Origin of the sequence: Streptomyces sp. NPDC102259 (assembly GCF_044766465.1) — a bacterium.
Lineage (GTDB): Bacteria > Actinomycetota > Actinomycetes > Streptomycetales > Streptomycetaceae > Streptomyces.
Genome location: NZ_JBIWMA010000002.1, coordinates 662,565 through 718,272, shown reverse-complemented (window position 1 = coordinate 718,272; position 55,708 = coordinate 662,565). Strand labels below are relative to the sequence as shown.

Sequence of the window (55,708 nt, the reverse complement as noted above, 5' to 3'; positions counted from 1 at the left end):
GGCACGGGGACGGGGACGGGGACGGGAGCGGGCACCGCGAAACGGAGCGCACAGCAGAAGACTGAGCAGAAGGCTCAGCAGAAACGGTGCGGCTGCGGAGCGCCCGCGTCGCAGGGCGTGGTCGGCGGGGCCGAGGAACGATTCCGGGGGTTGCTGGAGGCGGCGCCCGACGCCATGGTCATCGTCGACGACTCCGGCATCATCAGGCTCGTCAACGCCCAGACCGAGGCCCTGTTCGGGCACGGCCGGGAGGAACTGCTCGGCCAGCCGGTCGAGCTGCTCATCCCGCACCGGTTCCACGGGCAGCACACCGCGCACCGCAGCGGGTACACGGCCAACCGCCAGGTGCGTCCGATGGGCGCCGGGCTCGAACTGCACGGGCTGCGCAAGGACGGTACGGAGTTCCCCGTCGAGATCAGCCTGAGCCCCCTGGAGACGACGGACGGACTCCTGGTGTCGGCGGCCGTGCGCGACGTCAGCGACCGCAAGGCGGCCGAGGCGCGCATCAACGAGCTCGCCGCCCTCGTGGAGTCGTCGCAGGACGCGATCCTCGCCCACACCCTCGACGGGTACATCACGTACTGGAACGCGGCCGCGCAGCGCCTGTACGGCTACACGGCCGAGGAGGCCATCGGCCGGCACGTCTCGCGGCTGGCCCCGCCGGAGCTGCGGAGCGAGATCCGCGAGCTGCTCCAGCGGCTGCGGCACGCCGAGAAGGTCGAGCACTACGAGACGCTGCGGATGACCAGCACCGGAGTGCTGCGCGACGTTGACGTCACGCTGTGGCCGACCCGGGACACCCACGGCACCGTGGTCGGGGCGTGCGCGATCGTGCGGGACATCAGCGACCGCAAGCGGGCGGAGGCCGAGCTCACGGCCCTGTACGAGCAGCAGCGGCACATCGCCCTGACGCTCCAGCGCAGTCTGATGGGCACGCCGCCCGCCCTGCCCGGCCTGGCCACCGCGAGCCGCTACCGGCCCGCCACCCAGGGCGCCGGCGTGGGCGGCGACTGGTTCGACCTGATTCCGCTGGGCGCCGACCGGGTGGGGGTCCTGATAGGCGATGTGATGGGCCGCGGGCTGGAAGCGGCCGCCGTGATGGGCCAGTTGCGGTCGGCCGCGCACGCGCTGGCCAAGACCGGTATGCAGCCCCGGCAGTTGATGCAGGCGCTGGACACCTGCGTCGCCGACCTCGACGTGCCCGACCAGCTCGTCACCTGCTGCTACCTGGTGATCGCCCCGGACGCGGGCACGGTCACGGTGTGTTCAGCGGGACATCTGCCGGTACTGGTCGCCGGGGTGGGCGAGGGCATCAACGCCCTGTCCTGTCCGGTCAACGCTCCGCTCGGCGTGGGCGACATCCTGTACGAGCAGTCCAGTTCGGAGATACCGCCCGGCGCCACGCTGGTGCTCTACACCGACGGCCTGATCGAGACGCCGGGCAGCGACATCGAGGTGCGGATCGGTGAACTGACCGTGCTGCTGGACGAGTTGTTCGTCGGAACGCCTTGTCTTGAGGCCGCCGCGGACCATGTCCTCGCGGGTCTGCTGCCGGACGCCGACGGCCACAACGACGACGTGACCCTGCTGCTCGCGCAACTGCCGGCCGCCCCGCTGGCCGCCGTCACCACCCAATTCCCGGCCGCCCCGGCCTCGGTGCCGCAGGGGAGGGCCTTTCTGCACAAGGCGTTGACCTCGTGGAACTGCATGGACCGGGCCGATGACGCGCTCCTGCTGCTGTCGGAGACGCTGACGAACGCCGTCCAGCACTCCGAGGGCCCGATCGGCCTGCATCTGCACCGCACCGTCACCGACCTCACGGTCGAGGTCAGCGACCCCAGCCCGCAGCTCCCCCAGCCGCGGGTGGCGGTCGAGGACGCGGAGTCGGGCCGCGGCCTGATCCTGGTCCGTGCCCTCGCCGCCGGCTGGGGGGTGCGGCCGACGGACGAGGGCAAGACCACCTGGTTCACGCTGAAGCTGTGAGCCCCCGGGGCGGGCCGCCGAAGGCCGGCGCGAAGGCGTCCAGGTGCGCCTGCACGTACGGCACGGCCACCGCCCGGAGTTCGAGCTCGCCGTCGACGAAGGCGGGCTGGACGTTGACCTCGAAGACGACCCCGCCGTTCTCCACGGCCAGGTCGACACCGGCGAAGGGGAGCCCGACCGACGCGGTGGCCGCGACGGCGAGTTCGGCGAGCCGGGGCTGGAGGTCCCCCGGGGCGATGTGGACGGCGGTGGCGCCCTGGCAGGTGTTGCAGGGGGTGTCCATCGCCGGCTGGAGGTGCTCGCGGGCGTGCACGACGCGGTCGCCCAGGACGAAGACCCGGAACTGGTGACGCCGGCCGTCGGCGGTGATGTTGCCGGCGTCTCGGGAGAGCAGCCAGTCGGTGCCGCGCTCGGCGTAGTAGGCGGCGGCCTGCTCCAGTTGGGCGGGGGTGGTGACATGGAAGGTGTCGTTGCCGCCGGTGCCGACGACGGGCCGGGCCCAGGTGTCGCGGCCGAGCCGGTCGAACGTGTCGGCCGCCTCCCGCGGCGAGGGCCGGGACAGCACGGCGGTCTCCATCTGGGCGACCCCGTCCCGGACGAAGCGTTCGACGGTGAGGTTCTTCTCGGTCGCGGTCCGCCAGGCGTCGGGGTCGGCGGCCAGGGTCACCACGTCGTGGCTCTCCAGGAGCTCCTGGAAGCCGGCGAGGGCCCGCCGGTGGTGCGGCGGGATCTCGTAGAGCAGCACGACGTCGGGGACGAAGTCCAGCCGCTCCTCGGGGACCTGGAGCCGTAACCGGCCTCCGTCGCGGACGCCCCGGCCGGTTCCCCCGGTCGCGAAGTGCCGGGAGTCGACCCGGACGGGCGGGGCGCCGGTGAGCAGTTCCACGGCGTCGGCGAGGTACTCACGGCAGCCTTCGGGCGAGGTGGGGTCGGCGATCAGGGCGATGCACGGTCGGGACACAACGGCCTCCAGTGGCTCTCGACGCGCGCTCGTACCGCGGACAGCCCTCACACGGCCCGAGCGGTGTCACGGATGGTGCCTGTCGCGCGGGTGGTCGTCGCAACCGTCGCCCTGGGAGCCGCTCCGGTGCGCGGAGCCGTGCCCGGGTCCGGACGCGTGCCGGTCGGGGGCGAGGACGACTGGTGACCACGGGGGGTGGGACTCGCCCCGCCGGATCCGCGCGCAGGGCTGGCCGACCACTGTAAGCACCGGGCGGGACGCCGTACCAGGGCGCACGACGGGCTGTCCGCTGCCCCTCCCCCTGCGCCGTCCGCCCCGGTCCGTGCGCCCTGTCCGGTCGCCGGTGAGCTGCCGTCTCACCCGTCCCAGGTCCAGTCGGCGACCTCGGGGAGGTCGATGCCGTGGACGCGGATCCAGTCGTGGTGGCGCAGTCGCGCGTCCTCCATCCGCTGCCGTACGGCCGCGGCGCGCACGGCGAGGCCGGGGACGCGGTCGATGACGTCCATGACGAGGCGGTAGCGGTCGAGGTCGTTGCGGACGAGCATGTCGAACGGTGTGGTCGTGGTGCCGAACTCCTTGTAGCCGCGCACATGCAGGTGCTGGTGGCCGGTGCGGCGGTAGGCCAGGCGGTGGATCAGCCAGGGGTAGCCGTGGTAGGCGAAGACGACGGGCTTGTCGGTGGTGAACAGGCCGTCGTACTCGAAGTCGCCCATGCCGTGCGGATGTTCGCCGCTCGGCAGCAGCCGGGCGATGTCGACGACGTTGACGACCCGGACGGCGAGCTCCGGCAGTTCGCGGCGCAGCAACTGGGCGGCGGCCAGCACCTCCTGGGTGGGGACGTCGCCCGCGCAGGCGAGGACCACGTCGGGTTCGCGGGTGCCGTCGTCGGTGCCGGCCCAGTCCCAGACGCCGGCTCCGCGCGCGCAGTGGGCGCGGGCCTCGTCCATGCTGAGCCAGTCGAAACAGGGCTGTTTCCCGGCCACGATCACATTGACGTAGTCGCGGCTGCGCAGGGCGTGGTCGGCCACGGACAGCAGGGTGTTGGCGTCCGGCGGCAGATAGACCCGTACGACTTCGGGGCTCTTGTTGAGGATGTGGTCGACGAAGCCGGGGTCCTGGTGGGAGAAGCCGTTGTGGTCCTGGCGCCAGACGTGCGAGGTGAGCAGGTAGTTGAGGGAGGCGACGGGTGCGCGCCAGGGCAGTTTCCGGGTGACGCGCAGCCACTTGACGTGCTGGTTGACCATGGAGTCGACGATGTGCGCGAACGCTTCGTAGCAGGAGAACAGGCCGTGCCGGCCGGTCAGCAGATATCCCTCCAGCCAGCCCTGGCAGGTGTGTTCGGAGAGGATCTCCATCACCCGGCCGTGCCGGTCGAGGTTCTCGTCCACCTGGAGGGTCTGTGCCTGCCAGGCCTTCCCGCTGGCGGCGTAGACGGCCTGGAGGCGGTTGGAGGCGGTTTCGTCGGGGCCGACGAGACGGAAGTCGCGCCGGCCGGCGGTGGCGCGCATCACGTCCTTGAGCAACCCGCCCAGCACCGCGGTGGGTTCGTGCCGGGTGCCGCCGGGCCGGTCGACCGGGACGGCGTGCGACTCCAGGTCGGGCAGGGGGAGTTCGCGCAGCAGCAGCCCGCCGTTGGCGTGCGGGGTGGCGCCGAGGCGACGGGTCCCGTCGGGGATCCAGGCGAGGACGCCCGGGCGGGGGCCGCCGTGGGCGTCGAAGAGTTCCTCGGGCCGGTAGGAGCGCAGCCAGGCCTCCAGCTGACGCAGGTGCTCGGGGTTGTCGCGGACGGCGGACAGCGGCACCTGGTGGGCGCGCCAGGTGCCCTCGACGGGCAGTCCGTCGACGTGGGCGGGGCCGGTCCAGCCCTTCGGGGTGCGCAGCACGATCACCGGCCAGCGGGGGCGCTCCCCGGAGCCGTCCTCGCGGGCGGCGTGCTGGAGGGCGGCGATGCGGTCCAGGGCGGTGTCCATGGCCTGCGCCATCGCGCGGTGGACCGCGTTGGGCTCGTCGCCGGTGACATGGATCGGATCGTGGCCGTAGCCGCGCAGCAGCTCGTCGAGCTCTGGTTCGGGGATCCGGGCCGGCACCGTGGGGTTGGCGATCTTGTATCCGTTGAGGTGCAGGATCGGCAGGACCGCTCCGTCGTGCACGGGGTCGAGGAACTTGTTGGAGTGCCAGGAGGCGGCCAGCGGTCCGGTCTCGGACTCGCCGTCGCCGATCACGCAGGCGACGAGGAGATCCGGGTTGTCGAAGGCGGCGCCGTAGGCGTGCGAGAGCGAGTAGCCGAGTTCGCCGCCCTCGTGGATCGAGCCGGGCGTCTCCGGGGCGACATGGCTGGGGATGCCGCCGGGGAAGGAGAACTGCCGGAACAGCCGGGCCATGCCGTCCGCGTCGCGGGTGACGTCCGGGTACGTCTCGGTGTAGGTGCCCTCCAGCCAGGAGTTGGCGACGACCGCGGGACCGCCGTGGCCGGGCCCCCAGACGCACAGGGCACGCAGGTCACGGGTGCGGATGACGCGGTTGAGGTGGGTGTAGACGAGGTTGAGCCCAGGTGAGGTTCCCCAGTGGCCCAGCAGCCTCGGCTTCACGTGCTCCGGCCGCAGCGGCTCGGTGAGCAGCGGGTTGGCCATCAGGTAGATCTGTCCGACGGAGAGGTAGTTCGCGGCGCGCCAGTGGGCGTGCAGCGTCCTGAGCTCGTCGTCGGTGAGCCGGGCGGACGTCGCTCGCGGTTCGACGGACATCTCGGGTTCCCTTCCGGATCGGGTCGCTCGCAGGTACGTACCGGTCCGTGCCTGCCCACCCTCTCCGGCCGCCGGGTACCCGGCAGGGCCGAACGACCCGTACGGAGGAGCGAAGCCGTCCGTACGAGGGGCGGCCTAGGCTCCGGAACGCTCCCGGGCGGCGTCGAGGCCGTCGACATGGGCCACGTTCCACCGGTCCTCGGCGTCACCGCCGGGCTCGGCGGCGAACCAGGCGTCGAGGATCTCCTTCAGCAGCGGCTGCGAGGTCAGGCGGAGGCTGAGGGCGAGGACGTTGGCGTCGTTCCAGCGGCGGGCGCCGTCGGCGGTGTAGGCGTCGGCGCACAGGGCGGCGCGGACGCCGGGCACCTTGTTGGCGGCGATCGACGCGCCGGTGCCGGTCCAGCAGCACACCACCGCCTGCTCGGAGGTCCCGTCGGCCACGTCCTGGGCCGCCACGGCCGAGCACACCGCCCACCGGGGGTCGTCGCCGGGCCGCAGCGCGCCGTGCGGCACCACGTCGTGCCCCCGGCCGCGCAGCTCGGCGACGAGGGCGCGGGCCACTGGTTCGTCCATGTCCGAGGAGACGGAGATCCGCATGCCGCAGAGCCTACTGAGGAAAGGGCGCGGCGGCACGTCCCGCGGGTGGCCGGGCCGCCCGGCGAGCGCGCGACCGGCCATCACGCACCCGGCCATCACCCGGCCGTCACGCACCGGGCCATCACGCCCTGGTGAGGGCGAGGGACGCCCCGCGCGGCGATGGGGGCCGAGCCGGGCCCGTGGCACACCCGCCGTGCCGCCCCGCGTGCGACGCCGTGCGGAGCGGACCGGCGCCGGCCCTGCACGGATATGGACGCCGCCGCCGACGCTGACCTAGGGTGCGAGGGAAAGCGCTTTCTAGCATGGTCATGCCACCGCCGTAGCTGTCACCGCCCAGCCCAGGAGCGTCGATGCCGACCACCGCACCGCAGGACCCCTCGCAGCCGTGGAGCCGAAAGGCGTTCCTGCGGGGCATGACGGCCGCCGGGCTGACCCCGCTGCTGCCCGCGGTGCTCCCGACGGCCGCGCACGCGGCGTCGGCGTCCGCCCGGCCCGGCTTCGACCTGGCGCGGGACGGCGTCGCGGTCGACGTGTTCGTGGACGCGGCCGACGACCCCGCCGTGATCCGCGCGGCCGGCGACCTCCAGGCCGACGTGGAGCGGGTCTGCGGGGTACGACCCGGGTTACGGCACACCCTGCCGCAACGGTCCACGGCACTGGTCCTGATCGGCACCCTCGGCTCGAGTCCGGTCATCGACCGGCTCGCGGCACAGGGCCGGCTGGACGTCCAGCGGGTGAAGGGGCGCTGGGAGGCCTCGGTGACCCAGGTGGTGGAGCGCCCGGCCCCCGGCGTCGACCGCGCGCTGGTGATCGCGGGGAGCGACCGGCGCGGCACGGTCTACGGGATCTACGACACGTCGGAACGCGTCGGCGTCTCACCCTGGTACTGGTGGGCCGACGTACCCGTCGAGCGGCGTGCCGTCGTCTCCGTGCCCGCGAGCCCCTTCGAACGGGCGCAACCGTCGGTCCGCTACCGGGGCGTCTTCATCAACGACGAGCAGAACCTGACCACTTGGTCGCAGCGCACCCAGGAGCCGGACAAGAACATCGGCCCGAAGACGTACCAGCGCCTCTTCGAACTGCTGCTGCGGCTGAAGGCCAACTACCTGTGGCCGGCCATGCACCCGTACTCCGACTTCTTCAACAAGTACCGGGAGAACCCCGAACTCGCCGACCGCTACGGCATCGTCGTCGGCTCCAGCCACCCCGAGGCCCTGCTGCGCAACGGTGTCCACGAGTGGGCGCCGTGGGCCGAGGAGCACCCCGGCGCCGACGGCGGCCCGCCGGTGTACGACTACACGGTGAACCCCGCCGTCATCTCCGACTACTGGAGGGCACGGGCACGGGAGAACGCGGCGTACGAGAGCAGTTGGACGCTCGGCATGCGCGGCCTGCACGACACCGCGCTGGAGACGAAGTACGCGACCACGATCGCGGAGAAGGTCGTGGTGATGAACGACATCATCGCCGACCAGCGCCGGATCCTGGCCGAGGAGGTCGGCGCGGCGGCTCAGCCGCAGATCTTCATCCCGTACAAGGAGGTCCTGGACCTGTACAACGCGGGCGTCCAAGTACCCGACGACGTCACGCTGATCTGGCCCGACGACAACCACGGCAACATGCGCCAGTTGCCGGACGACGCGGAGCGCGCCCGAGCCGGCGGCAACGGGATCTACTACCACCTCTCCTACTGGGGCCGCCCGCGCAGCTACCTGTGGCTGGACACCACGCAGCTCGCCAAGGTCTGGCAGGAGCTGCGCCGGGTGTACGAGCACGGCGTGGACCGGATGTGGATCTTCAACGTCGGTGACCTCAAGTCGATCGAGACCGGACTGTCCTTCTCCATGGACATGGCCTGGGACGTCGACCGTTGGCACGCCGACGACGTCGGGGATTTCCTCGCGGAGTGGTACGGACGGCAGTTCGGGCTCCGCCACGCCCAGGAGATCGCCTCGATCCGCACCGAGTACTACCGGCTGGCGGCGGAGCGACGCCCGGAGTTCATCGACCGGAACATGTTCTCCGTGGTGCACCACGGGGACGAGGCGGGACGCCGCCTGGCCGCGTACGACCGTCTGCTGGAGCGGACCGTGGCACTGGGGGCCGAACTCCCCGCGGCCTACCGGGACGCCTACTACGAGCTCGTCCACTATCCCGTGCACGGGGCGTACGTCATGAACCTCAAGTACTACTGGGCGGACCGCAACGCCCTCGCGGTGCGTCAGGGCCGCGGCGCGGGAGCCAACGTCTTCGCGGACCTCGCCGAAGCGGCGCACACCCTGGAGGCGGCGCTCACCAAGCGGTACAACACCGAGGTGGCGGGCGGGAAGTGGGACGGCTACGTCAACCCCTACCCCTCGCAGATCCCGAAGGCGCCGGGCCGACCTGCCGTCACCAGGGTCGCCCGGCGGGAGACCTCCGGGCTCGGCGTCGCCTCCGAGGGGAACGAGCTCGGCACCCAACGGCCACTGGCCTTCTCCGCCGCCACCCGGGACCGGCGTTTCGTCGATGTCTTCAATACCGGTTTCCTCGCGGTCGACTGGGTCGCGGAGGCCGGTCACCCCTGGGTCCGCCTGAGTGCGGCGGGCGGCACGCTCACCGAACAGACCCGGGTGTGGGTCGAGATCGACTGGGCGCGGGCGCCCTTGGGCACGCACGACGTCACGGTCGCCTTCACGAGCGGCGCGCAGCGTTTCGAGGTGCCCCTGAGGGTCGTCAACGACGGGGAGCGGGCGCGCCGGCGCGCCCGCGGGTTCGTCGAGGCCAACGGCTATGTCTCGATCGACGCCGTGCACACCGAGCGCCGGGTGGCGCACGGCCGGTCCCGCTGGCGGACCGTGCGCGGGCTCGGACGCCGTACCGGCGCCGTGGAGGCGGTGCCGTCCACGGCGGCCCCGGTCACCGCCGACTTCGCGGCCCGCGCACCGGAGTTGCGGTACCGGGTGCGGTTCAGCAGCACCGGCGCCTTCCCCGTGACCGTCTTCCGGCTGCCCTCGCTCGACGAGCGCGGCGCGCGGCGGCTGGCCCTCGCCCTCGACGACCAGCCGCCCACCGTGCTCTCGGGGCAGGCCGTCGCCACCGGCAACCGCGGCGACGCCTGGGCGCGCAACGTGGAGGAGGGCGTCGAGAAGCTGACCGCGACCGTCACGGTGACCGAGCCCGGCGAGCATGTCCTGCGGGTGTTCATGGTCGACCCGGGGATCGCCGTGGACCAGATCGTCGTCGACACCGGCGGACTGCCGGCCGCCGCCTATCTCGCACCCCCGGAGAGCTACCACCCGGTGTTCAACCCCGAGCCGGACACCGGGACGGGCCTGGACGCGCCGAGCCGGTAGTCGCGCCCGGAGTCGCGCCGGTGGTCCGACCCGCACGGGCGGAGCGACCGTTCCGGACCCCGGCCGCCGCGCCCGTGTTCCCGCTCAGGCCCCGCCGCGCAGGATCCGGGACAGTCCCAGGCGCAGACCTCGCCCTGATCCCGCCGCCCCGGGACCCGCTATCCCCGTGCAATCTGCCCGTCCCCCGCACCACCCTTGCCGTATCGAACGCTACAATTGGAGTAGCCGCTACGGTGGGACAGGTGCTGGGGACGAGGGAAGGGCACATGCGATGACCGAGGCGCAGGCGACGACGCGCAGGAAGCGTGCGAACGGGGTGGAGTCGCGGCAGCGCATCCTGGACGCCACCGTCGAGATCGCGGGCGAGCGCGGCTACGAGGGCACGTCCATCGCCGCGGTGAGCGCCAAGTGCGGGCTGCCGGCCAGTTCCATCTACTGGCACTTCAAGGACAAGGACGACCTGATCGCCGCGGTCATCGAGCGCAGCTTCGAGACCTGGCTCGCGGCCGTCGAACTGCCCGGCGAGGAGTCCGGCACACCGCTGGAGCGGGTCGTCGCCATGGCGGGCAACGTGGCACGGTCCCTCGTCGCCGCGCCCGACTTCCTGCGGCTCGGGCTGATGCTCGCCCTGGAGCGACGGCCCACCGAGCCCCGGGGCAGGACCGTGTTCCTCCAGGTCCGCGAGATCGCCGGCCAGAAGATCACCGAGGTGTTCCGGGCGCTCCTGCCGGACCTGGACGAGACCGTCGTGCACACCCTCACCACCTACGCCGTCGCCGGCGCCGACGGCCTGTTCGTGCAGCGGGAGATCAACGGCGACGCCGTCGACCTGGTGGCGTTGTTCGAGCTGCACGCGCGCCTGGTCTACGAGGCGGCGGTACGGACGGCCGCGGCGGACGGGAGCGACCGGGGCGCCGTGGGATGACGTCGACGTCCGGACAGCGCGCGCACGCCGCGCGGTTGCTGCGCGAGGCCGAGCACCATGTGGCCCCGATCGAACCGCTGTCCACCCTGCTGCCCGGTCTCGACCTGGCCGACGCCTACGCCGTCCAGCGGGAGAACATCGCACGCCGGCTGGCCGACGGCGCCTCCGTCGTCGGCCACAAGGTGGGCCTGACGGCCAGCGCGATGCAGCGGCTGCTCGGCGTCGACGAACCCGACTTCGGCCATCTGCTGGACGACATGGTCCACCTCGACGGCGCGCCCGTCCTCGCCGCCCGCTACTGCCGGCCGCGCATCGAGCCGGAGATCTGCTTCCGCCTCGCCCGCCCGTTGCGGGGGCCCGGCGTGACCGTCGAGGACGTGCTCGCGGCAACCGAGGCGGTCGCCCCGACCCTGGAGATCGTCGACAGCCGCATCCGCGACTGGCGGATCACCCTGGTGGACACGGTCGCCGACAACGCCAGCTCCGCCGGCCTGGTCTGCGGCCCCTGGACACCCCTCGACAAGGCCCCCGACCTCGCGTCCGTGACCGCCGAGCTGCTGATCGACGGCCGGAGCGTGGCGGTGGGCACCGGCAGGGAGGTGCTGGGGCACCCGGCCGCCGCGGTCGCCTGGCTGGCCGACACCCTCGCCGCCTTCGGCACCGCGCTGGAACCGGGCCATCTGGTCCTGCCCGGCACGATGACCGGGGCGCCCTTCGTCGAGGCCGGCCGCCAGGTCGAGGCGCGCTTCGGCGGACTCGGCACGGTGTCGGTGACGTTCGTCTGATTCGCGGCACACCGGGCTCGGGAGCGAGCGGGCTGGTGCGGTCAGGGGGTCGGGATACCTGCCGGGCGGTGGGGTGGACGGGCCGGGCGGTCGAAGCGGGCCGGGACGCCCGGCGAGTACAGGACGCTCACCGGCTCCGCCATAGGCTCCGGCAGGCCCGCCGCCGTCACCAGGTCCTCCTCGCACTCCACGAGCTCGGCCCGGTGCAGCGGCCAGCGCGGATGGGCGTTCGGCAGGTACATCGACCGGCCGAAGAAGGCGCTGTGCATGCCCCAGCGCGCGGTCAGGAAGTGCTCCAACGCGGTGGGTTCCCCGATCCGTTCACCCACCCGCACGGTGAGCCGGCTGCTCGCCCCGCGCGGGCCGGGCCACCGGCGGCGACTGGTGTACGTGACGGTGTCGGCACCTTCGTCGATCGCCATGCGGGACCACACGTAAGGCAGCCGGAAGCCGATCCGCGCCACGGCCACCGGCAGCAGCCGGGAGGCGTCGAGCGACCGGAAGACCACGCCCCGCCGACCGTGCGCGTCGACCGAGTAGAGACGGACGTTCGTCTCGGGGAACGTCCCCAGGTAGGGCACGCCCGGAAGCCGGAACCAGCCGACGCGATGCATCCGGAACGCGACCAGACCGACGTAGGTCACCCCGTCCAGGGTGTCCGGGACGGTCCCCGGCGGCAGCAGACCGGCCACGTCGGCCGGGTCCGCGGCCCAGTGCACGAAGGTGAGATCGAGCCAGGACTGGGTGAGCAGGGGCCGCGCTATCGCGTCCGGCGCATCGGGCGTTACGGGAAGCGGGGGAACCGGGGCCTGCGGCTGCGGATGCGGTGTCGACGGCACAACGCCAGTATCGCGACGCGCGGTCGAAAGTGGCGTGCCGGGGTGGTGTTGTGGTCGAGGCCACGTCCCGGGTGCGGGCTCGGGCATGTCGCCGGACGGGGGCCGCGGGCTACGGTTTGCGGAGCTCCCCGTTCTCCTCGCGCACACCTCGGACGGCTCCGTGCTCGCAGATCTCTCCCCCGTCATCGCCGCCACCACCGAGTGGCTGACCCGCGCCTACCCGGCGAGCGGGGGCGCGCTCGCCGCCGCCCTGTGCGAGGCGCAGGCCCGGCAGGCGGTGACCGTCGCGGCCTGGCTGCGCTATCCGACCGCCACGGACGCGGCGCTGCTCGGCGTCGTGGGCCCCGGCGGCTCGGCCCGGCTGGACCGGATCGGCGGCGCGGACGCCGACCCGGACGCGGACGAACCGGCCTGGCGGAGCTGGGTGGACGAGGTCGTGGCGAGCTGGGCGGCCTGTCTGCTCGCCGATCCCGCCCTGGCCGCCGGCGCGGTGGCCGGGCTCGCCGGGGGCGACCACACCCGGGGGACGGCGCCGGACTTCCGGCGTCTGACCGCACCCGACCACCGCGACCGCCAGGCGGCGGCGCTGCTGCGCCACCCCGACCTCCTCGCCTCCGTGGCCGGCCTCCACCACACGCAGCTCCTCGGCCGCCTCGGCCGGGGCCGGGCTCTCATCGCCTGACGACCGCCCGGAGCCGGTTCAGTCGGCCTTGCCGCGCCCGGTCAGCGCGTCACGCATACGGTCGATCATCCCGACGCCCGGGGCCAGCATCTTGTTCGCCGGGGGCTTGTCCGGGGCGGACGGGTGCGGCCGGGTCGGGGCCGTCTTCTTCGCCTTGCGGACCTTGTCGCCCAGGTCGTCGAGGGCGTCCGCCGGACACACCGCGCGCAGCCTCGGGAACAGGTTCTGCTCCTCGTCGGCCACATGCTCGCGGATCTCGCGCATGAGCATGCCGATGAGCCGGTCGAACTCCGGGTCGTCCGCCTGACAGCCCTCCAGGTCCTTCATCATCTGTTCGGCCCGCGCGTGGTCCTCGAGTTCCTTGTCGGCCAGGGCATCACCGCCGGGGACGTGTTCACGCACCGCCGGGTAGAGGTACGCCTCCTCGGCCACCGAATGCCGGACCAGCTCCATCGTGGCCTGGTCCGCGTACAGCTTGCGGTCCTTGGCACCGGACGGCAGTGCCTCGATCCGGCCGAAGAACTCCTCGACCTCGTGGTGATCGGTCACCAGCTCGTCGATCACGTTCCCACCATGACCCATGTCCCACACCTCCAGCCTGCGCGTGGCGGGTCCGGTCCGGAGCCGCCACGCCCCGAGTGCCCGCCGTCGACCGATCGACACGGCACCCGTACGGCCGGGCCGCCCTCCCCGCCCGGCGAGCGACCGGCCGGCCTCGCGTGCCCGGTCCGGGCGCGGCCCGTCAGCGGGATCGGCGGGCGTTGAGCCGGGCGGCCTGGCGGGTCAGGTGGTCGCGCTCGGCGAGGTCGTGCGCCTTCCGGGCCGCCTCGACGTACAGCCCTGCCGCCCTCGGCAGGTCGCCGTCGCGTTCGTGGAGGTACGCCGCCACCGCGGTGTGGCGGGGCAGCGAGTCGTCCAGCGCGGCCAGCGCCGCCAGGCCGGCGCGCGGTCCGTCGGCCTCACCGACGGCCACCGCGCGGTTGAGCCGGACGATCGGGTTGTCGGTCAGGCGCGCCAGCTCGTCGTACCACTCGACGATCTGCACCCAGTCGGTCTCCTCGGCGGTGCGGGCGTCGGCGTGGAGTGCCGCGATCGCGGCCTGGGCCTGGAACTCGCCCAGCCGGTCGCGGGCGAGGGCCGCCTGGAGGATCTCGACGCCCTCGGTGATCGCCCGGGTGTCCCACCGGCCGCGGTCCTGCTCGGCGAGCGGCACCAGACTGCCGTCGGGCGCGGTACGGGCGGCGCGCCGGGCGTGGTGGAGCAGCATGAGGGCGAGCAGCCCCGCCACCTCGGGGTGGTCGATCGCCGCCGCGAGCTGCCGGGTGAGCCGGATGGCCTCGGCCGCGAGGTCGACGTCGCCGGAGTAGCCCTCGTTGAAGACCAGGTAGAGGACGCGCAGCACGGTGGCGACGTCGCCGGGCCGGTCGAACCGCACGCCGGAGACGGTGCGCTTGGCCCGGCTGATGCGTTGCGCCATGGTCGCCTCGGGCACCAGGTAGGCCTGGGCGATCTGGCGGGTGGTCAGCCCGCCGACGGCGCGCAGCGTGAGCGCGACCGCCGACGACGGCGTCAGCGACGGGTGGGCGCACAGGAAGTAGAGCTGGAGCGTGTCGTCCGCCGTCGGCGCGGGCCCGGGCGTCGGCTCCTCGTCGACGGCGTCCTCACGCCGGCGCCGGGCGGTGTCCGCCCGGGTCGCGTCGAGGAAGCGGCGCCAGGCCACGGCGACCAGCCAGCCCTTCGCATCCCGCGGCGGGTCGTCCGGCCAGACGCGGACCGCCTCGACCAGTGCGTCCTGCACGGCGTCCTCGGCCGCCGCGAAGTCGGCTCCGCGGCGGACGAGGATCCCGAGGACGCTCGGGGTGAGGCTCCTGAGCAGGGCCTCGTCCATCGTCGAGGTCACTCCGTGATGGTGGGATGCGCGGCCAGGAACGGGCGCAGCTCGAGCCACTCGTGGATCGGCTTCCCACCCGCCCCGGGGGCGGCCGACAGTTCCCCGGCGAGTTCGACGGCGCGCTCGTAGCTGTCGACGTCGATCACCATCCAGCCGGCGATGAGGTCCTTGGTCTCGGCGAACGGGCCGTCGGTGACCGGCGGGCGGCCCTCGCCGTCGTACCGGACGAACGTGCCCTCGGGGGCGAGCGCCTGGCCGTCCACGAACTCGCCGGTCTCTTCGAGCCGGGCCGCGAAGTCGTTCATGTACTGCACGTGGTCCGAGATCTCCTGCGGCGTCCACTGGTCCATGGGCACGTCGTTGACCGCCGCCGGGGCGCCGCGGTAGTGCTTGAGCAGCAGGTACTTCGCCATGGTCGTTCTCCTCGGTGCTGGTGCGGCCCATTGTGGTCGCGTTCACCACGGGGACGGAGCCGAACACGGGATCTCGACATCGGCGACGAAGGTTTTCCTGTTTTCGTGGAAGAGCCTGGTGGGGACCGTCCGGCGGTGACCCGGTCCCCCGGCGGGACGGTCCCCCCGGCCCCCTCCGCCGGCATCTGGTAGCCGCGCGGGATTTCGGGGATGCTCGAAGGGAACGCGGAACACGCCGGATCCTGGGATCGAGACACTGACCTGCGAAAACAGGGGTCAGAGGCTTCTTTGTCCTCATCAGGAGGTACCCATGAAGATGTTGATCAACGTTGCGGAGACCGTGGTCGCGGACGCGCTGCGTGGAATGGCGGCCGCCCATCCCGAGCTGACCGTCGACGTCGAGAACCGGGTGGTCGTGCGACGGGACGCTCCGGTGGCGGGCAAGGTGGGGCTGGTGTCCGGCGGCGGCTCGGGGCACGAGCCGCTGCACGGTGGGTTCGTGGGGCAGGGGATGCTCTCGGCCGCCTGCCCGGGCGAGGTGTTCACCTCGCCGGTGCCGGATCAGATGCTGCGCGCCGCGGCGGCCGTGGACAGCGGGGCGGGTGTGCTGTTCATCGTCAAGAACTACACGGGCGATGTGCTCAACTTCGACATGGCGGCCGAGCTGGCCGAGGACGAGGGCATCCAGATCGCCAAGGTCCTGGTCGACGACGACGTCGCCGTGACCGACAGCCTCTACACGGCCGGACGGCGCGGCACGGGCGCGACGCTGTTCGTGGAGAAGATCGCGGGGGCGGCGGCCGAGGAGGGGCAGCCGCTGGAGCGGGTCGAGGCGGTCGCCCGGCAGGTGAACGAGAACTCCCGCAGTTTCGGCGTGGCGCTCAGCGCGTGCACCACACCGGCCAAGGGCAGCCCGACGTTCGATCTGCCGGCCGGTGAGCTGGAGCTGGGCGTCGGCATCCACGGGGAGCCCGGGCGGGAGCGGCGGGCGATGATGACCTCCGGCGAGATCGCCGACTTCGCGATCCACGCGATCCTGGACGACATGACGCCCCGCAGTCCCGTCCTCCTCCTGGTCAACGGCATGGGCGCGACGCCCCTGCTGGAGCTGTACGGCTTCAACGCCGAGGTGCACCGCCTGCTGGCCCAGCGCGGGGTGGCGGTCGCCCGTACGCTCGTGGGCAACTACGTGACGTCCCTCGACATGGCCGGCGCCTCGGTGACCCTGTGCCAGGTGGACGAGGAACTGCTGCGGCTGTGGGACGCGCCGGTGAAGACCGCCGGGCTGCGCTGGGGGGTGTGAGGCAGGGACAGGGACAGGCGCTCCGACCGTACCGACCATGCAAGGAGATCCCGTGCTCGACGCCGATTTCTTCCGCCGTTGGATGACCGCGACCGCCGCGTCCGTCGACCGCGAGGCGGACCGGCTCACGGCCCTCGACTCACCCATCGGGGACGCGGATCACGGCAGCAACCTCCGGCGCGGCTTCACCGCGGTGAACGCGGCGCTGGAGAAGGAGGCGCCCGAAACGCCGGGCGCCGTCCTGGTGCTCGCGGGACGCTCGCTGATCTCGACGGTCGGCGGGGCCTCGGGGCCCCTGTACGGCACGCTGCTGCGCCGGACCGGGAAGGCGCTCGGGGACGCGGCCGAGGTGGACGAGGAGCGGTTCGCCGAGGCGCTGCGCGCCGGGGTGGACGCGGTGATGCAGCTCGGCGGCGCCGCGCCCGGCGACAAGACCATGATCGACGCGCTGGTGCCGGCCGTCGACGCCCTCCCCGACGGGTTCGGCGCCGCCCGGACCGCCGCCGAGCAGGGCGCCGAGGCGACCACGCCGCTCCAGGCCCGCAAGGGCCGGGCCAGCTATCTCGGCGAGCGCAGCATCGGGCACCAGGATCCGGGCGCCACCTCGGCGGCGCTGCTCATCGCGGCCCTCGCCGACACCGACACCGACGCGGGCTCGGGCACGGGCACGGGCACGGGCGGGGAGTGAGGCACCGATGAGCGACGAGAAACTGGTGGGCGTCGTGCTCGTGTCGCACAGCGCGGCGGTCGCGTCGGCGGTGGCCGAACTGGCGCTGGGCCTGGTGGGCGGCGGTCCGGCCGTGCCGGTCGCCGCGGCGGGCGGGACGGAGGGCGGCGGCCTGGGCACGAGCGCCGAGCTGATCGCCGCCGCTGCCGCCTCGGTGGACCGGGGCGCCGGGGTCGCGGTCCTCGCCGATCTGGGCAGCGCCGTCCTCACGGTCAAGGCACTGCTCGCGGAGGGCGACGAACTGCCCGACACCGCACGGCTGGTGGACGCCCCGTTCGTGGAGGGCGCGGTCGCCGCGGTGGTGACGGCGGCGACCGGGGCCGACCTCGACTCGGTGGAGGCGGCGGCCGGGGAGGCGTACAGCTACCGGAAGGTGTGACGCGGCGCGGAGAGGCTGCGCCACGGGGGCAGGGTGTGACAGGGCTCAAGGTGTGACACGGGGCCAGGTCAGCCCCTCCGACGCCACGGTGAGGGCCGAGCCCTAGTCCTCTTCGTCCACCTCGGTCGCCTCTGCTGCCTCGGTGTCCAGACTCTCCTGAGCCTCCGATTCGTCCGCCTCGTCCGACGACGATTCCTGAGCCTCGTCGTCCTCCGACGCCGCCAGGTCCTCCTGGTCCTCCCGGCCCGCTCGGCCCTTCGGCTTTTCGGTGTTGGCCCGGCGGTCGCCCTTGGCTGCTGCGCGGCCTTCGCCGCCGGCCCCCGTGCGCCGTGCCGCGCCGCCCTCGCCCTGCGGCGGCTCCGCGAGCCCGCCCGGCGCCCATTCGTCCGCCGGCTCCTCCGGCTCGACCGGCGCCGCCGACGGGCGGGGCTGGTCCTTCGGCGTGCCGCCCACGAAGAGCCGCGCCAGTCGCTCCCCCACCTCCACGGCCGAGGCGTGACTCTCGATGGGGGTCGCCCGGGAGTCCTTGAAGACGATGTACGTGACGCCGGAGGGGGTGCCGCCGCCGCGCGGGTCGGGGCGGATGCCGAGCGCCTTGGCGGTGGCGTACGACGCCTCGCCGATGATCTCGCTCGGTCCCGTGTCGCCGACGACCGCGTACTGCACCCGGTCCTGGTAGACGACGGCCGCGACCGATCCCCCGCGCACCCCGTGGTCTCGGTGGTCCCAGATGTCGCTCACCCCAGGCACCACGATGTAGGGCAGTGTCTCGGCGCTCAGATAGCGCCCGTCGGACTGCTGATACGCCGTCGTGTCGGAGAACAGCGGGTCGGTGCCGCTGTTGCACTCGGGGCCCGGACGGCCGTCGCAGTCGATGTCCATGTCGGCCGTCCAGAACACCGCCTCGTCGGTGCCGCAGACCGGGATCGTGGCCGGCGCGCCGTCGTCCGCGCGGTAGCGGCCGCGCGAGACGGGGGTGCAGTCGCGGACCCGGGACAGCAGGTCGGCGGCGCGGACCGAGCCTTCTTGCCGGGGCGCCGAAGCCCCGAGGGCGCCCGAGGACGGGTGCGGGGCGGCGGGTGAGGTGGTCGGGGCCAGCAGGGCAAGGCCGGCCGCGGCCAGCGTCAGCGACTGGACGCGCACGATACGGAGCCTCTCGTGGGGCATTGACGGACACTCGGAACAATCTGGTGTCGGTCACGCCCCGGGGCCACCCCGAGGGGGCCGTACGGAGCACGGAAAGCGTCCTCGGGGGCCGGACCGTGCGACAGAGGGCCCGGGACCCGGACGCCGTTTCGGCTCCGGGCCCCGGGCCGCTCCGCCGGCGCGGGATCAGCGACGACAGCGGTCCGCGCGACCGGCCTGAACTCACGAGCGCTCAGGGTGAGTTCAGCCGTGAGGAACTTCAGCATACGTAACCCCCGGAAGCGGTCGCCGACGGCGGCCCCTCCCCACCGCTCTCTTGCCCACCGCCCTCTTGATGTGTGCGCACCACCACGTCATATTGGTCCGGACCATTGCCGCCGTGCCGGGCCGGGAGGCGAAGCCGTGCGACGCGTTGTGCTGTGGGTGGTGCTGTGCGGCCTGGTGACGGCTCTGTGCTGCGGGTGCGCGGGCGGAGGCGGGGACGACGGACGGGCGCCGGGCGCCCCGACCGGGGTCACCGCGCAGGCCGGGAGCGCGACCAGCGTGCACGTCATGTGGAACGCGGTCGCTGCCGACCCCGCGGTCAGCGTCTACGAGGTGTACCGCGGTACCGAGAAGGTCCAGGAGGTGCCCGGCTCCGCGCACATGCTGGACGTCGTCCGCCTCGCGCCGTCGACCGCGTACGTCTTCACCGTCCGGGCCCGCGACGGCGACGGGCGGCTCGGTCCGCGCAGCAGGGAGGCGCGGGCCACGACACCGGCGGCCGTCGCGGCGGACCGCTCGCCCCCGACCCCGCCGGGCGCGGTGACCGGCCAGGCCGCCGGGAGCCGGGCCGTCCAGCTGTCCTGGACGGCGTCCACGGACGACCGGAAGGTGGTCTCCTACGACGTCTACCAGGGCGGCGTGCGGATCCACAGCGTCGGCGGGGGCCAGACGGCGACGGTCGTCACGGGACTGCGTCCCGGCGCGCGCTACTCGTTCACCGTCCGGGCCCGGGATGCGGCCGACAACGTCTCGCCCGCCGGTGCCGTCGTGCGCCTGACCACCGCGCCGGGTGCCGACGAGGGGGCGGAGACCGCGCCGTCCGACTTCCGGGCGAGCGCCCACCTCGCCGACGGGTCGTACTACCTCGACCTGTCGTGGGTGCCGCCCCGGGTGGACGGCGTGGTCACGGAGTACCAGATCCAGCTCGACGGGCGGCCGGCCACCTCGCTGGTGTGGGGCGGGACCCCGCCACCGGGGAGGGCGACGTACAGCTTCTACGTGGGACGGGAGGAAGGGGCCGGACACCGGGTGCGGCTACGGGCCCGGCTGCCGGACGGCACCTGGGGCGCGTTCTCGGTGGAACGCACGGTGACGACCGGCGCCCGGCGATAGGAGGCCGCGCCGACGGCAGGGCCGCCGACCGGGCCGCCGACCGAGGCGCCGGCTGGTGCGCCGGTCGGGGCCACGGCCCCGCCGCCCATCGGTCCCTTCGCTCGCCCCCGCGGGTCGCACCGCCGCTCGTGCCGCGGGTCGTGCCGCGGCCGGGGCGCCGGTCGGGTGCCTCTCGGGCCGTGGGTCGGCCGCGGGGACGGGGAGGGCGGTCGGCATGGGCCGTCCGAAGGAATCCGTCACCTGGCCGGTGGCCGTCCGCATGCGGGGCGGGGCCGGGGCGCGTTGGCTGCCCGTGAGGCAGCACGGGCGTACCCGACCTTCGGCGGCGCAAGGGATGTACCGCCAACCGTGCCGCCGCCGGAGGACATCCGATGCGCACTTCCCGTTTCCTCGTCCACTCAGGTCTGACCGTGGCAGCCGCCGCCGCGCTGCCGCTCGCCCTCACCGCTCAGCCGGCCGTGGCCCGGACCTCGGGCATCTCCGTGAGCACGACCGGCTCCACCGTGTCGGTCGTGACCAGCGCCTGCACCCAGATCAACGGCAGCTGGGGCACGGCGGCACTGCTCGGCAGCGCCCAGGCGAGTTTCGCCCAGGGGCGCCAGGTCGCCCTGTCCGGAACGGCCGCCGGCCAGTCCGCCGCCTGGTCCGGCGTCTCCCCGGGCACGTACACCGTGGTCGTCATGTGCTCCAACGGCACCACGGCGGGCACCCAGTCGGTGATCGTCTCGACGCCGGCCACGGCCTCCCCGAGGGTCACGGTGACGCCCACGCCCTCGCGGGGCGTCATGGGGGGCCTCGGTGGCGCGGCTCGCGACTTCGGCCCCGTCGCCATGGGGGTGGGCGGGGCGCTGGTGGGGACGGGGGTCATCGCGGCGGCCTGGTTCCTGCGCCGCCGCTCGAAGCCGTACCGGCTCTGAGTGGTATCGGCTCTGGGCGTACCGGCCCTGGGCGGTATCAGCCCTGGGCGATACCGACGCTAAGCGGTGCCGTCGCCCGCCGCGGGCACGGTGCCGTCGCCCGCCGCGGGCAGCTCCTCGATGGCCTCGGTGAGCCACTGCGTCCAGAAGGTCTCCAGCTCGATGCCCGCGCGCAGGACCAGGTGCTGAAGCCTGGCCTGCGCGCTGTCGTCGCCGGGCGGGAAGTCGCGCTTCTCGATCTCCTCGTACTCGGCCAGCTGCCGCCGGTGCAGGTCGAGATGGCGGCGCAGGTCGGCCTCGAGGCCGGCGGTGCCGACGACCGCCGCGGCGCGCAGCCGCAGCAGCATGGCGTCGCGGTGCGGCTTCGGGTCCTGGGCGGCCGCCGTCCACCGGGCGAGTTCGGCGCGTCCCGCGGGCAGCACCTCGTAGGCCTTCTTCTGCCCGCGGGCCGGCGCCTGTGTCGGCAGCGCCCGGATGTGTCCCTCGGACTCCAGCTTTCCCAGCTCGCGATAGATCTGCTGGTGCGTGGCCGACCAGAAGTAGCCGATCGAGCGGTCGAACCGGCGGGTCAGATCCAGCCCCGACGAGGGCCGCTCGAGCAGGGCGGTGAGGATCGCGTGCGGGAGTGACATGCGGTCATCCTAGGGAGGCGCCGGTACGGTCCTACAGCGCCGCCGCCAGTTCCGTGCCCTGCTGGATCGCGCGCTTGGCGTCCAGTTCGGCGGCGACGTCGGCACCCCCGATGAGGTGCGCCTTCGCGCCGTCGGCGAGCAGCGCCTCGTACAGGTCCCGGCGCGGGTCCTGACCCGTGCACAGCACGATGGTGTCGACCTCCAGGAGCGTGCTCTGCTCGCCGACGGTGAGGTGCAGCCCTGCGTCGTCGATCCGGTCGTAGCGCACGCCGGGAACCATGGTGACGCCCCGGTGCTTGAGCTCGGTGCGGTGGATCCAGCCGGTGGTCTTGCCGAGGCCCGCGCCGACCTTGCCGGTCTTGCGCTGGAGGAGGTGGACCTGGCGCGGCGGGGCGGGGCGCTCGGGGGCGGTGAGACCGCCGGGGCCCTGGTAGTCCATGTCGACGCCCCACTGGCGGAAGTAGGCCGCCGGGTCCTCGCTCGCCTTGTCGCCGCCGTCGGTGAGGAACTCGGCGACGTCGAAGCCGATGCCGCCCGCGCCGAGGATCGCGACGCGGTCGCCGACGGGCGCGCCGTCGCGCAGGACGTCGAGGTAGCCGACGACGCTCGGGTGGTCGACGCCGGGGATGTCGGGGGTGCGGGGGCTGACGCCGGTGGCGACGACGACCTCGTCGTACTCGGTCAGGTCCCCGGCGGCGACGCGGGTGTCGAGCCGTACGTCCACGCCGTGCGCGTCGAGCTGGTGGCGGAAGTAGCGCAGCGTCTCGTCGAACTCCTGCTTGCCGGGGACCTTGCGGGCCACGTTGAGCTGGCCGCCTATCTCGCTCGCCGCGTCGAAGAGGGTGACGTCATGGCCGCGTTCGGCGGCGCTCACGGCGCAGGCCAGGCCCGCCGGGCCGGCGCCCACCACCGCGACCCGCTTGCGCAGCCGGGTCGGGGCGAGGATCAGCTCGGTCTCGTGGCAGGCGCGCGGATTGACCAGGCAGGAGGTGATCTTCCCGCTGAAGGTGTGGTCGAGGCAGGCCTGGTTGCAGCCGATGCAGGTGTTGATGGCCTCGGGACGGCCGGCCGCCGCCTTGGCCACGAACTCGGGGTCGGCGAGCATCGGACGGGCCATCGACACCATGTCCGCGCAGCCGTCGGCGAGCAGTTCCTCGGCGAGTTCGGGGGTGTTGATGCGGTTGGTGGTGACGAGCGGCACGGAGACCGCGCCCATGAGCTTCTTCGTCACCCAGGTGTAGGCGCCGCGCGGCACGGAGGTGGCGATGGTGGGGATGCGCGCCTCGTGCCAGCCGATGCCGGTGTTGATGATGGTGGCGCCGGCCGCCTCGACGGCCTTCGCGAGGGTGACGACCTCGTCGAGGGTCGAGCCGCCCGGCACGAGGTCCAGCATGGACAGCCGGTAGATGACGATGAAGTCCTCGCCGACGGCCTCGCGCACCCGCCGCACGATCTCGAGGGGGAAGCGCGTGCGGTTCTCGTACGAGCCGCCCCAGCGGTCGGTGCGGTGGTTGGTCGGGGCCGCGATGAACTCGTTGACGAGGTAGCCCTCGGAGCCCATGATCTCGACGCCGTCGTAGCCGGCCTGCCGGGCGAGGCGGGCGGCGCGGGCGTAGTCGTCGATCGTGCGCTCGATGTCGGCGTCGGTGAGCTCGCGGGGCGGGAAGGGGCTGATCGGCGCCTGGAGGGGGCTGGGGGCGACCAGGTCCCGGTGGTAGGCGTACCGGCCGAAGTGCAGGATCTGCATCGCGATGCGGCCGCCCTCGCGGTGCACGGCGTCGGTGATCTCCCGGTGCTGCTCGGCCTCCGCGTCCGTGGTGAGCTTGGCGCCGCCCTCGTAGGGCCGGCCCTCGTCGTTGGGGGCGATGCCGCCGGTGACGATGAGGCCCACTCCCCCGCGTGCCCGGGCGGCGTAGAACGCGGCCATGCGCTCGAAGCCGCGCTCGGCCTCTTCGAGGCCGACGTGCATCGAGCCCATCAGGACGCGGTTGGGCAGCGTGGTGAAGCCCAGGTCGAGCGGGCTCAGCAGGTGCGGGTAACGGCTCATGACAGCCCTCCGTGCGCGGTGTCTTCCCTCCATTTCTAGAGGACCGCGCACGGTTTATGCAACTAGTTGCACAATGGGATCGGGGTCATGTGCCGCAGGTCACCGACGCCGCCGCCTCACCGGCTCCGGCGCCGCCGCCTCACCGGCTCTCCAGCATGACGTGCAGCTCCCGCTCCTGGTCTCCGGAGGCCGAGGAGAGGTCGCGCACCGCGAAGGCCGAGTCCAGCGTCGTGCGCAGCCGCTCGATCGCCCAGTAGCTGCCCTGCGCGTCGGCCTCGACGGACGACGAGAGCCGGGCCGGCCGGGCGCAGTCGCGCGTCTCGGTGACCTCGAAGGTGCCGAGCCACACCATCGGGCGGCTCTCGTGGAGCTGTTGCGGCGCCTCGTCGGTGCCGCGGTCCGACTCGAAGCACTGGTTCAGCGTGTCGAACACGATCCGGGCGTCCTCCTTGCTGCATCCGCTGATCTCGACGGAGACGGACTCCTCGTGCGGTCGTTCGCGATCCATCGTGATCGCTCCTCTCGTGGGATGTGACGCGGAAGTGCGGGTTCCCCGCGCACCGCGCCACATCCCCAGAAAAGCACCACTTTCCGAGTGGGACCAGCGACAGGAGGGGCGCCGGAGGTCAGGCCGGCCCCGGTCAGCTCCGGGTGAAGCGGTACGTCTTGCTGTCGGTCAGCACACAGAACCCGGGCGACACGACGATCACCCGCAGGGTGCCGGAACGGCGGTCGTAGTCGATGCCCTCCGCTTCGAACGTGCCCGAGCAGGAGCTGCGCAGCGGAAGCTGACGCAGGGCCGTGACATGCCCGGTGACGTCGGAGCTGCCGTTCGGTTCGGCGGACAGGTCGATCTGGAGGAGGGGCTTGGTGATGCCGAAGAGGGTGCCCGCCGGGTCGTCCGAGGCGCACAGCAGGGTGGTCGGGCCGGTGAAGTCGCAGCCCTGGACATCGCGCACGGCATGGTCGAGGCGGACGGTCGACGCCTGCGGCAGGTTCGCGGAGGGCGAGGTGGCGGAGTTGGCGCCGGGGGTCGGGAAGACGAGGAACCGGGTCATGGTGCCCCACTCGCCGGACAGCATCCACTGACTGTTCGGGGTGATCGCCGCCCAGGAGTTGTTCAGGGCCTCACCGGAGCCGAGCGCGTGGACGTATTCCGACCAGGCGCCGCCGGGCGCCTGCACGCGGAACATCTTCGCGTTGTTCGAGTCGCTCTGGTACGGCTCGACGTAGTAGCCGTCGTAGGAGGCGTCGGGGTCGCCGACGTGGTTCCAGCCCCGGGTGGAGACGGAGAACGGGATCGTGCCGATGCCGGTGTAACGGTTGGCGCTGTTCGCCGGAACCTCGACCGACGCCAGGCCCTGGCTCTCGGTCAGCGGGTCGGCACGGTCGGAGCCGACCTCGGTCCAGGTGTCGGCGGCAGCGGCGGGCGGGGCCGCGGAGAGGACGGTGACCGTTGCCACGGCCAGCGCCAGGAAGCCGGCGCGGGCGGTGCCGGCCGTGATGCGACGGCGGCGGGCAGGACGCAGGGGCATGGGACTCCTCGTCGAGGGGGGTGGGCGAGCTCGGCGGACAGTCTGGCCCGGCCTGATGGTCATGTACAGACCAATCCCATGGACAGGTGCGGGCCTTGAGGAGAACGGCGCGCGACGCCGTACTGGAGGAGCATGAAGAAGGGCGCCCAAGGCGTGGGAGAAAAGGGTTGAGCACGGTAGAACAGGGGAGTCGGCACGGGGGACGGCGTGCCGCGTCGATATGCGGAGGCGGTGCGTGGCATGAACGAAGCCGGATCGTCCGCGGCTGAGGGCGGTGGCCCCACCGGGCCCAGCGGCCTGCTGGACGTGCTCAACGTGGCCTCCGTGGTGCTCGACACCCAGGGGCGCATCGCCCTGTGGAGCCCCCAGGCCGAGGAACTGTTCGGGTACTCGGCCAACGAGGCGCTGGGCCGGTACGCGGCCCATGTGATGGTCCACGAACGGCACGTCGACCTGGTCGTGCAGCTGTTCGCCGACGTCATGGCCACCGGCGAGAGCTGGGCGGGGGCGTTCCCGATCCTGCGCAAGGACGGCACCACCCGGCTGGTGGAGTTCCGCAACATGCGGCTCATGGACGACCGGGGCGACGTCTACGCCCTGGGTCTCGCCACCGACCGGACGACGGTGCGCCGGCTGGAGCGGGACCTGGCGCTGTCGACGCGGATGGTCGCGCAGTCCCCCAACGGCCTCGCCGTCCTGGACACCGACCTGCGCTACGTCTCGGTCAACCCGGCGTTGGAGCGGATCAACGGCGTTCCGGCCGCCGATCACCTGGGCCGGACCATCCACGAGGTGTTGCCCCGGCTGGACGCGGAGGCCCTGGAGGCCGCGGCGCGCCAGGTGCTGCGGACCGGGGAGCCGCTCCTCGACCGGTCCACGGTCGGCCGCACCCCCGCCGACCCGGACGAGGACCACGCCTGGTCCCTGTCCCTGTACCGACTGGAGGACGCCCGCGGCACCGTGCTGGGCGTGGCCGTCTCGGTCGTCGACGTCACCGACCGGCACCGGGCGGCCGTCGAGGCCGAGGCGGCGCGCCGTCGGCTGGCGGTCATCGCGGACGCCTCCACGCGGATAGGCACCACCCTGGACCTGGAGCGCACCGCCTTCGAACTGGCCGACGTGGCCGTGCCGGAACTGGCGGACGTCGCCGCGGTGGATCTGCTCGACGCGGTGATGGCGGGACGCCGCACCAGCCTCGGGCCCGCCGAATCGGCCGTGATCCGCGCCCTCGCGGTGCGCGCCGCCGACGAGCCGGACGCGCTGCGGGCGGCCGACCAACCAGGCCAGGTGGCCCGCTACGCGCCCGACCGGCTCGTCACCGAGTGCGTACGCTCGGGTCGGCCGGTCATGGTGGCCCAGGTCAAGGACGAGGACCTCGGGCGCATCGCGCACTCCCCGGAGGCGGCCGCCCTGCTGGCGCGGGCCGGGGTGCACTCCTATCTGGCCGTGCCGCTCATCGCGCGGGGCGAGGTGCTGGGCGCCCTCGACCTCAAACGGACCCGCAATCCGCTGCCGTTCGGCCGTGACGACCTGCTGCTCGCGCGCGAGCTGGCGGCCAGGGCGGCCATCCAGATCGACAACGCCCGCTGGTACCAGAGCGCCCGGACCACCGCGCTCACCCTCCAGCGCAGCCTGCTGCCGAGCCATCCGCCCGTCACCGGCGGCCTCGAGGTCGCCTCCCGCTACCAGCCCGCGGGCGCCACCACCGAGGTCGGCGGCGACTGGTTCGACGTCATCCCGCTCCCGGACGGCAAGACGGCGCTCGTCGTCGGTGACGTGATGGGCAGCGGGATCGACGCCGCCGCCACGATGGGCCGGCTGCGCACCGCGACGACCACGCTGGCCTCCCTCGACCTCGACCCGGCGGTCCTCCTGGAACACCTGGACCGGATCACGCAGGGCCTGGACCACTCCATCGCCACCTGCGTGTACGCCGTCCACGACCCCCGGCTGGGGAGATGCCGGATCGCCAACGCCGGACATCTGCCGCCGGTGCGCGTCCGCCCGGGCCGTCCGCCGGAGCTGCTCGACCTGCCCACCGGCGCGCCGCTCGGCGTGGGCGGGGTGCCGTTCTCCACGACCGACGTCGACTTCGCCCCCGGCGAGCAGCTCGTGCTGTACACGGACGGCCTGGTCGAGACCCGCACGCACTCGCTCGACGAACGTCTGGAGGCGCTGCTGGCGCTGCTCGACGATCCCGCGCGGCCGCTGGAGGAGGTGTGCGACCTGCTGCTGAGCGCGTTGCACCACCCCGACAACCACGACGACGTGGCGCTGCTCGTGGCGCGTGCGCGCGTCGAGGAGTGAGCGTCCGAGCGACGGCGCCCGTCCGATTCACAGGCTTTTGTTATCGCTTCCTTACCCGGCACCTCGGACAATCACAGTGAGGCGTGGCATCCGTGCCCCCGTCGTGACCGAGGAGAGTGAGCCGTGATGCAGGAGCCGGACAGGCCCGCAGGGCCACCAGAGGTCGAACTGCTCTCGGGACCGGTCGACGGGGAACGGGTCCGCGCGGATCCGCGCACGCCGTGGCGACGCCGGTCGGCCCGCGGGCGGGCGGTGATCGCGGCCACCGCCGTCGCCGTCCTGGCGCTCGGCGGCACCGTCGCGTACGCGGCGACCTCGGGCGACTCCGGGGGCGGCGCGCCGTCCGCGTCCCCGTCCGCGTCCTCCTCCGAGGGGCCGGGCGGACGGCACGGCCACGGCGGCCCGTGGTTCGGCCTCGGCAAGGGCGCGGCGCACGGTGAGGCGACCGTCAAGGATCCCGACACCGGCGACTGGGTCGTCCGCGTCTGGCAGCGGGGCACCGTGACGAAGGTGGCCGACGACCAGGTCACCGTAAAGAGCGAGGACGGCGCCTCGTGGACGTGGACGGTGGGCGCGGACGCGACCGTGTCCGCCGACGGACCGTCCGGCTCCTCCGGCTCCTCCGGGGCGGACGCGCTGAAGAAGGGCGACACCGTCTTCGTCGTCGGCTCCCGTTCCGGCGACACCGACACCGCCGACCGCGTCCTGTCCGGCACCTTCGAGGGCCGTGACGGCGGCGACCGGCGCGGCGACGGCCGGGGACACGGCCCGTGGGACCGGGAGGACGACCAGAGCTCCCCCGGCCAGCGCTCCCCCGGCCCGCACTCCCCCGGGCCCACGGGCAGCGGAGCCGCTACCTGACCCTGGTGCCGACGACCACGTGGGCGTACAGCTCCTCGTCGTCCGCCAGACGCACCGTCAGACCGCTGCGGGTGAACGCCTCGACGGCGGCCGGAGCCTGGCGCTCGCTGGTCTCGACGAGGAGACAGCCGCCGGGGGCGAGCCAGTACGGCGCCTCGGCGGCGACCCGGCGCAGCACGTCCAGCCCGTCGCCGCCGCCGTCGAGGGCGGTGAGCGGCTCGTGGTCGCGGGCCTCCGCGGGCAGCAGGGGGACCTCGCCGGTGGGGACGTAGGGCACGTTCGCCGCCAGGATGTCCACTCGCCCGCGCAGTCGTCCGGGAAGCGCCGCGAACAGGTCGCCGGCATGGGCGTGTCCGCCGTGGTCGGCGATGTTGCGCCGGGCGCAGTCCACCGCCGCCGCGTCGATGTCGGCGGCGTGCAGCTCGACCGGTCCGAGGGACGCGGCGAGCGCGGCGCCGACCGCGCCCGAGCCGCAGCACAGGTCCACGACGACGGAGGCGTGCGGCGCCGCGGCGAGGGCCTGGTCGACGAGGAACTCGGTGCGCCGGCGGGGCACGAAGACGCCCGGCTCGACGGTGATGCGCAGACCGTGGAACTCGGCCCAGCCGACGACGTGTTCGAGGGGCAGGCCCGACGCGCGGCGGGCCGCCATGTCCGCGGCCTCGTCCGGCGTGCGGGCCGCGGTGAGGATCAACTCCGCCTCGTCCTCGGCGAACACACACCCGGCACCACGCAGAACGGCGACCAGGACGTCACGGGACGACGAAGGGGAGGAAGAAGCGGAAGAGGGAGGCACGGAAGCAGCGGAAGGAGGAGACGTGGGACCAGCGGGAGAGGAGGGCGAGGGCGAAGAGGCGGAAGAACGAGGGGGCATGGAGCCGAGAGCCTTTCGGAAGCCGAAGGGCGCTCTCACGGTCGCCTACCGGCGGCGATCCACGCTGCCACGGGAGGAGAGCACCCGACCTGACACTGCGGTAATGGGTCTCACCTCCTCGCTCTCGCGCGACTGGGAACCTCCGCAGCCGGACGGCCACCCTACACCGGAGATCGGATGACGTTCCTGGCACGGAGGGCCTCGCCCACCCCGAGTTGTACTATGCAACTGGGCGACTGAGGGAGGACCCGTGGAAGCAGCCGAGGCCGTGGAGACGATCCAGCGGGAGATGACGAGCTTCGCCCGGCGGGCCCGTGCCTCGGCGGGCCGGCTGCATCCCGAGCTGTCACTGGTGTCCTACACGCTCCTCGGCCACCTGGAGGAGAGCGGCGGCTGCCGGGCAACCGACCTCGCCGCGCACTACGCCCTGGACAAGTCCACGGTCAGCCGCCAGGTCGGCGCCCTGGAGCGCGCCGCCCTGATCGAGCGGCGCCAGGACCCCGAGGACCACCGCGTGCAGGTCCTCGACCTCACCGACGCGGGCCGCCGCATCCTGGCCCAGGTCACCGAGAGCCGCCGCACGGCCTTCCGGGAACGGCTGGCGCAGTGGCCGGAGGCGGACCTGCAGCGGTTCGCCGAGTACCTGGTGCGCTACAACGCGTGGGGCGGGCCGGCCGCCGGGACCGACCTGCCTCCCCCGGCGGCCCCGTGACCCCCCGGCCGGCCCGCTACGCCACCGGGACCGACTCCCGCCCCTCGCCCAGCCGCTCCGGCAGCCGTGCGGCCAGGAAGGCCGTGCGGCGGCGCAGCCGGAAGCCCAGCGACTCGTAGAGCCGGATGGCGTTCGTGTTGCCCGCGCTGGTGTGCAGGAACGGGGTCTCGCCGCGTTCGCGGATGCCGTGGGCGACGGCCAGTATCAGCCGGGTCGCCAGGCCCTCGCCCCGGAAGGCGGGGTCGGTGCAGACCGCGCTGATCTCGGTCCAGCCCGGCGGGTGCAGGCGCTCGCCGGCCAGGGCGATCAGGGCGCCGTCCCGTCGTATGCCCAGGTAGGTGCCGAGTTCGATGGTCCGGGCCTCGAACGGCCCCGGCTGGGTGCGGGCGATCAGGTCGAGGATCTCGGGCACGTCGGCCGGGCCGAGCCGGACCGCCTCGGGTTCGGGTGCGGCGGCCAGCCCGTCGTCGACGAACTGCACGCCCTCGATCTGGAGGGTGAGCTCCCACCCGGGCGGGAGCTCACCGCGGAAGCCCGGCAGCGGGACCTCCGCTCCGGGACCGGCGAGCGCCGCGAGATCCGCCCAGTCGTCCGCGTCCGGCTCGTCCGGCAGCGCCAGCCAGGGCGACACGTCGACGGGGTAGCGCAGCACCCGGCCCCGGCGCTCGGCGAAGTGCGCGTGCGGACCGGTGAGGGAGGCGCGGGCGGGGTTGTCGAGGACGTGCGGGGGTTCGACGGTGCTCATGCGTCCGCTCCGATCTCCAGGACGACCTTGCCCCGGGCGTGGCCGCTCTCGACCTCGCGCAGCGCCTCGCCCGCCCGCTCCAGCGGGAACGTGAGGCTGACATGCGGGTTCAGGTCGCCGCGGACGACCAGGTCCGCCACCGCCCGCAGAACGGCCGTGTCGCGGGCGCGCGCCACCCGGGCGCCGCCGAGCCCCTCGACCTCCTCGGCCGGGGCTCCGGCGGTGATCAGCCGGGAGCGGTCCCGCACCAGGCCGGCCGCCTCGCGCAGCACGTCGCCGCCGACCAGGTCGTAGACGCCGTCGACGCCGTCCGGCGCGGCCCGGCGGACGCCTTGCGCCCAGTCCGGGCCGGACGGCACGTGCACGGCGCCCAGCGATTCGAGGAAGTCCTTCTTGCCCTCGCTCGCGACGCCCACGACCCGCAGTCCACGGGCCCGGGCGATCTGCGCGACGGCGACCCCGACTCCGCCGCCCGCGCCGGTGACCAGCAGCGTCGCCCCGGCCGGCAGATCGAGCTGGAGCACGCCGTCGTAGGCGGTCGCGGCGGCCACGGGGAGGGTCGCGGCGTCGGTGAACGACAGCTCGGCGGGCTTGTGCGCGGTGATGCCGGCGGCCAGCAGCGCGTACTCGGCGTAGCCGCCCGCGACGGCGGTGCCGAACACCTCGTCGCCGGGCGCGAACCCGGTGACCGCCTCGCCGGTCTCCTCGACGACGCCGGCCACCTCGTTGCCCAGGACCGAGGGGAACGCGCGCTCACCGCTCTCGCCGGGACGCCGGTAGCCCGTGCGCTGCTTCCAGTCGACCGGGTTCACCCCCGCCGCGCGCACCGCGACGAGCACCTCGCCGGGCCCTGGCCGAGGGCGGTCCAGGTCGACGAGGGCCTCGGTCTCCGGGCCGCCGTACCGGGTGAAGACGTACGCCTTCGGCATTGCTCCCACTCTCCTTCGCTGGCACCGGACCGCTGGACCGCTGGATCCGGAACGACACGTGCAAGGGCCGGGGCACGGCGGCTATTCCCCGCTCGCGGGACTGTTCATACGGGCTTAATGATCGGCGGGCCGACCGGGTCCGGAGCACGGCTGACATGCACGTACGGTTGATGGCGTGAACAACCGCCGTCCTCCCGTTGGAACCGCATGAACGTCACCCGAGGCTTCACCGGCCGCCCCCGCGTCCACCATCCGGGGCTGCCCCCCGGCCAGTACGACGCGGGCGACGACTGGCCCGTGCTGTCCGCCGAGGTCACGCCCGACCTCGCGCCCGCGGACTGGACCTTCCGCGTCGACGGACTGGTGGCATCGCCCCGCACCTGGGACTGGGACGGGGCGCACGCGCTGCCCGGGTCCGCGTACGAGGGTGACATCCACTGTGTGACCAGCTGGTCCAAGTTCGGGGTGCGGTTCGGGGGGGTGTCCCTGGACGCGTTCCTGGCGGCCGTCCGGCCCGACGCGTCCGCGACCCACGCCGTCGCGTACTCGCACACCGGCTACACCACCAACCTGCCCCTGGCCGACCTGACCGGCGGACGGGCGTGGATCGCCTGGGAGTACGACGGGAAGCCCCTCACGGCCGAGCACGGCGGTCCGGCGCGGCTGCTGGTGCCGCACCTGTACTTCTGGAAGAGCGCCAAGTGGATCGCGGGCCTGCGGCTCCTCGACCACGACGAGCCGGGCTTCTGGGAGCAGAACGGCTACCACGCGCGGGGCAACCCGTGGGAGGAGCAGAGGTACTCCGGTGACTGACACCTCCGTGACCGACACCTCCGTGACCGGTGCCCCGGTGACCGATGCCACGGTGACCGGGACCTTCACTCCCCCGACCCGGTTCGCGGTGCCGGGCCGGATCGCCGTGAGCAACCGGGCCGCCGCCCTGTGGCAGACGGCGACGCTCACCGAGATCCGTCGCGAGACCCCGCGGGCGGCCACCTTCCGGTTCGCGGCGCCGGCCTGGGCGGGGCATCTGCCCGGCCAGCACCTGATGCTGCGGCTGACCGCCGACGACGGTTACACCGCCCAGCGGCACTACTCGATCGCCTCCGCGCCCGACGACGACGGGCACGTCGAGCTGACCCTGGACCACGTGGACGGCGGCGAGGTCTCGGGCTGGTTCCACACCGGGGCCGAGCCGGGTGACGAGGTCCAGGTGCGGGGTCCGCTCAGCGGCTTCTTCGCCTGGCCCGGCGACCGGCCCGCGCTGCTGATCGGCGCCGGCTCCGGGGTCGTCCCGCTGATGTCGATGGTCCGCCACCACCGGGCGCGCGGCCTCGACGTGCCGCTGCGGCTGCTGGTGTCCGCGCGCGGCCCCGAAGAGCTGATCTACGCGCGGGAGTACGGCGCCGAGACGACGCCCGTGTTCACGCGGAGCGCGCCGGAGGGCGTGCCCGTGGGGCGGCTCGCGGCACATCACCTCGCCCCGCTGCTCGCCGAGGAGCCGGCGGGCGGCTGGGAGGCGTACGTGTGCGGCTCCAACGCGTTCGCCGAGCATGCCTCGCGGCTGCTGGTCCGGGCGGGGCAGCCGGTCGACCGCATCCGGATCGAGCGCTTCGGCTGACCCGTCCGGCTGACCCGTCCAGGGACCCGTTTCGGCCGCCCCGCCGGGCCGCTCCCGCCCCGCCCGTCCCCGGCGTCACGGCTGCCGAGGGGCCGACATGAACGATGCGTGAAACGATGTACTCCGAACGGAGTATGACGCTCATGTGGGCACTCGTACGCGTGACGGCGAGGAGGTCGACATGCGAGGCCGGGTGCGGGGCTGGCGCCGGCGGGACAATCCGCTGCGACGCCGGTCGGATGTGGTCGAGGCGTGGACGGCGCTGTTCGTCGCCGTGCTGCTGCTGGTCGCCGTGCCGCTCGCCGGGGCGCTGGCCGGCCGGTGGGGCCATGCCGACGCCCAGGCGGTCGCGGACCGGCTGCGGGCCGAACGCCATCGCGTGCGGGTCGAGGTCGTCGGCCACGTGCCCGAGACCATGCCCTCGGTGGAGGGCGTCAGGCAGCAGACGTTCCCGGTGACCGTGCGGTGGACCCCGCCGGGTGAACACGCGCGGACGGCCACCGCCCGGGTCCCGGCGGGCACGCGCGCGGGCGAGACGGTGAACGTGTGGTTCGACACGCGGGGCCGCAGCGTCGCACCGCCGCCCAACGACACGCTGGTGTGGCAGCACGCCTTCACCATGGGTGCGTGCGCGGCCGGCGGGACCGCCGCCGTGGTGCTCCTCGGGCACGCCGTGATCCGCCGGGTGGCGATGCGGCACCGGCTGGGCGAGTGGGAGCGGGAGTGGGCCCGCACGGAACCCCAGTGGACCCGCCGCAGGCCCGCCTGAAGCTCCTGAACAGGGTCTGGCGAGGCCTCCCGGTGCCCACGTACGGTGTGATCATTCGTATGGGCACTTAACAAAGGCGGTCCTTCATGCCCCTGTTCGACCTGGCCGACGAGGAGCTCCGCGCCTACCGCAGCGAGTCCACCGAGCCCGAGGACTTCGACGCGTTCTGGTCCAAGACCCTCCAGGAAGCCCGCGAGCACGACCTGGACGCCCGCTTCGAGCCGGTCGACACGGGGCTGACCACGGTGCAGGTGTACGACGTGACCTTCGCCGGGTTCGGCGGGCATCCCGTCAAGGGCTGGCTGACGTTGCCCGCCGGGGCCGAGGAACCGCTGCCCCTGGTCGTGGAGTTCGTCGGCTATGGCGGCGGACGCGGTCTGCCGCACCAGCACCTGCTGTGGGCGTCGACGGGCCGCGCGCACTTCATCATGGACACCCGCGGCCAGGGCAGCGCCTGGGGCGGGGGCGGCGGCACCGCGGACCCGGTGGGCGGTGCGCCCTCGTACCCCGGTTTCATGACGCGGGGCATCGACGCCCCGGAGAACTACTACTACCGCCGGGTGTTCACGGACGCGGTGCGCGCCGTCGAGGCGGCCCGCTCCCACCCGCTGACCGACGCCGCACGGACCGTGGCGATCGGCGGGAGCCAGGGCGGCGGCATCACGATCGCCGTGGGCGGTCTGGTGCCGGATCTCGCGGGTATCGCCCCTGACGTGCCGTTCCTGTGCGACTTCCCGCGCGCCGCGGTGCTGACGGACCGTCACCCGTACCGCGAGATAGGCCTGTTCCTCAAGACGCACCGCGGCCGCTCCCAGGACGTCCTCAGCACCCTGGCGTACTTCGACGGTGTGCACTTCGCGTCCCGGGGTTCGGCCCCCGCCCTGTTCTCGGCGGCCCTGGAGGACCAGACCTGCCCGCCGTCGACGGTGTTCGCGGCCTTCAACGCGTGGGCGCACGAGGACAAGGAGATCGAGGTGTACGACTTCAACGACCATGAGGGCGGCGGCCCTTACCAGGAGGCGGCCAAGCTGCGCTGGCTGCGGTCCTACGCCTGAGGGCCGGCGCGTGGACACGCGTGCCGCCGCCGAGCGCTTCGTGGCGGTGTGGGAGCGGGCCTGGGCCGCGCACGACGTGACGGCGCTGCTGGAGCTGTACGCCGAGACCTGCGTCCACCGGTCAATGCCGTTCCGGGAACCGCACCGGGGGCGGGCCGAACTGGAGGCCTATCTGCGCTGGTCGTTCGCGGCGGAGCGGGTGACCGACGTGCGGTTCTCGCCCCCGGTCGTCGGCGCGAACCGGGTCGCGGTGGCCGAGTTCCGGGTGCTGTCCGAGGAGGACGGGGCGGCCGGCACGCTGGCCGGCTGTGTCTTCGTCCGGTTCGACGACGCCGGGCTGGCGGTCGAGTCGCGGGACTACTGGCACACGGCCGACGGCCATCAGGAGCCGACGGGGCGGACGTTTCTCCTGTGATCCGGGACCTGTTCGGCGGGCTTCCCTCCAGTCCGACCAGTCGGTACGTTCGGGGTGCCCGGGCCGCACCGTAGCGGTCCGGGGTTCCGGCGGACCACGGAGGCCTCATGTCCGAGCACGTGCCACCGATCCACGGCCACTGCGACCCGCGGTTCGCGGCGGTGCGCGCGGCCTTCGAGGAGAACTTCCGGGACGGGGGCGAGCTGGGCGCCGCGGTGAGCGTCACGGTCGACGGCGTGCCGGTGGCCGATCTGTGGGGCGGCTGGGCCGACGCGGCCCGCACGCGCGCGTGGGAGCGGGACACGCTGGTCAACGTGTGGTCCACGTCGAAGGGCCCGACGGCGCTGTGCGCACACCTCCTCGCCGACCGGGGGCTGCTCGACCTCGACGCCCCGGTGGCCGGGTACTGGCCGGAGTTCGGCGCGGCGGGCAAGGAGCGCGTCCTGGTCCGGGAGCTGCTGTCCCACCGCGCCGGCCTGTCCGGACTGCGCGAGCCGCACTCGCTCGAGCAGCTCTACGACTGGGAGCTCACCACCGCACGCCTCGCGGCCACGGAGCCCTGGTGGGAGCCGGGCACCCGGTCCGGCTACCACGCCCTCACCTACGGCTTCCTGGTCGGGGAGGTGGTGCGACGGGTGTCGGGGCTGCTGCCGGGGGCGTTCCTGGAACGGGAGGTGACGGGTCCGCTGGGCGTCGACTTCACCATCGGGCTGCCGGAGAAGGAGGCCGGGCGGGCCGCCGAGCTGGTGCATCCGCCGGTCGCCTCGTCCAGCGAACAGGCCGCGATCTTCAGCCAGTTGGCGCCCGCGGCCATCGCCGCCCTGACCAATCCGGTGGCGGGCGCGAGCGAGGCGAACTCGCCGCGGTGGCGGGCCGCGGAGATCCCGGCGGCGAACGGCCACGGCACCGCGCGGGCGGTGGCCGCGCTCTACGGGATCTTCGCCGGCCGGGGTGCGTACGGCGGGCGCCGCGTCCTCTCCCCCCAGGCGGCCGAGCGGGCGCGCGAAGGGCAGGGGGCCTGCCGTGACCTGGTGCTGGGTGCGGGGTTCGCGCACGAGACGGAGATCGGGCTCGGGCTGTGGCTGAGCGGCCGGAACGGATCGTACGGACCCAACCCGCGCGCTTTCGGACACGACGGCTTCGGCGGCTCGTGCGGGCTCGCCGACCCGGAGGCGGGGGTGTCGCTGGGGTACGTGATGAACCGGATGGGGCCGCACATCGCCGACGACCCGCGGAAGACGGCGTTGGTGGACGCCCTGTACAGCGCGCTCTGAGCGCGGGCGCGCGCGGGCGGCGGCACGGGCGTGATGATGGTCGGGGGCGGTCCGGTTTCGGCCGATCGGGCGGCCGGCCCTTCCCTGCTGGTTTAGACCAATGCTAGATCTGGTGGCGCACCGAGTCCGCACGACCACGGCACGTCACTCACAGGAGGCGCGCGGCATGGCCCGCAGCACCACCCCCACCACCCCGCACGTCCACCCGCACCCCGACGACGGGCCGCTCTACCGGCGGATCGCCAGAGAGCTCCTCGGCGAACTGCGCGACGGCACCCTCGCGCCCGGCGAACGACTGCCGGCCGAGCGGCGGCTGGCCCGGCACTTCGGCGTCAGCAGGCAGACCGTACGGCAGGCCCTGGAGGTCCTGCGCGGCGACGGGCTGGTCGAGACCGACCGGCGGGGCAGCCACGCCGCCCTGCCGGGCGGGCCGCTCGGCACCCCGTCGTTCCTGGCCTTCCCCGTGGGCGCCCGGCCCGCGGACGACCCCTCGGCGGTGGCCCACGCCGCCGTGAGCTGGGAGACGCCCCCGCCCGAGCACGCCGAGGCGCTCGGCATCGCCCCGCACCGGCCGACGCTGGTGCACCGCTACGAGTCCGCCCGCGCCGACGGACGCGGTCTGCGTACGGCCGTCACGTCCTTCTCCGCGGTGGCGCTGGCCGAGGTGGAGGAACTGGCCCGCTACCGCGACCGCGCCGACTCGAACGCCTCCCCGGAGCTCCGCAGGGCCTACGACTGGATGCGCCGGGCGGGACTGACCCTGCACCACCGGGACTGCATCACCCACCTCGACGACGACCCGTCGATGCGGGTCACCCGGCGCGTGCACGACCAGTACGCGCGCCCTCTGGAGATCACCGACCTGGTGGTGGACACCCGGCGGGAGGCGCTGGTCTACGCGTTCACGCTGCCCGCGGCCGGGTGATCCCGTCCGGGCCCGCTAGGCGTCCCGTCTCGGCGGCGTCCGGTCTCAGCGGTCCGTCCGGCGCGCCTCGACCATGCGCACCCGTGGACTTCCGTCGCTCCTCGTCCCGAACTCGGGCAGGGCGCGGAGGTCCACGCGGAACCCGGCCCGCTCCAGCTCGCGCCGCACCTCGCCGAGCCGGAAGGCGCGGTAGTACATCACGAACGGCGGCCGCCACAAGGCGTTGCGCACCCGCATCACGGCGTCGAAGCCGAGGAGCATCCAGAAGGCCGGGGAGGACGGCCCGGGCGGGGCCAGGACGGGGAACGCGAAGCATCCGCCCGGCCGCAGCGCGGTCCGCACCTGGGCGAACAGGCCCGGCAGTTCCCGGGGCAGGAAGTGCCCGAACGCGCCGAAGCTGACGACGAGGTCGAAGGCGGCGGTGAAGGGCAGGGCGCGGGCGTCCGCGCGCACCCAGGACACCCCGGGGCCCGCCGGACGGGTCCGCCGGCGGGCCTCCGCCAGCATCCCGGCGCTGAAGTCGACGCCCGTCACACTCCCCCGGCACACCGTCGCCAGGACCTCGACGCCCGCGCCCGTGCCGCAGCACAGGTCGAGGCCGTCCTCGTAGGGGCCGGATTCCTTCAGGGCCGCGGCGACCGCGTGCAGGACGGCGTCCGGGGTACGGAAGGGCGTGTGGTCGAACTTCGGCGCGAGGAGGTCGTAGCCGTGCTCGACGGACGACAGCGCCTGGACGGCGAGTTCGCGCAGCGTGGGGCCTTCGGGACTGAACATCCGCGTCAGCCTACGGCCGTCCGCCGCTTCAGGAGCAGCAGAGCGCGTTCGCACCAGGCCAGGTTCGTCTCCTCGAAGCCGATGCCGGCCATCAACGTCAGATAGGGGCCGATCCGGTCGGCCTCGCTCAGGTACACGTCCTCGGTGCGCCCGTCGAGGAGGCGGTCCCGCACCCGCAGGTAGCGGTCGAGCTTGGCCCGGGACCAGGTCCTGCGCTCCTCGACCAGCCCGCGGGTCACCTCCGGGTCCACCCCGTCCATCGCCTGGATCCTGATGAGGAGTTCGTCGCGGATGGCGGTGGGCCGCCGGGGCGGGGTGGCGGCGAAGGCGTCCAGGTCCGCGCGCCCTGCCTCGGTGAGGGTGAACATCCTCTTGTTGGGCCGGCGTTCCTGCTGCACCACCCGTGCCTCGATCAGGCCGCCTTGCGCGAGGCGCTCCAGTTCGCGGTAGAGCTGCTGAGGGGTCGCGGGCCAGAAGTTGGCGAGGGAGACGTCGAAGACCTTCGACAGTTCGTAGCCCGAGGCCTCGCCTTCCAGGAGGGCGGCCAGGACGGCGTACTTGAGGGACATATGGACACGGTAGCAGCAGGTGATTATTCTCATCGGCACCTACTCAACAAATTTACTACTCACGCTATGAGGTGATCCGATGCGCGCGTTCCGCGAGGCGGTCGAGGCCGGTGATCTCGACGCCGTCGAAGCGCTGCTGGCCGAGGACGTGGTGTTCACCAGTCCGGTCGTGTTCAAGCCGTACCCGGGCAAGGCGATCACCGCGTCGATCCTGCGGGGGGTGACGCGGGTCTTCGAGGACTTCCGCTACGACCGGGAGCTCGACGGGGCCGACGGGCGTGACCACGCGCTGGTGTTCAGGGCCCGGGTGGGCGAGCGGGAGCTGACCGGCTGCGACTTCATCCATCTGAACGAGGAGGGACTCATCGACGAACTCACGGTCATGGTGCGCCCGTTGTCGGGCGCCCAGGCTCTCGCGGCGGCGATGGGGGCGCAGTTCGACGAGATCCTGAAGGAGGCGGAGGCCCGGTCGGCCGCCGCCTCCTGACCTCAGGCCACGGTGAGCCTGCGGGCTCCCGCGTAGGCCGGCTCGTCCATCGTCAACGTCGGTTCGGTGGCCGCCCTGACGGCTCACCACGCGGTCGCGTACACCGCCGGCGAGTGGGCGTTGCGCGGTCTGTCGAAGGTGGCCGCGCTGGAGCTGGCGCCACGCGGGATCCGCACCAACCTGGTGCACCCCGGGTACATCGAGACGCCGCTGATGGCGTCCGCGAACCCGGTGTTCGTGGGGGCGGACCTGGCGATGACGCCTCAGGGGCGCCCCGGTTCCGTCGAGGAGGTCGCGCCGCTCGTCGTCTATCTGCTGTCGGACGAGGCGTCGTACGTCAACGGCGCGGAGATCACCGTGGACGGCGGGTACGCGGCGCACGGCGGGGTGATGGCGATCACGAACGCGCTGGACCCGCCGGAGGCCGGCCGCTGAGCGCATGCCCGCGTGCCGGCCACCGTGCCGTGCGACCCGGTCCCCGGGCCCGACCCCGACCCTGGCCGGACCTCAGTCCCTGAGGTTTTCCAGGGTCGTCCTGGTGTCCGTCTTCAGGTAGCCCGTGACCTCTTCGAGGGTCGGCGGATCCGTGTCTTCGTCGTACGAGGAGTAGTAGGCGCTGTAACTCATCGTGTACGTCGTCCAGCCGTCCCGGACGGCGAGCGTGGCGTAGAGGGATCCGCTCGACGAACCGGACGTGGTGTCGTCGCTGACGAGATAGGCCTCGTCGCCTATGCCCGTGACGGTCTCCACGTCGTAACCGGAGTGGCTGTCGGGGTAGTTCTTCCAGGCCGCGGTGAACTCCGGTCCGGGGTCGGTCTTCTTGTGCAGGTCCACCTGGGAGTACAGATAGGCGTCCGCGTAGCTGGACGTGGTCTTCTTCAGGCTGATGCTGCACAGGCCCTCGTCGAGGGCGTCGTCCTTGAGGTTGTTGTGCGTCGGGGAGCTGTCGTCGTCCGGGTACTCGTCCTTGAAGGAGGAGTAGTCCGTGGAGTTGCACAGGTTCGACGGCGCCGAGTAGCCGCGCAGGTCCGGATCGGCTTCGGCGCCGATCAGGAAGACGCCGGCCGCCCAGGCGGCGGACGCCAGCACCGCGCCGACGGCGGCCCACAGGACGGCCTTCCCCGCGCCCCCGCCGCCGCTTGCCGGCGGCGGGCCGACCACGGGGTACGGGCCCTGCTGGAGGTACGGGTTGACCGGCTGGGGCTGAGCGGGCTGCCCGACCAGGGTCGGCTGGGCGTAGACGCTCGGTTGGCCGACCTGGGTCGCGGGCGCCGCCGGCGGGAAACCCAACGGCCCGCCGGGGGCCGGCGACTGCGGATTCGGATAGGGGTACGCGCTCGGCTGGGCCGGTGCGTCGGACGGCTGCTCCGGCTGCTGCGGGGGCTGAGGCGGCGTGGACATGACGTGAAGATAATGCAGAAATAGCTGTCAAGTCCCTTGCCGTCACGGATCGTTACCCTCTGGGGACATCTGGGATGGAACCCGGAAGAGGCCGTGACGTTCGCCCGGCCTCTCCTGCGTGCGCCGACGGTCCAGACGGTCCAGCGCGCCCCTCCACAGGTGGTTCGGTGGCGCGTCCGGCCCGGGGCCGGCGCCTACCCGGTCGCCGTCCGCACCTGTGCGCCGGCCGTCGCCTGCGCGGCGCTGGTGTGCGGCGGCGAAGGACGCCAGGGTTCACCACAGGCCGTGCAGCACCTCCGCGAAGCCCTTCGGGTGGGTGAGGTTGCCGTTGTGGCCGCCGGGGAAGTGGGTCAGACCGGTGCCGAGCCCGACGGCGAGCTCCTGCGCGCAGCGGTAGTCGAAGACGGTCCTGGGGGTGGTGCGGCCGGCCGCCGGGACGATGCGCACGGGGCCCGTCGCGAGGGCGTCGAGTTCGGCCGGGGTCAGGTCGGCGTCGCGCATGGTGAGCGCGTCGTGGCGGACGAAGAAGTCGAAGTTCGCCTCGCGGGAGGCGTCGAGCGGGGCGAGTCGCGCGCCGGGTTCGGTCTCCTGCCGGGCCGGGTCGATGCCGAGCAGTTGGCCGATCCGTCGCACGCCCGCGATCCAGCCGTCCCGTTCGAAGGTCGCCCGCATCTCGTCCAACTCGTCTTGTGTGCGCCGCCGTTCGGACTCGGGGAGCAGGCCGGGGACGGCCGGCTCGTGCGCGACGAGAGTGCTCAGCCGGCCCGGGTGCCGCGCGGCGAGCCGCAGGCCGATGACCGCTCCCATGCTGCACCCCAGCATCAGGGCGGGTTCGTCGGTGAGGGTGGCGAGCAGCCGGTGGACGTCGTCCACGTGCTCGTCCAGCGTCGCGCCGGATCCGGGCTCGTCGAGCAGGCTCCGGGACAGACCACGGCGGTCGTACGTGACGACGGTGTACGAGCCGACGAGGTGGTCGACCATCGCGTCACTGCGGTTGGCGTCGCCCTCACCGCTCTGCGCGACGAGCAACAGGGGTCCACTGCCGCGGAGTTCGTAGTGGAGGGTGGCGCCGGGGACGGTCAGGGCGGCCTGCATGGGAACTCCTCGGTCGACGCCTGCGGACTGACGACGCCCAAGCTAATCCATCATTCCCGATACATCAAGACAGATGCATTGAGGCGGATGCATTGAGGCGGATGCATTGAGGTAGATGCATCAAGTTGGATGTAACCTGTGGACCATGAACGGAGTGGAGCTCTTCCTGCTGGGCCGCACCCTGATGAAGATCGGCGAAGAGGCGATCCCCACGGAGGGCGTCGGCCGGTACTCCACCAGTACGCGTTCCGTGCTGATCGTGATGCTCGACATCTACGCCCACCCCGACACCACGGTCGGCGAGATCGCCACCCGCACGGGGCTGCCGCAGAGCGCGATCTCCGGGTGCGTGGCCCGGCTGAGGGAGGTCGACTCCGTCGTGGTCACGCCGGATCCGGCCGACCGCCGCCGCACCCTGCTGCGCCGCGCCCCCGAGGTCTCCGGGCGGCGCTCCGAAGTGGCCGCCGCCCCCGTCGACGCCGCGATCGGAACGGCGCTCGGGACGGAGGACCCCGCCGAGATCACCCGCACGATCGCCCTGCTGGAACAGCTCGCCGAGCTCCTCTCACCGGAGGCCCTCGCGCGACTCCGCTGAGCGGCGACCCGGATGACCGGGCTCACGTGCGGAAGTAATGCCCCTTCTCCAGGTCCTCCAGGAGCCCCGGCCGCAGTGGGCGCCAGTCGAGGAGTTCGCGGGTGAGGGCGCTGGACGCGGGGAGGTCCTGACCGACGAGGCCGGCCAGCCAGGTGAAGTGGGCCGGGGCGTCCTCGGGAGCGATCGGGGCCGTCGGGACGTCCAGGTGACGGCCTATCACCTCCGCCACGGCGCGGATCTCGACGCCCTCGTCGGCGACGCCGTGCAGTGCGGTCCCGGCCGGCGCCCGCTCCACCGCCAGCCGGAACAGCCGGGCCGCATCGAGGCGGTGGACGGCGGGCCAGCGGTTGGCGCCGTCACCGAGGTAGCCGGAGACGCCCTTGGCGCGGGCGAGGGCGACGAGGGACGCCATGAACCCGGCGTCCCCGTCGCCGTGGCAGGTCGGCGACAGCCGTACCAGCGACGAGCGCACGCCCCGCCCGGCCGCGTCCAGCACCGCGGCGGCGGTGGTCGCGCGGTGGGAGAACGCCGATCCGTCGCTCGTCGGCATGTCCCGCTCGGTCACCGCGCGCCCCGGCGGGAAGCCCGCGAACCCGCCGGCGACGACCAGCGGACGCCCGCTGCCCGCCAGCGCGTCGGTGAGGGTGTCGACGGCCCGGCGGTCGGCCCGCGCGGCCCCCGCGAAGTCGCCGGTGAAGGCGATGTCGTGCTTGAAGGCGAGATGGACGACGCCGTCCGACGCGGCGGCGGCCGTGCCGAGGACGTCGAGGTCGTCGATCGTGCCCCGGACCACACCGACTCCGGCGTCGGAGAGCGCGGCGGCGCTGGTGTCGGAGCGGGCGAGGCCGGTGACCTCGTGCCCCGCGTCGAGGAGATCGGGGACGAGAGCGGAACCGAGCCAGCCGGAAGCGCCGGTGACGAAGATGCGCATGGGAGTACCTCAGACCACGAGTGAGTCGAATACCGTCGGGCGGCATCGAGTGATGTCAGTGACTGTCGTCATCGACGCTAGCACTGATGTCAGGGACTGTCATCGCGTAGGATCCGGCCATGGGTAGATGGGAGCCGAACGCGCGAGAGCGCCTGGCACGGGCGGCGCTGGATCTGTTCGGCGAGCGCGGCTACGAACAGACCACGGTGGCGGAGATCGCCCGGCGGGCCGGGCTCACCGAGCGCACCTACTTCCGGCACTACGCCGACAAGCGTGAGGTGCTGTTCGGCGGCTCGGCGGTGCTGGGGCAGGTGTTCGCGAAGGCGGTCGCCGAGGCGCCGCCGTCCGCCGCTGCGATCGACGTCGTGGCGGCGGGGCTGGAGGCCGTCGCGGCGGTGTTCCCGGAGCGCGAGACCTCCCGGCAGCGGCAGTCCGTCGTCGGCTCGCACCCGGAACTCCAGGAACGCGAACTGATCAAACTCGCCGCGCTCTCGGCCGCCGTGACGGAGGCCCTGCGCGCCCGAGGCGTCCCGGACCCCGGCGCCGCCCTCGCCGCCGAGGCCGGGATCGCCGTCTTCAAGGTCGGCTACGAACGCTGGATCGCCCCCGGCGAGCACCGCGAACTGGCCGACCTGCTCAGCGAGTCACTGACCGAACTCAAGGCCGTGACGGCGGGCGGCTAGCGCCCCGCGGATCGCTCCGCACGGGATCACCCCGCCAGGCATCGCCCCGCCCGGGATCCCTACGCCAGGGATCCCCCGCCATGGATCCCCCGCCCGCGCCCTGCCCTGCCCTGCGGTGGGAACAACCACCGCCTTGGGCGCGTTGACGCCATCGGGACCGACCGGTGTGCTACAGTGCCGGAAGCACTTGTGTACGCCCCGCTTGTGGGCGCCGGTGCCAGTTCCCTTCAGTTCGCCGCATCACCCGTCGTTTCCGACCGGTACAGCGGCTTTCCCGCACCACCTCACCGACGGCTCTGTTCTGCCGTGGCCGAGGTGCTGTTCCCGCCACCCGAGGCGCGCCGTGCGCCCTCCCTTCGTGGCTGCTCCCCCCATCTCCGCATGCCTCATGCCTTCCGTCCGTGAAAGGACCGACCACCATGACCACCACTCTCGAACACCCCCCTGTACAGCAGCAGCCGCCGGCCCGGGTCGCCGCCGGTGTCCTCGACATCGACGCGAGCGGGAAGGGGCAGTTGCGCCCCCCGGACTGCCTGCCCACGCCCACCGACCTCCAGGTCCCGGCCGCGCTGATCCGCCGTCACGGCCTGCGCAGGGGCGACCTCGTGGAAGGGGTTCGCGGCACCCAGCGCGCCCTGACCGAGGTCGCCCGCGTCAACGGCCGTCCACCCGAGGAGCAGCGCGCTCGCCGGCACTTCCGCGACCTCACGCCCGTCCACCCGCACGAGCGGCTGCGCCTGGAACACCCGGCGGCCGGCCTCGCCGGACGGGTCACGGATCTCGTCGCGCCGATCGGCAAGGGCCAGCGCGGACTGATCGTCGCCCCGCCGAAGACGGGCAAGACCGTGCTGCTCCAGCAGATCGCCGCCGCCGTCGCCGGCAACCATGCCGGAGCGCGACTGATGGTCGTTCTGCTCGACGAGCGGCCCGAGGAGGTCACCGACATGCGGCGCTCCGTGCGCGGCGAGGTGTACGCCTCGACGTTCGACCGGGCGCCCAAGCAGCACATCGCCCTCGCCGAACTCGTCATCGAGCGGGCCAAGCGGCTCGTCGAGGCGGGCGAGGACGTCGTGATCCTCCTCGACTCGCTGACCCGGCTGTGCCGGGCCCACAACAACGCGGCCGCCGCCGGGGGCCGCACCCTCAGCGGCGGTGTCGACGCGACCGCGCTGATCGGCCCCAAGCGGTTCTTCGGCGCCGCGCGGGCGGCCGAGGAGGGCGGCTCGCTCACCGTCCTCGCCACCGCCCTGGTCGAAACGGGCTCCCGCGCCGACGACTTCTACTTCGAGGAGCTCAAGAGCACCGGCAACATGGAGCTCCGCCTCGACCGCGAACCGGCCTCCCGGCGGGTCTTCCCGGCCGTCGACATCAACGGCTCCGGCACCCGGCGCGAGGAACTCCTCTACTCCCCCGGCGAGTTGACCGCCGTACGCGGTCTGCGCCGGGCCCTGCAGACCAGGGACGGCCAGGCGAACCTGGAGACGCTCCTGGAACGGATGCGCGAGACCCCGGACAACACGGCCTTTCTGCGCCGCATCCAGCCGACCCTGCCCGCCGCGTAGGGCGTGCGCGTGCGGCATCCGGGTGCACGCGCACCCGTGTCCGGCACGGGAAGCGCGGGGAACGCCGGGTTCATTCCTACGTTGTTCGTATGACGATCGGATTCTCTTCCCGGGCCGCTGCGACGGCCTGCGCGTTCTGTGTGGCGGGCCTCCTCGCCCTCGGCCCCGCCGCGGCCGCCCCGGCCGGTGCGGACCCCGGAACGCCCGGTGGACCCGGGGGACCCGGTGGCCCACGGGTGGCCGCGCCCCGGCCGTCCTTGCTCTACCGCTCCGGGACGCAGGTCAGGCCCCACCGTGGCGCCCCCGAGGTCCCCGACGTCTCGGCGCTGTCCTGGCTGGTCTCCGACGCGCGGACGGGCGAGGTGCTCGCGGCGTCGAACGCCCACCGCAAACTGCCCCCGGCCAGCACCCTCAAGACCCTGTTCGCCCTCACGGTGCTGCCGGCCCTGCCCGGCGAGATCCGGCACCGGGTGAGCGAGGAGGAGCTCATGGGCATCGGGCCCGGCAGCAGCCTCGTCGGGGTCACCGAGGGGCACACGTACCGGGTCGCCGACCTGTGGCGCGGAGTGTTCCTCAACTCCGGCAACGACGCCGTGCACGTACTGGCGGCCCTCAACGGCGGCTGGGACGCCACGGCCACCCGGATGCAGGCCAAGGCGCGCTCCCTGGGCGCCCTGGACACCCACGTGGTGTCGCCCGACGGATACGACGCTCCGGGCCAGGTCTCCTCGGCGTACGACCTGGCGGTGTTCGGGCGGGCGGGGCTGCGCAACGCGGACTTCGCGCGGTACTGCGGCACCGCGGAGGCGAGCTTCCCCGGGGGCGGGGGCTGGTCGTACGGGATCGCCAACACCAACCGGCTGCTGACCGGGGCGGACGGCGTCGAGCCGTACCCGGGGCTGATCGGGATCAAGAACGGCTACACCAGCAACGCCGGCAACACCCTGGTCGCCGCCGCCCGTCAGGGCGGACGCACCCTCGTCGTGACGGTGATGAACCCTCAGGCGGGGGGCGGGTTCGAGGTCTACGAAGAGGCGCGCGAGCTGCTGGACTGGGGGTTCGCGGCCGCCGGGCGGGTCGATCCGGTGGGCTCGCTGGACGCGCTGCGGGTCCGTCCGTGGCCGTTCCCCGGTCCCGGGCCGAAACCGGAGTCCGCTCCGCAGTCCACGCCCGAGTCCGCACCGGAGCCCGCACCGAAGTCCACGCCGGTGCCCCGCACGAGCCCGGTCCCCGTCGCCGTCGCCGTCGCCGTCGACGCCGGCAACGCTCTCGGCTGGTCGGAGGCGGCGCTCATCGCGGGCGCCGCCGCGCTGGGCGGGGCCGCCGTGGCGCTCGTGCTCTGGCTCATCGGCCGCCGCCCGGCGGGGAGATGACCGACGGGCAGCCACACCAGCAGGCCCAGCGTGATCCAGGTGTAGGCGTTGCTGCCGAGGAAGCCGCCGACGCCTGACGCGTCGTCGAACCACAGCCACACCACGCTGGTGCACAGCACCGCGTACAGGGCGCCCGCGACGCGTGGGCGCCCCGCGCGGATCAGCACCGCGAAGGACGGCAGCAGCCACACCAGGTGGTGCACCCACGTCACGGGGCTGACCAGACAGGCGGTGAGGCCGGTGAGGGCGAAGGCCGCCTGCCAGTCCCCCACGGCGGCCGCCCGCCGGGCCCGCCACGCCCACCAGCCCAGCGCCGCCAGGACCAGCACCGCCCAGACCGCCCGGCTCTCCACGCCCAGCCGCGCCAGGACACCCTGGAGCGACTGGTTGGAGACGTAGTCGAGCCGGCCCACCCGGCTCGTGTCCCACAGGGCCCGCGTCCAGTAGAAGCGCGAGGCGTCCGGGGCGACCAGGGCCGCGAGCGCGGTGGCGGCCGCCGCCACGGCCGTGGCCACCGCGGCCGCCCGCCACCGTCGGGCGACCAGCAGCAGGCCGATGAACAGCGCGGGCGTGAGCTTGACGGCCGCCGCCAGGCCGATGCCGACCCCGGCCCAGCGGGTCCGCCCGGACGCCAGCAGCCCGGCGTCGACGAGCACCAGGGCCAGCAGCAGCAGGTTGACCTGGCCGAAGCTGAAGGTGTCGCGGAGCGGTTCGAACAGCGCGAGAGCGCACGCGGCGAGACCGGCTTCGTACCAGCCGTACCGCCGCCACCGGGGGCCGACGCACACCCGCACGGCGAACGCCAGCGCCGCCAGGTTGAGCAGCAGGGCGGTCACGATCGCGGTGCGCAGCCCGACCAGTGCCATCGGCAGCATGACCACGGCCGCGAACGGGGGGTAGGTGAAGCCGTACGGAGTGCCCGGCACCCGGTAGTCGTAGACCCGGCCGCCGTCATGGATCCAGCTGTTGACGGTGCCGTAGTAGACGCGCAGGTCGAACCAGTCGCGCAGCAGCGGCACCGTCGCGGTGAAGACGGTGACGGCGGCGGCGAGCGCGAGGAGCAGCAGGAGGCGGCCGCGGTCTGCGCGGGGCGGTTTCACACCCCGGAACTCACCTGGTCTCACGCCGTACGCCCCAGGGCGGTCGGTGCCTGGGCCGCGAGGCGGGCCTGCCACAGGACGACCACGGCGAGCGCGCCGCCGGAGACGGCCAGGACCAGACGGCCCGTGTCGGCGGGACCCCCGTCGGGCAGGACGGCGAGGGCGAGGACGCCCGCCACGGCCGCCGTCCGGTGGCGGGTCAGGGTGTCGGGGGCCGCCGCGGCGATGAGAAACAGACCCCACAGCGCGTACCAGGGGCGGATCGCCGGACCGAACGCGGCCACCGTGGCGAGGCTCAGACCGAGCGCGTACACCGGGCGTGGGCGCAGCCGCCACCATATGACGACGAGGGCGACGGCGGTGACCGCGAGTCCCAGGGCGTGCCAGACGGGCACGGCCAAGGGCGCGAGGTCGCTGCCCAGGCCCTCCAGGAGAGCACGGGTGGCACGGCCCAGCAGGCTGGTGAGCGCCCAGTTGTGCGCGGACACGGGCGTGTCCAGGGCGGCTATCCAGCCGTAGCCGGTGCCCGCGACGGCGGTCGCCACGACCGTGGTGGCGGCGACCGCGGCCCCCGTGCCCAGGAGGGTCAGGACCGGGCGCCGGCCCGCGCGCAGTGACAGGACCACGATCGCGACGAGTCCCAGCGCGGCGGGCGCCTTGACCAGGGCGGCCAGCGTGACCAGGACGGCCCCGAGCACCGGGCGCCGGCCGAGCGCGGCCACCAGCCCGACACCGAGCAGACCCAGCATGATCGCGTCGTTGTGGGCGCCGGCCACCAGATGCAGCAGGACCAGCGGATTCAGTGCGCCGAGCCAGAGCGCGGCGGCCGGGTCAGCTCCGCTGTGCCGGGCGAGGCGGGGCAGCGCGGCCGTCATCAGCGCCACCCCCGCGAGCGCGACGCACCGCATGCCGAGCAGCCCGGCGGAGAGGGCCCCCCGGGTCAGTCCGGACAGGGCGGCGGCGACGGCGAGGAAGACCGGGCCGTACGGGGCTCCGGTGTTCCGCCACAGCGGGGCGACCTCGTCGGCGAGCGGACCGCCGAGCCGGGCCGGACCGTGCGCGTACACGTCGAGGTGCGCGTCCACCATGGCGCCCTGGGCCAGGTAGCTGTACACGTCCCGGCTGAACAGCGGCGGCGCGATCAGCAGCGGCGCGGCCCAGACGACGAGGACCAGGACGAGGGCGCGGGGGGTCGGTGGATTCGTGCCGCGCACCAGAGTGCCCAGCAGGACCCAGGCCGCGGTCAGCAGCACCAGCCCGAAGTACACGCCGACCAGGCCGAGCACGGCGTGTGCCGAGGACGGGGCCAGGAGTTCCCGGGCGGGCAGCGCGCCGGCCGTCTCGCCGCCGAGCGCGAGACAGGCCGTGCCGGCCAGGCCCAGAGCCTGGCAGCGACGGAGATCGATGGGAAAAGCCTTGGCCAGCACTCCGTCATGGTGTCCGTCCCGGGTGACCGCAGAGCGACATCGCGCCTTCCTGGCGGCGGCCTGCGCGTGACCGACGTGTGGGACGAGGGCCGTGCCGCTGGGCTGCGCGGGTCCGGGCGGTCCCCCGGGCCGAGCCGCGGGCTCAGAACACCGACAGGCCGGTCAGGGTCGTGAAGCGGTCCAGGGCGGCCACTCCCGCCACCGAGTTGCCCCGCTCGTCCAGTCCCGGGCTCCACACGCACAGCGTGCAGCGGCCCGGTACGACGGCGATGATGCCGCCGCCCACGCCGCTCTTGCCCGGCAGGCCGACTCGGTAGGCGAAGTCGCCGGCCGCGTCGTAGGTGCCGCAGGTCAGCATCACCGCGTTGACCTGCTTGGCCTGGCTGCCGGTGAGCAGCCGGGTGCCGTCGGCGCGGACTCCGTGCCGGGCGAGGAAGCCGGTGGCCAGGGCGAGGTCGGCGCAGGAGGCGGTGAGGGAGCACTGCCGGAAGTACTGGTCGAGGAGGACCGGTACCGCGTTGTCGATGTTGCCGTAGGACGCCATGAAGTGGGCGAGGGCGGCGTTGCGGTCGCCGTGGGCGGCCTCGGAGGCGGCGATCTCCTCGTCGAAGCCGAGCGTGGGGTTGCCGCTCTCCGCACGCAGGAAGCCGAGGAGTTCGGTCGCCGCGTCCCCCGTACGGGTCTGGAGCCGATCGGTGACGACCAGCGCGCCCGCGTTGATGAAGGGGTTGCGCGGGATGCCGTTCTCGTACTCCAGCTGGACGAGGGAGTTGAAGGGGTTGCCCGAGGGTTCGCGGCCCACGTGCTCCCAGAGTTCGTCGCCCTCGCGGGCCAGGTCCAGGGCGAGGGTGAAGACCTTGGTGAGGGACTGCGTGGAGAACGGCTCCCGCCAGTCCCCCACGCCGTACACCGTGCCGTCCGGTTCCGCGACGGCCATGCCGAAGCGGCGCGGGTCGCAGGCCGCGAGCGCCGGGATGTAGTCGGCGGGGCGGCCCCGGCCCGGGGTGCGTTCCATCTCCTCGGCGATGCGGTCCAGGACCGGCTGGAAGGCACGGGACGACGTCGTTGTCATGATCACTATTGTGCCTCCGTACCGGTCCTGGCGCGTCGTCGCGGGTGACGGGTGTCAGACGAGCGGCGCTCCGCTGCCCGCCAGGATCTCGGGGCGCAGCAGCTCGGCGAGCCGCTCGGCGGGCAACAGGCCCTTCTCCAGGACGAGTTCGGCGACGCCGCGGCCGGTGACGAGGGCCTCCTTGGCGATGTCGGTGGCCGCCGTGTACCCGATGTGCGGGTTGAGGGCGGTGACCAGGCCGATGGAGTTCTCGACGCTGGCGCGCAGTACCTCGGTGTTGGCGGTGATGCCGTCCACGCAGCGCTCGGCGAGGGTGAGGCAGGCGGCGCGCAGATGGGTGATGGACTCCGACAGGGAGTGCAGGATGATCGGCTCGAAGGCGTTGAGCTGGAGCTGTCCGGCCTCTGCGGCCATCGTGATGGTGACGTCGTTGCCGATCACCTCGAAGGCGACCTGGTTGACGACCTCGGGGATCACCGGGTTGACCTTGCCCGGCATGATGGACGAACCGGCCTGCACGGGCGGCAGGTTGATCTCGCCGAGGCCGGCGCGCGGCCCGGAGGACAGCAGCCGCAGATCGTTGCAGCTCTTGGAGAGCTTGACCGCGACACGCTTGAGCACGCCGGACATCTGGACGAACGCGCCGCAGTCCTGGGTGGCTTCGACCAGGTTGGCCGCGGTGACCAGCGGCAGCCCGGTGATCTCGGCGAGGTGGCGGCGGGCGGCCTCGGCGTATCCGGCGGGGGCGTTGAGGCCGGTCCCGATGGCCGTGGCTCCCAGGTTGATCTCATGGATCAACTGGATGGCCTCGTCAAGACGGTTGCGGTCCTCGTCAATCATGACGGCATAGGCCGAGAACTCTTGACCGAGCGTCATCGGCACCGCGTCCTGCAACTGTGTACGGCCCATCTTGAGCACGTCACGGAACTCGACCGCCTTACGGGCGAACGCGTCCTGGAGTACGGACATCGCCTTGAGCAGTCCACGTACCGCGAAGACCGTCGCTATCTTGACGGCGGTCGGGTAGACGTCGTTGGTCGACTGCCCGAGGTTGACGTCCTCGTTGGGATGCAGGTACCGGTACTGCCCCCTCTCGTGCCCCAGCAGCTCCAGCGCCCGGTTGGCGACGACCTCGTTGGCGTTCATGTTGGTCGAGGTGCCCGCGCCGCCCTGGACGACGTCGACGACGAACTGGTCGTGCAGCTTCCCCGCGCGGATCTCACGGCAGGCGGCGACGATGGCGGCCGTCTTGTCCGGCGCGAGCAGGCCGAGCTCCTCGTTGGCGAGGGCGGCGGCCTCCTTGACGGCGGCGAGGGCGTCGATGAGATGCGGGTAGGCGGAGATCGGCGTCCCGGTGATGGGGAAGTTCTCCGTGGCGCGCAGGGTGTGGACGCCCCAGTACGCGTCGGCCGGGACGTCCCGGTCTCCGAGCAGGTCGTGTTCGCTGCGGGTGACGGCGGCGGTCATGACGGTGCGGCCTCTTTTCGAGGGTGATGGTGAGGGTGCGGGTGCGGATGAGCGGCGGGCGGCGGGCGGCGCGGGTGGCGTGATGCCGGCTCGGGCGGTACGGGGTGACGACCGCCCGAGCCGGTCGGGCGCCGGTCCGGTGGTGACCGGACCGGCGGTTCGGGGACCGGGCGCGGTCCTGATCGCGGTGCGGGGACCGCGCGCGGGGACCGGGGGTCCGCCGGTGACCACCGCGCACACCCGGTGGTCACCGGAGTCCGTCAGGCGCAGGCGCGCACGGTGACCGGATCCAGTGCGCGTACCGGGCGGATGCGGCCGACCGGTTCGCCGCCGCCGAAAAGGAGTTCGCCCGCGAACTCGGTGAGGAGGGCGGGGTCCACACCGGCTCGGACGAGGGCGGCCGCGGTGACCGGGACCCGCGCGCGGTTCGCGCCGTCGGAGATCTTGACGGCGACGGCCCGGCCGTCCGGGAGCGCGGCGACCTCGACGCCCTCGAAGCCGTCCTTCGCCAGCAGGCCGGGGACGGCCCGCATCAGCGCGGCGACGTCCCGGCCGGAGCCGGAGGCCATCTCGGCGTGTTCGCGCATCGCGTCGGCCACCCGCGCCTCGGGGGTGCCGGGCGCCGAGGTGGTGACCCGGGCGGCGGCCCGGGCGAGGCCGTGCAGGGAGACCGAGAACAGCGGTGCGCCGCACCCGTCGACGGTGACCCGGGCGATCCGCTGTCCGGTGAGGTCCTCGACGATCTCGGCGATGGCCTGCTGGAGCGGGTGCCTGGGGTCGAGGTAGTCGTCCAGGGACCAGCCGTTGAGCCGGCACGTGTACAGCATGGCCGCGTGCTTGCCGGAGCAGTTCTGGGCCAGTCGGGAGGGCGCGCGGCCCTCCCGTATCCACGCGTCGCGGACCGCCGGGTCGTACGGCAGGTCCGTGACGTTGCGCAGGTCGTCCTCCTGGAGGCCCGCCAGTTCGAGGATCCGCCGGGTTCCGGCGAGGTGGCGTTCCTCGCCGGAGTGGCTGGCGGCGGCGAGCGAGAGCAGCTCGCCGTCGAGGGGCAGCCCGGCCCGGACCATGGCGACGGCCTGGACGGGCTTGAGCGCCGAGCGCGGGTAGAAGGCGGCCTCGATGTCACCGAGCTGGAGCTCGATCTCGCCGCCCGCGCCGAGGACGACGACGGAGCCGTAGTGGATGCCCTCGGTCACCCCGCCGCGGACGAGGTGGGCGACGGGAGTGTGGAGGGGTTCGCGGATCGCGGGGGCGTCGGCGAGGGAACTGCTGTACATCACTGCCTGCATCACTGGTGGGTGGTCGGCGGCCGGCGACGGGGTCACGCGTCGGCCCGGGACGAGGTGCGGGCGCGGTTGCGGCGGATGGCGTACCAGCCGGCGACCAGCGCCGCGACGATCAGCGGCAGGCACAGCACGGTGGTGCGTCCGGCGCCGCCGTCGGCGTACATGAGGACCAGGACCGAGGCGAGGAAGAACAGCGTCACGAGTTCGGTCCAGGGAGAGCCCGGCAGCCGGTAGCTCGGCCGGGTCAGCTCGCCCTTCTGGGTCTTCTGCCAGAAGAGCAGGTGACAGATCATGATCATGCCCCAGGTGGAGAGGATGCCGATCGCCGCGAAGTTCAGCACGATCTCGAAGGCGTCCGCCGGGACCACGAAGTTGAGGCCGACGCCCAGCACACAGATACCGCTGGTGAGCAGGATGCCGCCGTACGGGACCTGGCTGCGGCTCATCACGCCGGTGAACTTCGGCGCGGATCCGGACATCGCCATGGAGCGCAGGATGCGGCCGGTGGAGTACAGGCCGGAGTTGAGCGAGGACATGGCCGCGGTGAGGACGACGAGGTTCATCACCCCGCCCGCCGCGGGGATGCCGATGCGGGAGAGGACCGTCACGAAGGGGCTCTCGCCGGACGTGTACTTGTTCCACGGCAGCAGCATCGACAGCAGGACCACCGAGCCGACGTAGAACAGACCCACGCGCCACATGATCGAGTTGATCGCCTTCGGCATGATCTTCTCGGGGTTCTCGGTCTCACCGGCGGCGACGCCGACCAGCTCGACGGAGGCGTAGGCGAAGACGACGCCCTGGATGATCAGCAGCATGGGCAGCAGACCGCTGGGGAACACGCCGCCGTTGTCGGTGATGAGGGACGGGCCGGGGGTGACGCCGTCCACCGGGTGCTGCGTGACCAGCAGGAAGATGCCGATGCACATGAAGATCACCAGCGCGCTGACCTTGACGATGGCGAACCAGAACTCCAGTTCGCCGAAGATCTTCACCGAGATCAGGTTCACGGTGAGGACCACGGCCAGGGCGATGAGCGCGATCACCCACTGGGGTATGTCGGAGAACATGCCCCAGTAGTGGGTGTAGGTGGCCACCGCGGTGATGTCGGCGATGCCGGTGGTGGCCCAGTTCAGGAAGTACATCCAGCCGGCCGTGTACGCGCCCTTCTCGCCCATGAACTCGCGGGCGTAGGACACGAAGGCGCCGGAGGACGGCCGGTACAGGACGAGTTCACCAAGGGCGCGCACCACGAGGAAGGCGAAGATTCCGCAGACTGCGTAGGCGATGAAGAGGGACGGGCCGGCGTCGGCGAGGCGGCCGCCGGCGCCGAGGAAGAGCCCGGTGCCGATGGCGCCGCCGATGGCGATCATGTTGACGTGGCGGGACTTCAGCGACTTGCTGTAGCCCTCGTCTCCGGCGTCGACGTGACGGTTCGAGGGGCGCGTCTCGTCTTTGAGGTGCTGGTCGCTCACGCCGCGGGTCCGCCTTCCAGGGGGGTGTCCGTGCGCGGGGCGCGCACGATGTCGGTGAGGGTCGTCTCGACGCGGTCGAGGTGATGGCTCATGGCCTCCACCGCGTCGGGCTCGGAACCGTCGATCAGCGCCTCGACGATCGCCCGGTGCTCGCGGTTGGACTGCTCGCGCCGTCCGCCCAGCTCGTTGAGGAACGCCGACTGACGCGCCAGTGCGTCCCGGATCTCCTCGATGACCCGGCGGAACACCGGGTTCTGGGCGGCCTCGGCGACGGCCAGGTGGAAGAGGGTGTCCATCGCGACCCACGCGGTGGTGTCCGTCTCCCGCTCCATGCGGTCGAGCAGATGGGCCAGGTGGTCCAGGTTCTCCGGGGTGCGGCGCAGCGCCGCGTACCCGGCGACCGGGATCTCGACGTGCCGTCGCACCTCGAGCAGGTCACTGGCCGCGTAGTCGCCGAAGGTGGGGTCCTCCACGGTGTTCGCGATCACAAAGGTGCCTTTGCCCGTCTTGGCGACGGTCAGGCCCATCGTCTGGAGGGCGCGCAGCGCTTCCCGCAGGACGGGCCGCGACACCTCGAGGGTGCGGCAGAGCTCCGCCTCGGAGGGGAGCTTGTCGCCGATGGCGTACCGGCCGCGCTCGATGGCGCCGCGGAGGTGGGTGAGTACCGCTTCCATCGCGCTGATGCGCCGCGGCCCGGCCCCACCTGTCT

At 73.1% G+C, this 55,708-nt stretch carries 50 protein-coding genes and 3 pseudogenes; 26 read left to right on the top strand and 27 right to left on the bottom strand.

Annotated features, from left to right (window positions below; translation table 11 throughout):
• Window positions 1-174: 174 nt before the first annotated feature.
• Window positions 175-1,983, top strand: coding sequence for a PAS domain S-box protein (locus ACIRPU_RS07755; protein ID WP_403863594.1), 1,809 nt, complete (start codon window positions 175-177; stop codon window positions 1,981-1,983).
• On the opposite strand, the gene ACIRPU_RS07750 is transcribed toward ACIRPU_RS07755, so the two are convergent.
• The 3 genes from ACIRPU_RS07750 to ACIRPU_RS07740 form a co-directional block, all read right to left on the bottom strand.
• Entirely contained in the window at window positions 1,967-2,944 is a 978-nt protein-coding gene (locus ACIRPU_RS07750; protein WP_403863043.1) for a RimK family alpha-L-glutamate ligase, read from the bottom strand. The two genes, ACIRPU_RS07755 and ACIRPU_RS07750, sit on opposite strands and share 17 nt — an antisense overlap.
• Before the next feature lie 356 nt (window positions 2,945-3,300).
• Entirely contained in the window at window positions 3,301-5,685 is a 2,385-nt protein-coding gene (locus ACIRPU_RS07745) for a phosphoketolase (RefSeq protein ID WP_403863040.1), read from the bottom strand.
• Between the two features lie 135 nt (window positions 5,686-5,820).
• Entirely contained in the window at window positions 5,821-6,282 is a 462-nt protein-coding gene (locus ACIRPU_RS07740; RefSeq protein ID WP_403863037.1) for an RpiB/LacA/LacB family sugar-phosphate isomerase, read from the bottom strand.
• A 413-nt stretch (window positions 6,283-6,695) separates the two neighbouring features.
• Between ACIRPU_RS07740 and ACIRPU_RS07735 the strand changes: the two genes are divergently transcribed.
• From ACIRPU_RS07735 to ACIRPU_RS07725, 3 genes are all read left to right on the top strand, one after another.
• Entirely contained in the window at window positions 6,696-9,617 is a 2,922-nt protein-coding gene (locus tag ACIRPU_RS07735) for a glycosyl hydrolase 115 family protein (protein WP_403863591.1), read from the top strand.
• Window positions 9,618-9,888: 271 nt separating this feature from the next.
• Window positions 9,889-10,542, top strand: coding sequence for a TetR family transcriptional regulator (locus ACIRPU_RS07730; protein ID WP_403863034.1), 654 nt, complete (start codon window positions 9,889-9,891; stop codon window positions 10,540-10,542).
• The gene (locus ACIRPU_RS07725; protein ID WP_403863032.1) at window positions 10,539-11,327 is read left to right on the top strand and encodes a 2-keto-4-pentenoate hydratase; all 789 of its coding nucleotides are present in this window, start codon (window positions 10,539-10,541) and stop codon (window positions 11,325-11,327) included. Before ACIRPU_RS07730 ends, ACIRPU_RS07725 begins: the two co-directional genes overlap by 4 nt.
• Window positions 11,328-11,368: 41 nt before the next feature.
• Here ACIRPU_RS07725 and ACIRPU_RS07720 read toward each other — a convergent pair whose 3' ends face one another.
• Window positions 11,369-12,166, bottom strand: a complete 798-nt coding sequence (locus ACIRPU_RS07720) for a YqjF family protein (RefSeq protein ID WP_403863029.1) — start codon at window positions 12,164-12,166, stop codon at window positions 11,369-11,371.
• A gap of 160 nt (window positions 12,167-12,326) precedes the next feature.
• On the opposite strand from ACIRPU_RS07720, the gene ACIRPU_RS07715 reads away from it, so the two are divergent.
• Complete coding sequence (locus tag ACIRPU_RS07715; protein WP_403863026.1) at window positions 12,327-12,848, top strand: hypothetical protein; 522 nt, start codon at window positions 12,327-12,329, stop codon at window positions 12,846-12,848.
• An 18-nt stretch (window positions 12,849-12,866) separates the two neighbouring features.
• On the opposite strand, the gene ACIRPU_RS07710 is transcribed toward ACIRPU_RS07715, so the two are convergent.
• The 3 genes from ACIRPU_RS07710 to ACIRPU_RS07700 all read right to left on the bottom strand — a co-directional run bounded on the left by ACIRPU_RS07710 (window position 12,867) and on the right by ACIRPU_RS07700 (window position 15,152).
• Window positions 12,867-13,430: a hemerythrin domain-containing protein gene (locus tag ACIRPU_RS07710; protein WP_385564257.1), complete on the bottom strand. Its 564-nt coding sequence runs from the start codon at window positions 13,428-13,430 to the stop codon at window positions 12,867-12,869.
• A gap of 160 nt (window positions 13,431-13,590) precedes the next feature.
• On the bottom strand, window positions 13,591-14,736 hold the full coding sequence (locus ACIRPU_RS07705; protein ID WP_403863588.1) for an RNA polymerase sigma factor: 1,146 nt from the start codon (window positions 14,734-14,736) through the stop codon (window positions 13,591-13,593).
• 8 nt (window positions 14,737-14,744) lie between these two features.
• Window positions 14,745-15,152 carry a YciI family protein gene (locus ACIRPU_RS07700; protein WP_355701763.1) on the bottom strand — a complete coding sequence of 136 codons (408 nt, stop codon included), beginning with the start codon at window positions 15,150-15,152 and terminating at the stop codon, window positions 14,745-14,747.
• 310 nt (window positions 15,153-15,462) lie between these two features.
• On the opposite strand from ACIRPU_RS07700, the gene dhaK reads away from it, so the two are divergent.
• From dhaK to ACIRPU_RS07685, 3 genes are read left to right on the top strand one after another with little or no spacing between them, the layout of a single operon-like run.
• Window positions 15,463-16,455 carry a dihydroxyacetone kinase subunit DhaK gene (gene dhaK, locus ACIRPU_RS07695; protein WP_403863022.1) on the top strand — a complete coding sequence of 331 codons (993 nt, stop codon included), beginning with the start codon at window positions 15,463-15,465 and terminating at the stop codon, window positions 16,453-16,455.
• A gap of 52 nt (window positions 16,456-16,507) precedes the next feature.
• A complete protein-coding gene (gene dhaL / locus ACIRPU_RS07690) occupies window positions 16,508-17,143 on the top strand; it encodes a dihydroxyacetone kinase subunit DhaL (protein WP_403863019.1) in 636 nt (211 codons plus the stop codon).
• Between the two features lie 7 nt (window positions 17,144-17,150).
• Window positions 17,151-17,561: a PTS fructose transporter subunit IIA gene (locus ACIRPU_RS07685; RefSeq protein WP_385564248.1), complete on the top strand. Its 411-nt coding sequence runs from the start codon at window positions 17,151-17,153 to the stop codon at window positions 17,559-17,561.
• Window positions 17,562-18,005: 444 nt separating this feature from the next.
• On the opposite strand, the pseudogene ACIRPU_RS07680 reads toward ACIRPU_RS07685, so the two are convergent.
• Window positions 18,006-18,704, bottom strand: a pseudogene (locus ACIRPU_RS07680) (glycoside hydrolase family 75 protein); the annotation flags it as partial.
• Between the two features lie 405 nt (window positions 18,705-19,109).
• Here ACIRPU_RS07680 and ACIRPU_RS07675 point away from each other — a divergent pair.
• Both ACIRPU_RS07675 and ACIRPU_RS07670 read left to right on the top strand, forming a co-directional pair.
• Complete coding sequence (locus tag ACIRPU_RS07675) at window positions 19,110-20,084, top strand: fibronectin type III domain-containing protein (protein WP_403863016.1); 975 nt, start codon at window positions 19,110-19,112, stop codon at window positions 20,082-20,084.
• A 371-nt stretch (window positions 20,085-20,455) separates the two neighbouring features.
• A complete protein-coding gene (locus ACIRPU_RS07670; RefSeq protein ID WP_384119559.1) occupies window positions 20,456-21,001 on the top strand; it encodes a hypothetical protein in 546 nt (181 codons plus the stop codon).
• A gap of 59 nt (window positions 21,002-21,060) precedes the next feature.
• On the opposite strand, the gene ACIRPU_RS07665 is transcribed toward ACIRPU_RS07670, so the two are convergent.
• The 4 genes from ACIRPU_RS07665 to ACIRPU_RS07650 form a co-directional block, all read right to left on the bottom strand.
• Window positions 21,061-21,633: a PadR family transcriptional regulator gene (locus ACIRPU_RS07665; protein ID WP_403863013.1), complete on the bottom strand. Its 573-nt coding sequence runs from the start codon at window positions 21,631-21,633 to the stop codon at window positions 21,061-21,063.
• 31 nt (window positions 21,634-21,664) lie between these two features.
• Window positions 21,665-23,680, bottom strand: coding sequence for an FAD-dependent oxidoreductase (locus ACIRPU_RS07660; RefSeq protein ID WP_403863010.1), 2,016 nt, complete (start codon window positions 23,678-23,680; stop codon window positions 21,665-21,667).
• Between the two features lie 139 nt (window positions 23,681-23,819).
• Entirely contained in the window at window positions 23,820-24,188 is a 369-nt protein-coding gene (locus tag ACIRPU_RS07655) for a hypothetical protein (protein WP_384119568.1), read from the bottom strand.
• A 133-nt stretch (window positions 24,189-24,321) separates the two neighbouring features.
• A complete protein-coding gene (locus tag ACIRPU_RS07650) occupies window positions 24,322-25,215 on the bottom strand; it encodes a hypothetical protein (protein WP_403863007.1) in 894 nt (297 codons plus the stop codon).
• A gap of 240 nt (window positions 25,216-25,455) precedes the next feature.
• Between ACIRPU_RS07650 and ACIRPU_RS07645 the strand changes: the two genes are divergently transcribed.
• Window positions 25,456-27,522 carry a SpoIIE family protein phosphatase gene (locus tag ACIRPU_RS07645; protein WP_403863004.1) on the top strand — a complete coding sequence of 689 codons (2,067 nt, stop codon included), beginning with the start codon at window positions 25,456-25,458 and terminating at the stop codon, window positions 27,520-27,522.
• A gap of 126 nt (window positions 27,523-27,648) precedes the next feature.
• Window positions 27,649-28,383, top strand: a complete 735-nt coding sequence (locus ACIRPU_RS07640; protein WP_403863001.1) for a hypothetical protein — start codon at window positions 27,649-27,651, stop codon at window positions 28,381-28,383.
• Here ACIRPU_RS07640 and ACIRPU_RS07635 read toward each other — a convergent pair.
• On the bottom strand, window positions 28,376-29,257 hold the full coding sequence (locus ACIRPU_RS07635) for a putative protein N(5)-glutamine methyltransferase (RefSeq protein WP_403862999.1): 882 nt from the start codon (window positions 29,255-29,257) through the stop codon (window positions 28,376-28,378). The two genes, ACIRPU_RS07640 and ACIRPU_RS07635, sit on opposite strands and share 8 nt — an antisense overlap.
• A 250-nt stretch (window positions 29,258-29,507) precedes the next feature.
• Between ACIRPU_RS07635 and ACIRPU_RS07630 the strand changes: the two genes are divergently transcribed.
• Window positions 29,508-29,969, top strand: coding sequence for a MarR family winged helix-turn-helix transcriptional regulator (locus ACIRPU_RS07630; protein WP_403862997.1), 462 nt, complete (start codon window positions 29,508-29,510; stop codon window positions 29,967-29,969).
• Window positions 29,970-29,985: 16 nt separating this feature from the next.
• Here ACIRPU_RS07630 and ACIRPU_RS07625 read toward each other — a convergent pair whose 3' ends face one another.
• Both ACIRPU_RS07625 and ACIRPU_RS07620 read right to left on the bottom strand, forming a co-directional pair.
• Window positions 29,986-30,714 carry a GNAT family N-acetyltransferase gene (locus ACIRPU_RS07625; protein ID WP_403862994.1) on the bottom strand — a complete coding sequence of 243 codons (729 nt, stop codon included), beginning with the start codon at window positions 30,712-30,714 and terminating at the stop codon, window positions 29,986-29,988.
• Window positions 30,711-31,643, bottom strand: coding sequence for an NADP-dependent oxidoreductase (locus ACIRPU_RS07620; RefSeq protein ID WP_403862991.1), 933 nt, complete (start codon window positions 31,641-31,643; stop codon window positions 30,711-30,713). Before ACIRPU_RS07620 ends, ACIRPU_RS07625 begins: the two co-directional genes overlap by 4 nt.
• 207 nt (window positions 31,644-31,850) lie before the next feature.
• On the opposite strand from ACIRPU_RS07620, the gene ACIRPU_RS07615 reads away from it, so the two are divergent.
• The 7 genes from ACIRPU_RS07615 to ACIRPU_RS07585 all read left to right on the top strand — a co-directional run bounded on the left by ACIRPU_RS07615 (window position 31,851) and on the right by ACIRPU_RS07585 (window position 37,702).
• On the top strand, window positions 31,851-32,456 hold the full coding sequence (locus ACIRPU_RS07615) for a sulfite oxidase-like oxidoreductase (RefSeq protein ID WP_355701778.1): 606 nt from the start codon (window positions 31,851-31,853) through the stop codon (window positions 32,454-32,456).
• A gap of 52 nt (window positions 32,457-32,508) precedes the next feature.
• A complete protein-coding gene (locus ACIRPU_RS07610; RefSeq protein ID WP_403863585.1) occupies window positions 32,509-33,264 on the top strand; it encodes a ferredoxin reductase in 756 nt (251 codons plus the stop codon).
• A gap of 181 nt (window positions 33,265-33,445) precedes the next feature.
• Window positions 33,446-34,033, top strand: coding sequence for a hypothetical protein (locus ACIRPU_RS07605; RefSeq protein ID WP_355702080.1), 588 nt, complete (start codon window positions 33,446-33,448; stop codon window positions 34,031-34,033).
• 86 nt (window positions 34,034-34,119) lie between these two features.
• Window positions 34,120-35,088 carry an acetylxylan esterase gene (locus ACIRPU_RS07600; protein WP_403862988.1) on the top strand — a complete coding sequence of 323 codons (969 nt, stop codon included), beginning with the start codon at window positions 34,120-34,122 and terminating at the stop codon, window positions 35,086-35,088.
• 10 nt (window positions 35,089-35,098) lie between these two features.
• Window positions 35,099-35,503 (top strand): nuclear transport factor 2 family protein, encoded by a 405-nt coding sequence (locus ACIRPU_RS07595; RefSeq protein WP_403862986.1) that lies wholly within the window; start codon window positions 35,099-35,101, stop codon window positions 35,501-35,503.
• 107 nt (window positions 35,504-35,610) lie between these two features.
• Complete coding sequence (locus tag ACIRPU_RS07590) at window positions 35,611-36,777, top strand: serine hydrolase domain-containing protein (protein ID WP_403862983.1); 1,167 nt, start codon at window positions 35,611-35,613, stop codon at window positions 36,775-36,777.
• 166 nt (window positions 36,778-36,943) lie between these two features.
• Window positions 36,944-37,702, top strand: coding sequence for a GntR family transcriptional regulator (locus ACIRPU_RS07585; RefSeq protein ID WP_403862981.1), 759 nt, complete (start codon window positions 36,944-36,946; stop codon window positions 37,700-37,702).
• 45 nt (window positions 37,703-37,747) lie between these two features.
• Here the strand turns inward: ACIRPU_RS07585 and ACIRPU_RS07580 are convergent, their stop codons facing one another.
• Window positions 37,748-38,476 carry a class I SAM-dependent methyltransferase gene (locus ACIRPU_RS07580; RefSeq protein WP_403862978.1) on the bottom strand — a complete coding sequence of 243 codons (729 nt, stop codon included), beginning with the start codon at window positions 38,474-38,476 and terminating at the stop codon, window positions 37,748-37,750.
• Between the two features lie 5 nt (window positions 38,477-38,481).
• On the bottom strand, window positions 38,482-39,045 hold the full coding sequence (locus ACIRPU_RS07575) for a PadR family transcriptional regulator (protein WP_403862975.1): 564 nt from the start codon (window positions 39,043-39,045) through the stop codon (window positions 38,482-38,484).
• A 79-nt stretch (window positions 39,046-39,124) separates the two neighbouring features.
• Between ACIRPU_RS07575 and ACIRPU_RS07570 the strand changes: the two genes are divergently transcribed.
• Window positions 39,125-39,532 carry a nuclear transport factor 2 family protein gene (locus ACIRPU_RS07570; protein ID WP_403862972.1) on the top strand — a complete coding sequence of 136 codons (408 nt, stop codon included), beginning with the start codon at window positions 39,125-39,127 and terminating at the stop codon, window positions 39,530-39,532.
• 39 nt (window positions 39,533-39,571) lie between these two features.
• Window positions 39,572-39,967, top strand: a pseudogene (locus ACIRPU_RS07565) (SDR family NAD(P)-dependent oxidoreductase); the annotation flags it as partial.
• A gap of 72 nt (window positions 39,968-40,039) precedes the next feature.
• Here the strand turns inward: ACIRPU_RS07565 and ACIRPU_RS07560 are convergent.
• Entirely contained in the window at window positions 40,040-40,933 is an 894-nt protein-coding gene (locus ACIRPU_RS07560; RefSeq protein ID WP_403862969.1) for a hypothetical protein, read from the bottom strand.
• Window positions 40,934-41,206: 273 nt separating this feature from the next.
• Window positions 41,207-42,028 carry an alpha/beta fold hydrolase gene (locus ACIRPU_RS07555; protein ID WP_403862966.1) on the bottom strand — a complete coding sequence of 274 codons (822 nt, stop codon included), beginning with the start codon at window positions 42,026-42,028 and terminating at the stop codon, window positions 41,207-41,209.
• Window positions 42,029-42,173: 145 nt separating this feature from the next.
• Here ACIRPU_RS07555 and ACIRPU_RS07550 point away from each other — a divergent pair, with 145 nt between their 5' ends.
• The gene (locus tag ACIRPU_RS07550; protein ID WP_403862963.1) at window positions 42,174-42,623 is read left to right on the top strand and encodes a MarR family transcriptional regulator; all 450 of its coding nucleotides are present in this window, start codon (window positions 42,174-42,176) and stop codon (window positions 42,621-42,623) included.
• 22 nt (window positions 42,624-42,645) lie between these two features.
• Here the strand turns inward: ACIRPU_RS07550 and ACIRPU_RS07545 are convergent, their stop codons facing one another.
• Window positions 42,646-43,554, bottom strand: coding sequence for an SDR family oxidoreductase (locus ACIRPU_RS07545; RefSeq protein ID WP_403862960.1), 909 nt, complete (start codon window positions 43,552-43,554; stop codon window positions 42,646-42,648).
• 119 nt (window positions 43,555-43,673) lie between these two features.
• On the opposite strand from ACIRPU_RS07545, the gene ACIRPU_RS07540 reads away from it, so the two are divergent.
• The 3 genes and pseudogenes from ACIRPU_RS07540 to ACIRPU_RS07530 all read left to right on the top strand — a co-directional run.
• On the top strand, window positions 43,674-44,237 hold the full coding sequence (locus tag ACIRPU_RS07540; protein ID WP_403862958.1) for a TetR/AcrR family transcriptional regulator: 564 nt from the start codon (window positions 43,674-43,676) through the stop codon (window positions 44,235-44,237).
• 419 nt (window positions 44,238-44,656) lie between these two features.
• Window positions 44,657-45,799, top strand: coding sequence for a transcription termination factor Rho (gene rho, locus ACIRPU_RS07535; protein WP_403862955.1), 1,143 nt, complete (start codon window positions 44,657-44,659; stop codon window positions 45,797-45,799).
• An 89-nt stretch (window positions 45,800-45,888) separates the two neighbouring features.
• Window positions 45,889-46,740: pseudogene (locus ACIRPU_RS07530) on the top strand (D-alanyl-D-alanine carboxypeptidase family protein); the annotation flags it as partial.
• 83 nt (window positions 46,741-46,823) lie between these two features.
• On the opposite strand, the gene ACIRPU_RS07525 reads toward ACIRPU_RS07530, so the two are convergent.
• The 7 genes from ACIRPU_RS07525 to ACIRPU_RS07495 all read right to left on the bottom strand — a co-directional run bounded on the left by ACIRPU_RS07525 (window position 46,824) and on the right by ACIRPU_RS07495 (window position 55,673).
• Window positions 46,824-48,272, bottom strand: coding sequence for a glycosyltransferase 87 family protein (locus ACIRPU_RS07525; protein ID WP_403862952.1), 1,449 nt, complete (start codon window positions 48,270-48,272; stop codon window positions 46,824-46,826).
• A 20-nt stretch (window positions 48,273-48,292) separates the two neighbouring features.
• Window positions 48,293-49,699, bottom strand: a complete 1,407-nt coding sequence (gene mptB / locus ACIRPU_RS07520) for a polyprenol phosphomannose-dependent alpha 1,6 mannosyltransferase MptB (RefSeq protein ID WP_403862949.1) — start codon at window positions 49,697-49,699, stop codon at window positions 48,293-48,295.
• Between the two features lie 142 nt (window positions 49,700-49,841).
• Window positions 49,842-50,771, bottom strand: a complete 930-nt coding sequence (locus ACIRPU_RS07515) for a glutaminase (protein ID WP_403862946.1) — start codon at window positions 50,769-50,771, stop codon at window positions 49,842-49,844.
• A 54-nt stretch (window positions 50,772-50,825) separates the two neighbouring features.
• On the bottom strand, window positions 50,826-52,238 hold the full coding sequence (gene aspA, locus ACIRPU_RS07510) for an aspartate ammonia-lyase (protein WP_403862943.1): 1,413 nt from the start codon (window positions 52,236-52,238) through the stop codon (window positions 50,826-50,828).
• A 260-nt stretch (window positions 52,239-52,498) separates the two neighbouring features.
• On the bottom strand, window positions 52,499-53,515 hold the full coding sequence (locus ACIRPU_RS07505) for an asparaginase (RefSeq protein WP_403863582.1): 1,017 nt from the start codon (window positions 53,513-53,515) through the stop codon (window positions 52,499-52,501).
• 44 nt (window positions 53,516-53,559) lie between these two features.
• Window positions 53,560-54,999 carry an amino acid permease gene (locus ACIRPU_RS07500; RefSeq protein ID WP_403862940.1) on the bottom strand — a complete coding sequence of 480 codons (1,440 nt, stop codon included), beginning with the start codon at window positions 54,997-54,999 and terminating at the stop codon, window positions 53,560-53,562.
• Entirely contained in the window at window positions 54,996-55,673 is a 678-nt protein-coding gene (locus tag ACIRPU_RS07495) for a FadR/GntR family transcriptional regulator (protein WP_189922852.1), read from the bottom strand. The genes ACIRPU_RS07500 and ACIRPU_RS07495 overlap by 4 nt, the downstream gene beginning before the upstream one ends.
• Window positions 55,674-55,708: the final 35 nt, after the last annotated feature.

Excerpts from the sequence above, each read along its gene's own strand:
- ACIRPU_RS07645 (WP_403863004.1), top strand. The coding sequence starts at position 25,456 with ATGAACGAAGCCGGATCGTCCGCGGCTGAGGGCGGTGGCCCCACCGGG.
- ACIRPU_RS07710 (WP_385564257.1), bottom strand. The coding sequence starts at position 13,430 with ATGGGTCATGGTGGGAACGTGATCGACGAGCTGGTGACCGATCACCAC.
- ACIRPU_RS07705 (WP_403863588.1), bottom strand. The coding sequence starts at position 14,736 with ATGGACGAGGCCCTGCTCAGGAGCCTCACCCCGAGCGTCCTCGGGATC.
- ACIRPU_RS07495 (WP_189922852.1), bottom strand. The coding sequence starts at position 55,673 with ATGGAAGCGGTACTCACCCACCTCCGCGGCGCCATCGAGCGCGGCCGG.
- ACIRPU_RS07660 (WP_403863010.1), bottom strand. The coding sequence starts at position 23,680 with ATGAGCCGTTACCCGCACCTGCTGAGCCCGCTCGACCTGGGCTTCACC.
- ACIRPU_RS07685 (WP_385564248.1), top strand. The coding sequence starts at position 17,151 with ATGAGCGACGAGAAACTGGTGGGCGTCGTGCTCGTGTCGCACAGCGCG.
- ACIRPU_RS07580 (WP_403862978.1), bottom strand. The coding sequence starts at position 38,476 with ATGTTCAGTCCCGAAGGCCCCACGCTGCGCGAACTCGCCGTCCAGGCG.
- ACIRPU_RS07570 (WP_403862972.1), top strand. The coding sequence starts at position 39,125 with ATGCGCGCGTTCCGCGAGGCGGTCGAGGCCGGTGATCTCGACGCCGTC.
- ACIRPU_RS07635 (WP_403862999.1), bottom strand. The coding sequence starts at position 29,257 with ATGCCCCCTCGTTCTTCCGCCTCTTCGCCCTCGCCCTCCTCTCCCGCT.
- ACIRPU_RS07745 (WP_403863040.1), bottom strand. The coding sequence starts at position 5,685 with ATGTCCGTCGAACCGCGAGCGACGTCCGCCCGGCTCACCGACGACGAG.
- ACIRPU_RS07625 (WP_403862994.1), bottom strand. The coding sequence starts at position 30,714 with ATGAGCACCGTCGAACCCCCGCACGTCCTCGACAACCCCGCCCGCGCC.
- aspA (WP_403862943.1), bottom strand. The coding sequence starts at position 52,238 with ATGACCGCCGCCGTCACCCGCAGCGAACACGACCTGCTCGGAGACCGG.
- ACIRPU_RS07730 (WP_403863034.1), top strand. The coding sequence starts at position 9,889 with ATGACCGAGGCGCAGGCGACGACGCGCAGGAAGCGTGCGAACGGGGTG.
- ACIRPU_RS07605 (WP_355702080.1), top strand. The coding sequence starts at position 33,446 with ATGCGAGGCCGGGTGCGGGGCTGGCGCCGGCGGGACAATCCGCTGCGA.
- ACIRPU_RS07515 (WP_403862946.1), bottom strand. The coding sequence starts at position 50,771 with ATGACAACGACGTCGTCCCGTGCCTTCCAGCCGGTCCTGGACCGCATC.
- ACIRPU_RS07665 (WP_403863013.1), bottom strand. The coding sequence starts at position 21,633 with ATGTCACTCCCGCACGCGATCCTCACCGCCCTGCTCGAGCGGCCCTCG.
- ACIRPU_RS07650 (WP_403863007.1), bottom strand. The coding sequence starts at position 25,215 with ATGCCCCTGCGTCCTGCCCGCCGCCGTCGCATCACGGCCGGCACCGCC.
- ACIRPU_RS07585 (WP_403862981.1), top strand. The coding sequence starts at position 36,944 with ATGGCCCGCAGCACCACCCCCACCACCCCGCACGTCCACCCGCACCCC.
- ACIRPU_RS07550 (WP_403862963.1), top strand. The coding sequence starts at position 42,174 with ATGAACGGAGTGGAGCTCTTCCTGCTGGGCCGCACCCTGATGAAGATC.
- dhaK (WP_403863022.1), top strand. The coding sequence starts at position 15,463 with ATGAAGATGTTGATCAACGTTGCGGAGACCGTGGTCGCGGACGCGCTG.
- ACIRPU_RS07740 (WP_403863037.1), bottom strand. The coding sequence starts at position 6,282 with ATGCGGATCTCCGTCTCCTCGGACATGGACGAACCAGTGGCCCGCGCC.
- ACIRPU_RS07620 (WP_403862991.1), bottom strand. The coding sequence starts at position 31,643 with ATGCCGAAGGCGTACGTCTTCACCCGGTACGGCGGCCCGGAGACCGAG.
- ACIRPU_RS07700 (WP_355701763.1), bottom strand. The coding sequence starts at position 15,152 with ATGGCGAAGTACCTGCTGCTCAAGCACTACCGCGGCGCCCCGGCGGCG.
- ACIRPU_RS07735 (WP_403863591.1), top strand. The coding sequence starts at position 6,696 with ATGACGGCCGCCGGGCTGACCCCGCTGCTGCCCGCGGTGCTCCCGACG.
- ACIRPU_RS07600 (WP_403862988.1), top strand. The coding sequence starts at position 34,120 with ATGCCCCTGTTCGACCTGGCCGACGAGGAGCTCCGCGCCTACCGCAGC.
- ACIRPU_RS07725 (WP_403863032.1), top strand. The coding sequence starts at position 10,539 with ATGACGTCGACGTCCGGACAGCGCGCGCACGCCGCGCGGTTGCTGCGC.
- ACIRPU_RS07505 (WP_403863582.1), bottom strand. The coding sequence starts at position 53,515 with ATGTACAGCAGTTCCCTCGCCGACGCCCCCGCGATCCGCGAACCCCTC.
- ACIRPU_RS07655 (WP_384119568.1), bottom strand. The coding sequence starts at position 24,188 with ATGGATCGCGAACGACCGCACGAGGAGTCCGTCTCCGTCGAGATCAGC.
- ACIRPU_RS07615 (WP_355701778.1), top strand. The coding sequence starts at position 31,851 with ATGAACGTCACCCGAGGCTTCACCGGCCGCCCCCGCGTCCACCATCCG.
- rho (WP_403862955.1), top strand. The coding sequence starts at position 44,657 with ATGACCACCACTCTCGAACACCCCCCTGTACAGCAGCAGCCGCCGGCC.
- ACIRPU_RS07640 (WP_403863001.1), top strand. The coding sequence starts at position 27,649 with ATGCAGGAGCCGGACAGGCCCGCAGGGCCACCAGAGGTCGAACTGCTC.
- ACIRPU_RS07575 (WP_403862975.1), bottom strand. The coding sequence starts at position 39,045 with ATGTCCCTCAAGTACGCCGTCCTGGCCGCCCTCCTGGAAGGCGAGGCC.
- ACIRPU_RS07755 (WP_403863594.1), top strand. The coding sequence starts at position 175 with ATGGTCATCGTCGACGACTCCGGCATCATCAGGCTCGTCAACGCCCAG.
- ACIRPU_RS07555 (WP_403862966.1), bottom strand. The coding sequence starts at position 42,028 with ATGCAGGCCGCCCTGACCGTCCCCGGCGCCACCCTCCACTACGAACTC.
- ACIRPU_RS07540 (WP_403862958.1), top strand. The coding sequence starts at position 43,674 with ATGGGTAGATGGGAGCCGAACGCGCGAGAGCGCCTGGCACGGGCGGCG.
- ACIRPU_RS07560 (WP_403862969.1), bottom strand. The coding sequence starts at position 40,933 with ATGTCCACGCCGCCTCAGCCCCCGCAGCAGCCGGAGCAGCCGTCCGAC.
- ACIRPU_RS07545 (WP_403862960.1), bottom strand. The coding sequence starts at position 43,554 with ATGCGCATCTTCGTCACCGGCGCTTCCGGCTGGCTCGGTTCCGCTCTC.
- ACIRPU_RS07590 (WP_403862983.1), top strand. The coding sequence starts at position 35,611 with ATGTCCGAGCACGTGCCACCGATCCACGGCCACTGCGACCCGCGGTTC.
- ACIRPU_RS07670 (WP_384119559.1), top strand. The coding sequence starts at position 20,456 with ATGCGCACTTCCCGTTTCCTCGTCCACTCAGGTCTGACCGTGGCAGCC.